Genomic DNA, 57,671 nt, shown 5'->3' with positions numbered 1-57,671 from the left:
CGCAAAATGGAACTCCCGGATTATTGGCATTAGTTGGTATTAGAGATGAAGAAAAAGGACATGTTTGTGCTCTTCATAACAATCGATTTGATTTTGAAAATGAAGCTTTAATACACGGTGTTGAATTCTTTAAAAATTTACTTCAAGAAAATAACGCAATTTAACTCTATTTTAAAGGAAGTCTTTAAGTTATTTTTAATAATAGAACATAACTATATTATGTATTATTTAGGAGGTTTTTTTCATGAAAAAATATGTTTTAGTATGTTCTTTTATTATTTCAGCTTTTACTTTTGCTGCATCACATGATAATCATCAAGATCATGTTCAACAAAATACAATGAATGATATGCCTATGATGCAATCTCAAAATAATAATTGTCCTACATGCAATAATATGATGCAAAATATGACACAGATGCCTGGTTGGAAAAGTGACAAAAAAATGATGAAAAGTAATATGATGTATGCAACACCTGAGATGCAAAAAAATATGATTGATATTGAGCAAAAACAGCTAGATATAAAAAAAGCAATGTTAGATGACAAAGTTGATTGGAATAAAGTTGAAAAACTTAATAAAGAGATTGGAGAGATTAGAGCTAAAATGCAGACTGAAATGATGAAGAATCAGTATGAGATGATGAAAGCTACTCCTACTACAACACCTGCAAAACAATAATAATATTTAAAAATGAAGAGAGCCTACTCTTGGCTCTCTTCATTTTTATTATTCATCCAATTTAATAATCTCTCATAATTTTCTTTTGCATCTTTTAAACCTAAATTATAAAGGGCTTTAATTTTATTTAAATCTCTTTCTAATCTATCTACGACCACTATCTCACTAGGCCTAAAAACAAAAACATCTCCTTTATTTTCCAGCTCTTGTATATCTTTTAAAGTTCTATTATAAACTAAATGACGTTTTATTAATGCTTCTGCTACTTTAGGATATTTTCTATAATACAATTTTATTAGTGGCTGTAATTTTAAAGGCTCTTTTTTATATCCTTCATCCTCTGTTAAAATAACAACATTTTTACTATTTCCATCTAATATTGACTGAGCTATTGGAATTGGTGAAGCTATTCCACCATCTAAATATATCTTCTCATTTATTGTTGTCTCTTTAGAAAAAAATGGTAAACTTCCTGATGCAATTAGAGATTCTAAAAGATCATCTGTTCCTTTAAAATCTTTTTTAGAAAAAAATTCTGTTCTTCCTTTTATGCAATTAAATGCTCCCACTTTAAATTCTAAATCACAATTATAAAATGTTTCAAAATCAAAAGGTGCTAGCTCATAGGTCATTTTTCTATATGCAAAATCTACATTTATATAACTTCCATTTTTTATTAAATATTTATATCCCATATATCTTTCATCATTTAAATATTTTAAAATAATATCAATATTTCTTCTTTTCTGTCTCGAAGCATAAGATGCTGAATAAATTGCACCTGCTGAAACTCCAATTGTATATTTAAAATGCAACTGTTTAGATAAAAAATAATCTAAAATTCCAGATGTATAAGCTCCTCTTAACCCTCCACCTTCTAAAACTAATCCTATATTATCCATAAAAAATCCTCCTAAAGCACAAACTAATATTCACTATATTGTACTTTTAATTCAGATATTTTCTTTCTTTATATTTTATTTTTCTATGAGTTTTAATATTCTTTGACTTTTAACTTTTTTTCTTTTAAAATTATAATAAAACTCATCGAGGGGGTCATGTATGATAAAAAAATTTATAAGTTATTATAAACCTTATAAAAAACTATTTTTTCTAGATTTATTTGCGGCTATTACCGTTTCTGTTTGTGATTTAATCTATCCTATGCTAAGTAGAGTTGCTGTAAATAACTATATTCCTAATAAAAACTATCGAAGCATTTTAATTTTAGCAATTACACTTTTTGGGATATATATCATAAAACTTATTTGTAATTACTTTATGAATTATTGGGGACATGTAGTAGGTGTTCGAATGCAAGGAGATATGAGAAAAGATGTTTACACAAAACTTCAAAATTTCCCAATTAAATATTTTGATAATACTCAAACTGGAAGTATTATGTCTCGAATTGTAAATGATTTACAAGAAGTTTCTGAACTTGCTCACCATGGACCTGAAGATCTTTTCATATCAGTCATCATGATTTTTGGTTCTTTTTTCCTTCTTTTAAATATCAATATCCCACTAACACTTATAGTTTTTTCAGTTATTCCATTTATAGTTTGGTTCACTATTAATAGAAGACAAAGAATGTCTGATGCGTTTTTACAAACACGTGAAAAAATTGGAGCTATTAATTCAACTTTACAAAATAGTATTAGTGGAATTAGAGTTTCTAAAGCTTTTGTTAATAAAAATGATGAATTAGAAAAATTTAAAAAAAGTAATGTGGAGTTTAAGACAGCTCGTGAAGGTGCATATAAAGTTATGGCTGAATATGTTTCAGGAATGACTTTTCTTACAGATATGTTAGATTATCTTGTATTAGTTTTTGGAGCTATTTTTACATATCAAGGTAAAATTAATTTTGGTGATTTTTTAGCTTATCTTTTATATATTAGAATTTTTAGTCAACCTATAAAAAGACTTGTTGGCTTTGTTGAGCAGTATCAAAATGGTATGAGTGGATTTAAACGTTTCAAAGAGATGTTAGACGAGGATATTGAAAAGGATTCCGCAGGTGCTAAAGAGTTAAAAGATGTTAGAGGTAATATTAAATTTGAAAATATCTATTTTAGTCATGATAAAAAAAATATTTTAAAAGATTTTTCCCTTAACATAAAAGCTGGTGAAACTTTAGCTCTTGTAGGACCTTCTGGTGGTGGAAAAACTACTATTTGTAATTTAATTCCTAGATTCTATGATATAGATAGTGGAGATATCAAAATTGATTCACAAAGTATCTATAATTTTAAAATTGATTCATTAAGAAAAAATATTGGAATAGTTCAACAAGATCCATTTCTTTTCACTGGAAGTATCAAAGAGAATTTAACTATTGGAAAGCCCGATGCCACTGATGAAGAGATTATTGAAGCTGCTAAAAAAGCTAATATTCATGACTTCATTGAAACATTACCAGATGGTTATAATACTGAAGTTGGAGAAAGAGGAGTAAAACTTTCTGGTGGTCAAAAGCAAAGAATTGCTATTGGAAGAATCTTCTTAAAAAATCCACCAATTTTAATACTAGACGAAGCTACATCTGCTTTAGACAATATAACTGAACAACTTATTCAAGAATCTTTAGATGAACTTTCTAAGAACCGTACAACTATAGTTGTTGCTCACAGATTATCCACTGTTAAAAATGCTGATACTATAGTCGTTTTAACAGATGATGGTATTGTTGAAGCAGGAACTCATGATGAATTAATTACTAATAAAGGGTTTTATTACAATCTACACTTAGGCATCTTACAATAATATTATTTAAAGGAGAATTATGAGAAAATTTATTCAAAAATATTTTACTTTGCTACTTGCTATAAACTTTATATTTGTATTTAATATTTCCTTTAGTAATAATAATAATGTTATTACTGTAGCACAGGGTTCAAAACCTAAATCATTAGATCCACATACATTTAATGAGTTTCCAACTCTTGGTATCACAGAACATATTTTCAATACTTTAGTTACTCTTGATGATAAGGGAACTCCTATACCTGAATTAGCTGAAAGTTTTGTCTATCTCTCTCCTACAGAGATCTTATTTACTATTAGAAAAAAAGTTAAGTTTCATAATGGTGATACATTGACAACAGATGATGTCATTTTTAGTTTAGAGAGAATGATGGAGAAACCTGGAAGTAGAGTTATATTAAAAGATATTAAATCAGTTGCTAAAACGTCAGATGATAAAGTTCTTATAACTTTACATGAACCGTCAGCACCATTTTTAGCTAATTTAACTCTTCCTATAGCTGCTATTATGAATAAAAATTACGTAATGGCTGGAAATAATGTTGCATTAAATCCAATTGGTACTGGTCCTTATATGGTTACCAATTGGGGAGATGGTGATAAAATTGTTATGAGTAGTTTTAAAGATTATTTTAAAGGAGCACCTAAAAATAATGGCCTAGTTTTTAAAATAATCACTGAAAATACTAGTCGTTTAGCTGCTTTAGAAACTGGTGAGGTTGATATTATTTATGCTATATCTCCCATTGATTTTCAAATTGTAGAAAAAAATCCCAATCTGAATCTGCTTCATAAAACTACTACAACAACAGAGTTAATGGTTTTAAATGTTCAAAAAGATGGTTTAGATAATAAAAATATTCGAAAAGCCATTCATATGGCTATTGATAAAGCTGGAATTTTAGAAGCTATATTTCTAAATAGAGGCTCTATTGCAACCTCTCCAATAAATCCAAATATTTTTGGAAGTTACCAAAATTTAAAACCAATAGATAACGATATAAAAAAAGCGAAAGAGATTATTGCCAATGAAACTAAAGAAAAAAAACTTCCAATTTTTAAAATTTGGACAAGTGAAAATATAGTAAGAGTTCAAATAGCTCAAATTATACAAGCTAATTTAAAAGAGATTGGAATCGAATCAAATATTGAAATTGTTGAGTGGGGAACATTTCTAAAGAAAACTTCAGAGGGTGCTCATGATATTCTTTTAACTACATGGATTTTAGGTGTTAGTGATATTGATACTGTAGTTACTACTCTATTCCATTCAAACTCAATTGGAGCTGAAGGAAATAGATCTTTTTATAGTAATCCAATTTTAGATAAAGAGATTGATTTAGCTCGTACTACTACTGACATAGAAAAGAGAAAAATATATTATAAAAATGTTCAAGAGATTATTTTAGATGAAAATCCAATAGTTCCATTAGTTTATAAAATTGATGGAATTGGAATCAGTAATAAAATTCATAATTTCCAATATAACAAAGCAAGTATGAGAAACTATTATGAAGATATGAAAAAAGTAGATGTTAAATAACATCTACTTTTTAGTTATCATCTCTATTAAATCTTTAATAGTTTCGTTTAAATATTGACCTTTTAAATAGTCCATTTTTACATCTTCATAAACAAACTTTTTAATCTCTTTTGGTCTCTCTACAAAAATATCTCCACAAACTTCAAACTCCTCTGTTAATGGAACAATAAAAGGAACTTTAAACTCCTCTACTTCCATTAAAGGTTTTAAAAATTTCTCTCCTCTAGCTTTAGTTATAATAGCCATATCAAAATTTGGATTTAACTCACAAAACTTTTTCAATACAGTTACATTTAATTGAAAGTCCATGCACCATGGCTCTCCTGAAACTAAGAAGTTTATTTTTTTTTCAATATTTTTTACAATATTGATTTCATCTTCAGTCATAGTTATTCTTGAATAATTCTTAGGAATTCTATCTCTTTCACTTTTTATTCCTGTTCCCATAAAAGCATCAAAATTCATTCCTGCTGAATAAAGAGTTTTCATATCCATTAATCTCACCCCATATTTTCTACTATTTATTTAGTATTTTGCAATTTTTATACTCATTCTTTTGTCCTAATCTATAAGTACATGTTCCTGATAAAACTTTACACTTTATAGACATATAATCATCTATCATCATTCCTATTGAGTTTTCACACTCAAGAGTTGGATACTTTTCTACTACCTCTTTTTTTTCCTCTATTGTTATAAAATATCTTTCCATTTTCCTCTCCTACCTTTTCATTTTATAATATCTATCTCTTAATAAGAAATAATAAGCTCCACTTAAAATATAAGCTATAGACATATAGTTTATAATACCTCTTCCTAAATACTTTAGTCCTAATCCTACTAAAAGACCTCCAGTTATAAAAGAAAGTATATTCATAGCATAATATTTCATTTTCCATGTTATCTCTCTATTTCCTCTTAAATAATGCCCTATTACAACACCTAAATCTGTTACTGTTCCAGTCATATGAGTAGTTCTAATTACCATACCTCTATAACGTATAAATAGACCATTTTGTAAACCTAAAGAAAAGGCAAGAATAAATACAAATAAAACTTCAGCATATAAATATATATCTAAAAGTTTTAATAGTACTCCAATAAATATGAAAGTATCTCCATATCTTTTTCTAAGTTCAAAATCTCTTCCTGATCCAATAATAATACCTGAAACTATCGCTCCAGTAAAAAATGCTACCACTAATCCTAGCATTATTTTCAAATGGGGTATATTATAGTATACTAAATCAGTTGAGATTCTTGTTACGCTTCCCGTTATATGGCTTGCAGTTAGAGAAAATTCCAATATTGCAAAGGCATTCATACCTCCACCTAAAAAAGCCAGCAAACTTATCCATAAAAACAGTTTATTATTAATTTGTTCCATTTCTTCCTTCTTCTTAGTACTTTATCTTAAATACTACTTTCTTTAGTTCTTTAGGCTCATTATTTTTTGCAATTAATGGCATATGAGGCTCATCTGGGAAAACTATTAGAAAGTTATCCTTAGTCATGTTTAATCTGTACTCTTCAGTTCCCTCTAAAACTTGAAAATCACTCTCTTCATTATATTCAGTTTTTTCTTTTAGTGAGTCTTTTAAAGAGTAACCAATTCCCTCTTCACCATCAATTACTACATGAATATCTATATATTTTTTATGCCCCTCAAAGAAACACTCTTCTAAAACTTTAGTTTTGCACTCTTGAAGATTAAAAAATACATTATCTCCATCTAATTCATTTTTTCCTACTACCCCATTTATATAACTTCCGTTTTCAATAGCCTCTATAGCCATATCTAGACCACTAGAAATTCCCTTATAAAACTTTAATTCATTCATTTGTCCAAAGATCATTATTAATCCCCCTTATTTTTTTATATTCTTCTTTAATGATATTCTAAAAACCTTCATAAAGTCAAGCTATTATTTAATTTAGATTGATTTTTTTTGATAATTCTTTTATAATATAGTGTGAAGAAATATATTTAGAGGAGGATATTGTGTTACAAAAATTTAAAAGAAACTTTTCAATTATAGCACATATAGATCACGGTAAATCAACTGTAGCTGATAGACTACTTCAAGCTACTGGAACTGTTACTGAAAGAGAAATGAAAGAACAACTTCTTGATTCAATGGAGTTAGAAAGAGAAAAGGGAATTACGATAAAAGCTCAGGCTGTTACTTTAAAATATACTGCTAAAGATGGAAATGAGTATGAATTAAATCTTATTGATACTCCAGGACACGTTGACTTTATATATGAAGTTTCTCGTTCGCTATCTGCATGTGAAGGAGCTCTTCTAGTTGTAGATGCTGCTCAAGGTGTAGAAGCTCAAACTCTAGCTAACGTTTACTTAGCTCTTGAGAATAACCTTGAGATTGTACCTGTTATTAACAAAATTGACTTACCTGCTGCTGATGTAGATAAAGTTAAAAATGAAATTGAGGATATTATTGGATTACCTGCAGATAACGCTGTTTTAGTTTCAGCTAAAGCTGGAATTGGAATTGAAGAGCTTTTAGAAGCTATTGTTGAAAGAGTTCCTGCTCCAACTTTTGATGAAGAAGCTCCTTTAAGAGCTATGATTTTTGACTCTTTATTTGACGACTATCGTGGAGTTATAACTTATGTTAAAGTTCTTGATGGTTCTATTAAAAAGGGAGATAAAATTAAAATTTGGTCAACTGGAAAAGAGTTTGATGTTCTTGAATGTGGTATTTTTGCTCCAACTAAAAAAGAGCAACCTGAATTAAGTTCTGGATCTGTTGGATATATCATAACTGGTATTAAAACTATTCAAGATACTCAAGTAGGAGATACTATTACTCATGCTAAAAGACCTTGTGCTGAACCTTTAGAAGGATTTAGAGCTGCTCAATCAATGGTATTTGCTGGATTATATCCAATATCTACTGATGATTACGAGGATTTAAGAGAAGCTTTAGAAAAACTTCAATTAAATGATGCATCTTTAACATTCATTCCTGAGACATCTCTTGCTCTAGGATTTGGATTTAGATGTGGATTCTTAGGATTACTACACATGGAAATCATTGTTGAAAGACTTAGAAGAGAATATGATATAGATTTAATCTCTACTTCTCCTTCAGTTGAGTATAGAATTACTCTAGAAGGAAAAGAAACTTATGTTATCGATAACCCTTGTGATTTCCCTGAAGGTGGAAGAGCTAAATTCTGTGTTGAAGAACCATATATAAAAGGAAGTATCCTTACTCCTAAAGATTATGTAGGAAACGTTATGGAACTTTGTCAGGAAAAAAGAGGAACTTACATTGATATGAAGTACATAGATGATAACAGAACAATGGTAATATATGAGTTACCTCTTGCAGAGATTGTTATTGACTTCTACGATAAGTTAAAATCTAGAACTAAGGGATATGCTTCATTTGAATATGAGATGATTGGTTATAAAGAGTCTACTCTTGTTAAAGTAGATATTCTTGTTTCAGGAAATGTTGTTGATGCATTCTCATTTATTGCTCACACTGATCACGCTGCATCAAGAGGAAGAGCTATTTGTGAAAAATTAAAGGAAATTATTCCTAGACAACAATTCGAAGTACCTATTCAAGCTGCATTAGGAGCTAAAATAATAGCTAGAGAAACTATTAAAGCTTATAGAAAGAACGTTCTTGCTAAGTGTTATGGTGGAGATATTTCTAGAAAGAAAAAGCTTTTAGAGAAGCAAAAAGAAGGAAAGAAAAGAATGAAACAAATTGGAAACGTAGAGATTCCACAAGAGGCATTTGTATCTGTTCTTAAACTTAATGATTAATTTATAATTTTAGGTGAGCTAGCTAGCTCACCTTTTGTTTATTAGAGGAGGGATTTTATATTTATGAAACAGTTACACTTTATTTTAAAAAGGATTTTTCCTGACATTTTAAGTATTTTAATCTTTTTATCTGGAACACTTATTATATTTTCAAACTCATCAAAATTTGATATAAGGTATATTAAGTTTATCTACTCTGTTTTACCTGGAGATATTATAACTTTATCTCATCTTTCATCTAATATAATTGGAACCTTTCTTCTTATATTAGCTTACGGAATCTATAGACGATTAGATAGTGCCTACTACCTTTCTATTATTGCTTTTATCTTTGCAATATTTTTTAGTTTTTTTAAAGGATTTAATTATTTAGAAGCAGCTTTTTTCAGCTTTATTTTAATTTTATTAGTTCCATCTAAAGATCGATTTTATAGAAAATCTTCAATTTTAAAAGATCGATTATCTATAAAGTGGGTATTATTCACTCTACTTGTTATTTTACTCAGTATCTTTTTTGGATTTTATTCCTTTAAAACAGTAGAATATAAAAAGGAAGTTTGGTGGCATCTAGTTTTAAATAGACATTATACTATATTTTTAAGGAACAGTTTTATATCTCTATCTATATTTTGTATTTTTTTAGTTTTTAATTTTTTTAATACTGTATTAAGTGTAGAAAAAATACCAAGTTCTAAAGTTATAAATGAAATAAAGAAAATAATTAAGTCAAGTGATAATAGCTACGCTTCTCTATCATTATTACCTGATAAATCAATTCTCTTTGATAAGGGTAAAGACTCTTTTATTATGTATGGAAACACTAATGGAAATCTTATCTCTATGGGAGACCCCATTGGCGATAAAAAACACTTTCGTGAAATTATACAAGATTTCTATCGAATTGGAAAGCAAAGTGGAAAAAATATAGCTTTTTATGAAATTTCCAAAGAACATCTTTCTGAATATTTAGAGCTTGGTCTAAAAATAATTAAAATTGGTGAAGAAGCTGTTGTTAATCTTAAGGATTATGATATCTCAACACCTTTATACAAAAAAATTAGATACACTTTTAACAAATTTGAGAAATTGAACTTTACTTTTAAAGTTATTGATTCTATTGAAGGTATTGAAACTGAACTAGAAGAAGTTTCTAATAATTGGTTAAAAAATAAAAAAGCAAAAGAAAAAAGTTTTTCTTTAGGAAGTTTTAATTTAGATTATCTTAGAAATTTTAAAATAGCACTTTTATATAATGAAAATAATGAATTAATTGCTTTTTCTAATTTATTAAGTACTGAAAATAAAAATGAAGTTGCTATTGATTTAATGAGATATATTGAATCTGCTCCATCTGGAACTATGGAATATTTATTTATAAAAATAATAAACTGGTCAAAAGAAAATGAATATGAACGTTTTAGTTTAGGAATGGCTCCACTTGCTGGAATATATGGTGGTGAACTAGCTCCACTATGGAATAAACTTAGTGTATTTCTATTTAATCATGGTGGAAACTTCTATAATTTTGAAGGGTTAAAACAATTTAAAGATAAATTTGCACCTCAATGGGAATCTAAATATTTAGCATATTCTGGTCATTTTAATCTGGCTTCTTTATTAAAAGATATTGCTCTTTTAATCTCTGGAGGAATTCTTGGTATATTTAGTAAAAAATAATTTAACAAATATATAACTATGAAAAAAAGGAGAGATTAACAATCTCTCCTTTAAAATCTTAGTTAGCTTTCTCAGCGTAAACTGAAACTTGCTTCTTGTCTCTTCCTAATCTCTCGAACTTTACGTATCCATCGATTAATGCGAATAGAGTATGATCTTTTCCACATCCCATGTTGTTTCCAGCGTGGAATTTGTTTCCTCTTTGTCTAACGATGATGTTTCCAGCTTTTACAACCTCTCCATCATACTTTTTAACTCCAAGGTAATTTGGATTAGAATCTCTTCCGTTCTTAACAGAACCTTGTCCTTTTTTCTTCGCAAATAATTGTATATTTAATGTAAATAGCATCTAAATTTCCTCCTTCTCTACAAGCTTTATGTGTTTAGGATAACCCTTAGATAGTTCTTTCAACATCAATACCATTGTATCTAATAATACATGAACCTCTTTTTCTTTGTTAGAAAAATCCATTCCCCTCATATCAACGTCTAAGTACCCATCGGAGTCAATTTCAAATTTCGGAGTAATATCCAAAATCTCTTGCAATCCTCCTAACGGAAATTGCATTGCCATGGAAATTGCGGCACAAACAATATCTTGCCCGTACTCAGCGTATTCAGCATGACCATTGGCTCTGTATCTAACTACTTTACCATTTTTTTTTAAAATTTCAATCTTTGTCATAAATTAATTATGCATTGATTGCAGTAACTTTGATCTCAGTGAAAAGTTGTCTATGACCTTTCTTTCTGTGATATCCAGTCTTTGGCTTGTATTTGAAGTTAACAACTTTAGCTCCTTTACCTTGAGCAACAACCTCTGCAACTACTTTAGCACCTTCAACAACAGGAGTTCCAACTTTAACCTCTCCATTGTTTGATACTAAAAGAACCTCTGTTAATTCTACAGTTGTGTTAACCTCAGCATTTAGTTTTTCAACTCTTAATACTTCACCTACTGCAACTTTGTACTGTTTTCCTCCAGTTTTTATAACTGCGTACATTCTAACACCTCCAAAAGTATAAAGATCGCTAGATTCGGTTGCTGACGACCTTATCCAAGCTTAATCTACTGTTAATCATATCATTTTTTATGTATTTTGTCAACTAATTTATTTTAACCACTCTTGTGATAAAGGAGATCCATTTCTGTAATTTGTAATTTTTTCTAATTCACCTTTTGGTGTATAACTTCTCCATTCTCCATTTTGAAGTCCACCTGCTAATCTACCTTTCTCTCTAACTTTTCCATTATCCCAGTATGCAATCCATTCTCCATTTCCACCTTTAAAATCCTCTTGATGTAATATTTTTCCTGTATTGTCATACCAAGTTGCTGGTCCAGATATTCTTCCACCTGAATATGTTATTCTTGAACGAATATTTCCTGTATTTCTATAATATGTTTCTTGAACTCCATTTTTAACTCCATTTGCATAAGGCTCTTTTAATCCTACTCTTCCTGCTTCAGAATACCAAATCTTATAACCACTTAATTTTCCATCTCTATAGTCTTCAGTATAGTGTTTATGAACACCTACTACTGCTGCAAATGTCCCTGTAAAAGGTACAGTTGAATTCCCATTATAAGCTAATTTATTTCTAACTTGTTTTTTTGCTATATTTACTTGATCTATTCCATTTAAAGTAATCTCTGTAACTGCATTTTCTGCTAAAGCTACGTTTTGACCTGTATGAATTATATCTGTTTGAGGTATAAATTCACCTTCTGGCATAGTTGATATACTTACATCATAAGCTTGCTTTGGAACTGATGGCAATAAAATTCTTTCCTCATCACTTATTTTCTTTTCTAAAGGAGTACACCCTACTAGTGCTAATAATATTACTCCTATTGCTATTTTCATCTTTTTCATAACAATTTTCTCCTAATAAGATTTTATATAAAAAATAAAGCCAAGGAATTTATATAAAATTTCTTGACTCAGTTGTTTATTATTGATAGGCATTAAATAAGCCGGGTTTTGTATTTGTCAATCATTTATCTAGAGCTATAATTGCTTATAGCTTCAAGCAACTTACCCTGAGAGAGGACGAGCAGCCCCTATTCTCTCCTATTTAGTCTTGCTCCAAAGGGGGTTTACCTAGCTTCTTTAGTCTCCTAAAGAACTGGTGGTCTCTTACACCGCCTTTTCACCCTTACTACAAAATGTAGCGGTCTATTTTCTGTGGCACTTTCCTTAAAGTTTCCTTTAGTAGCCGTTAGCTACCCTTTTCGCTCTGTGGAGCCCGGACTTTCCTCTTGCTAACGCAAGCGATTAACTCTAATACCTATCACTTTTTAACTTGTATTTTTTCTTTTTTCTTTTTACCTGTATTATTCTAATAGATAATACTAAAAATGTCAACAAAATTCCTAAAAATACCTTAGTACCTAGTGACATCTGTTCTAAATCTTTACTATTCTCTTGAGAATCAGATGTTGCTACAAATATCTCTTGTAACCCCTCAACTAGATTTGTTGCTATCAGAGTCTCATTTTTTTCACCTACATACTCTTCCACATTTGTTAATAATAACGATAAATCTGAAGCCATATCTTCAGGATTTAAATCCTGTGAAATTTTTAATTGTACCTTTAAAACATCATTTTCATTATTTTTTATTAAATTTACAATAACTGTTTTCTCTTGTTCATCTGCCTCAAAACCTTCATTTTCTTCTAAAGTATTCAGATAAAGTTTATCTCCTGTTTTTTCTTGGAAAGTTTCTACAACTGTCAATAAATTTGATTTATCATCTTCTGAAAAAACATTTCTATAATCATTTATTTTTCCAAGGACCAAAGTAGAAAATATCAATGAACCTACCATAACTTTTTTTAGCATCCTATGTTCTCCTTACATTTTTTGAAATATTGGGCCATCATTGTATATTGAAATTTCTATTTCAAACTCTTTTTTCAATAAACTTTCCAACAAGTTTGAAAATATCCACTCACTTTCAAAATGACCTATATCAATCAAAGTAAAATTTTCCTCTCTTGCATCCATAGCTTCATGATATTTTATATCTCCTGTAATTAGAACTTGTGCTCCTAATTTTTTAGCTTTTCTCCAATAAGACGCCCCTGCCCCACTGACTAAAGAGATTTTTTTTATCTCTCTTTCTTCTTTTGATCTTACTACATTTATACTATTTAAATTTAACTTTTCTTTCAATAAATTCGATAAATTTTCTATACTTAAACTTTCATCTAGTTTATAAACTCTTCCAATCCCATACTCTCTTCCATTACTTTCCATTGGATCAAGTATTTTTCCATTTTTCATTCCAAGTATATTCTCACCTAAAAAATCATTTAATCCTGATTTTCCTGAATCTAAATTTGTATGCATTGAGTATACTGAAATTCCATTTTCTATTAATTTTATTATTTTTCGTCCTGCTAAAGTGTCATTAGTTATCTTTTTCAAAGATGTAAAGATTACCGGGTGATGCGTTATTATTAGATTTGCACCTGCTTCAATCGCTTTATCAATAACACTCTCTGTTAAATCTAATGATAATAAAATTCCAGTTATTTTCGAATCCCTTTTTCCTATTAATAATCCTACATTGTCCCAATCTTCAGCTAAAGAAGTTGGAAATTTCTCTTCTAAAAAATTTATAATTTTACTTAGCTTCATATCTTTAAACTTCTTCCTCCTCCTAAAGATATTTTTGTTAGAGCTTCTTCAAATAGCTGCTCACCTTCTCCTCTTTTTAAATCTAATGCATTTTCAATTTCAAATAGAGATTCTCTTTTATCTCCGATTAATCCATAGTATCTTTTTAAAATCTCCTCTTCTAAGTGAGATATTTTTTTAAGAACTGAATTATAATCAAGTTTTTCAACTTCATTTATTTTTTCTTCTATTATTTCTGATTTTTCATCTAAAGGAATCTCGTCAGTATCCTCTTCCTCTAACTCTGCTACAATTTCATGCTCTATTAACTCCTCTTTTCTTTTTGAGAAGTATCCTTTATACATATACTTTTCTGTTTCTACTTTTTCATCTACAAATAGTAACATCTCTCTTCTAGCCCATAATTTAATATACTCTATAATATCTCCATTTGATGGTCTATACTCTTCTAAAGATTTTATTACTCCAATATTTCCCTCTTGAATTAAATCTAAATAATCAATTCCAGCTATTAAATAATCAAAAGCTATATTTGCAACTTCTCTTAAATTACTCTCTATTAATTTATGAGCACTTTCTTCTTCATCTAAAGTTTCTAAAACAGTTTCTAGTTCCTCTTTTGAAAGTGGTTGAATATAAGAGATCTCCTCTAAATACTCTCCAACAATCCCTTCTACTACATAACTATTCTCTTCAACCTTTTCTTCTTTTCTTATATCTACAGTTTCTAATTCTAATTTTAAATTTGAATTCTCTTTTAAAAATTTTACAAAGTCCTTATCATCAATACAATTTTCTAATATCTCTTTTTCAAATGCTTTTATCTTCATAGTGTCCCCTTTTTTAGTTAATAATAAAATGGGGGATAGAAATCTCCCCCATATTGTTTTATACTTTAAAATCTTCTAGTTTCTTTCTTCTACTTGGATGTCTTAATTTTCTAAGTGCTTTAACCTCTATTTGTCTGATTCTTTCTCTTGTTACTTTAAATATTTTTCCAACCTCTTCTAGAGTTTTTGGTGCACCATCATTTAATCCGTATCTAAAGATTAAAACTTGCTCTTCTCTGCTACTTAAAGTTTTTAAAACATCATTTAATTGCTCTCTAAGTAAAGTTCTATTTGTTAATTCATATGGATTTTGCATTTTATTATCTTCTACGAAATCTCCTAATTCACTATCCTCTTCACTTCCAACTGGAGTTTCTAAAGATATTGGATCTTGATTCATCTCTTGAATACTTTTAATTTTTTCAACTTCCATTCCTAATCTATCAGCTAAAACTTCTGGAGTAGCATCTTTTCCTGTTTCTTGAAGGTATATTCTAGCTTCTTTTTTAATTTTATTAATAGTTTCTATCATATGAACTGGTATACGAATTGTTCTTCCTTGGTCAGCTATTGCTCTTGTAATAGCTTGTCTTATCCACCAAGTAGCATATGTAGAGAATTTATATCCCTTACTATATTCAAACTTTTCTACCGCTTTCATCAATCCTATATTTCCTTCTTGAATTAAGTCTAATAACTTTAAACCTCTATTTGTATGTTTTTTAGCTATACTTACAACTAGTCTAAGGTTTGCTTCAATAAGTTGTTGTTGAGAGTATTCGTCTCCTTCTAAAGCTGCTTTTGCATATCCTAACTCTTCTTCATGAGTTAATAATGGAATCTGTCCGATTTCTCTTAAATACATCTTTATAGGCTCGTCTACTTCCATTTCACCAGTTATACTAAATAAATCATCATTTACTAAATCATCTTCAGTTACCTCTTCAATTTCATCTGGATTAAAATCGAAATCATCTGAATATTCAGTACTGCTACTTTTTTCTTCTTCATCCTCATCTTCATCTAATTCAACAACAGGTCTTTTTAATAGTGGAGTTATAACTTTTTTTACATCTTTTCTACCATCGTCTTTTCTCTTAATATTTTCCTGTTTCTTTACTTCTTCTTGGGAAATGATTTTTATTCCCTGTTCTGTCATTCCATTTATTAAAAACTCTATTCTTTCTGGCGGAAAATCTGCACTTAATTGGCTATTAATCTCTTCATAGCTTATTACTTTATTTTCCATTGCCTTTCTTAATAAAGCTAAAACCTTTTCATTTTTTATAAACTCCTTCATTAGTTGAAGCCTCCTCTATTGAATAAAATTATCTCTCAAAATTTTAAGCATTGATACTCTTAAATTCATCATACAATGCACGAAGGTCATTGAACTCAATATGTTGTTTCAATTTATCCTCTATTTTCTTTAGCTTGATATGTTTTAATAAGTTACTTCTCTCTTTTAATGCTTCTTTTAATTCTAAAATAAACCATGACATAAAAATAATTTGAAACCCTTTTTCTATATCCAATTTATTTGAGTAATCATCTATAGAAAGTAATGATATATTTACTAGCTCTTTCTCTTCATCTTGACTCAAATTTCCCGTTAATATTATATCCTTTATTATGTTAGAACTTTTCTCTTGATTTTCTTTTAAAAACTCTATATATTGAAATATTTTTTTCCCTAAACTACTACTAATCTCTTTATCCCTAAAATCTTCAATGTACTCATTTTGAGAAAGAACTAATGCTAATGTCAACTTCTCTAGATTATATAGTCCTTTTTCGTCTAAATCCTTACTTTCCTCTTTTTTTTCGTAAGTATTTTTTATTCTTTTTTTATTGTTTGTTATTAAAATAGATTTCAGTACATCTAATTCAATATTTAATGACTTACCTAACTTATCAATATATAAACTTCTTTCTAAATCACTTTCTAAACATTGAAAAAAATCTTTAAATCTATTTATGAAATTTTGTTTTGACATGTGATCTTCTAAACTATACTCAGATGAATATCTTAAATAAAGATAATCAAAAGCTTCTAAAGAATCTTTTACAACTTTTAAAAATGCTTCTTTTCCATATTTTTTTAAGTAATCATCAGGATCTTTTGCATCTTTATATAATAATACTCTTATATTGAATCCTGCTGATTTTAAAATAAGTATAGATCTCTCAGTAGCTTTTTGTCCAGCTTCATCCATATCAAAAGAAAGTATTACATTATTAGTATATTTTTTCAATAGATGCGCTTGTTCTTCTGTTAAAGCTGTTCCCAATGGTGCTAAAGCCACATCAAATCCATAAGAATGGCTTGATAAGACATCCATATACCCTTCCATTAAAATCGAATAATTCTTCTTTTTAATATTACTTCCTTTTTGGATAAAACCATATAAGTTTTTTCCTTTTGAGAAAATAGGTGTTTCCTGTGAGTTTATATATTTTGGAATATCTTTGCTATCCTCTAAAGATCTACCACCAAAAGCTATAATTTTACCTGAAACTGAGTATATTGGAAAAATAATCCTATTTCTAAAAGCATCATAAATTCCTTTTTCATTTTCTTTAGCTAATCCTAAATCAAATATCTTCTTTTTTTCAAACCCCTTTTTTATAAGATAATCATAAAGCCCTGTCCATTCATTGGGGGCATATCCTATTTCATTCTCTTTTATTAATTTTGGGTTTATTTTTCTTTTAGATAGATATTCTAAAGCATCACGAGCTGTATTTTTAAACATCTCCTCTTTGTAATAGTTGTGAGCCTCTTCCATAATTTCATAATACTCTTTATTTTCATTAACTTTACTATTTCCTACTTTTTTTATTGGAATATTATATTTATTTGCTAACTCTTCTACTGCTTCAACAAAAGATATTTTTTTATACTCTGAATAGAATTTTATAGGATTCCCACCTGCACCACAAACAAAACATTTACATATGTTCTTATTTGGACTTACTACAAATGATGGATTGTTATCTTGGTGAAAAGGACACAAACCTTTAAAGTTAGCTCCTGTTTTCTTTAAATCAACAAATTCTCCTACAACCTCTTCAATATGTAATTGTTGTAACAATAAATCAATATCTTCTGATTTATATTTCATCAATATTCTCCTAATCTCTTAGATTTTTTAAGTAAAAAATATTTAAGAGCAAACCGCTCTATCCTAAATTATATTATATTTTTGGTAAATATGCAATTTTTTTTTAAATAAAAAGAAGGATTTTTAAAAATCCTTCTCATTTTTTTAATTTTCTGTATTTTGTGTACTTAACTCAATCTCTTTTAAAGCCTCTTGAGCCTTTGCATTAATATAATCTGTTTTTACTTGATTTTCAAACTCTTGGAAATCAGCTTTTTTCTCATCTGTTTGTGAATCTTTTTTATAGATTATAAAATCTTTCTGATCTTTAATAAATCCAACATCTCCAATTTTAGAATCATAAATAGCTTTTGCTAACTCTTCATTATATCCTAATCCTGGAATATATCCTTCTTTTGTAATTCCATCTATTTTCTCAGAGAAAACGATATCTTTATCATTTTTCAAATCATCAAATGTTATTGTTTTATCTGTTAAATCTTTAACAATTTGAGCAATTTGAGCATCTTTTGAATTTATTGTTTCTTCTGATGGTTCTGGAATAATTAAAATATGGCTTGCTGTAACTGTTTCAGCTTTATCATCTTTCTCTTGTACAAAAATTATGTGATATCCAAATTGAGTTTTTACAACTTCTGGATAAATCTCTCCAGGAGTTCCTGCAAAAGCTGCATCCTCAAAAGGTTTTACCATATCTCCCTTTTTAAAAGTTCCTAAGGCTCCTCCTGTAGGACCACTTGGACCATCTGAGAAGTTTTTAGCCATCTCTGCAAAATTATCCTTATTAACTTTCTTTAAAAGATCTTCAGCTTTTTCTTTTGCTTTTTGGTCATCACTTTCTGTTGGTTGAACTTTTAAAATAGCGATATTTGCATCAGCGCTTTCTAATGTATCATAATTTAATTGATTCTCTTCAAAGAATTCTTTTAAATCATTTTGAGTATATGTTACTTCTGATTTTAGTTTACTATATAGTTCTTTTACAGCATTTGCAACTTGTAAATCTAAAGGTAAAACAGAATCTACTTTTATACCCTTAGCTTCAGATGCTTTTAATAATTTTATCTCTGATTCAATCGATGATTTTGCTAACTCTTTTGCCCCTTCTAAATCACCTTTAGTCATTGCTAATGTATTTAAAACTCTTTTATCAAATTCAACGTTGCTTACTTTAACTCCATCAAATTCAAAAGCCTCTTTTTCTACATAGGCATCGAAGTTTTTATCTAAATCCTCTAACTTCATTTTTGCTCTAGCTTCAGACATATCTTTTGCATATGCTTCAGCACCTTTTTGCATTTTTAAAGCTTGCTCTATTTGAGTTTTAACCTCTTCTAATGGTTTCCCTTGGAACATTGTATATTTGTAATCAGCATAATATTCATCAATCTCTTCAGGTGTCACCTGAACTCCTTGAGTTATAGCTTCTGAAGTTTTTTGTAGTATTAAGTTTTCTCTAATTTCATTTTCTAAAGTTTTTGTAGTATATCCTTGACTTAAAAGTGCACTTTTAAATTGCTCTTTATCAGGGAAAGCCGCCTTTATTTGATCCATTTGAGCACTCACTTCTGATCCTGAAACTTTTACTTTTAATTTATCTGCCATCTCTAATAAAAGATTTCTATTAATTAACTCATTAAAAGCTATTGTATTCATTAGCTCTGGATCTATATTAGTTTCTAAATATCTTTTGTAATTCTCAGACATTATAGCCATAGATCTGTGTGCTTCTACCATTGTAACTTTTTTACCATTTAGTTTAAAAGCTAGTTGTGTATTTGCAGAACTACTTCTAAATGACATTGCATAACCTGCTATCAAACTTATTAAAAAGAATATTGTTACTACCCATATAACTGGTTTCATATTTTTTCTAAACTTTCTAATTGCCATTTTTAACCCCTCCGAAGAATTTTGTAAATATTATTTTGTATCTAACCCATATTTTCTGATTTTTTCATAAAGAGTTGTTCTTCCAATTCCTAAAAGCTTAGATGTTTCTTGTTTATTCCATCTTGTTTTTTGTAATGCCATTGCGATTACTACCTTTTCAACTTCATCTAAAGCATATATCTCTTGCTCTAATATATTTTTTAAAGGTCCTACTCCAATAACAGTTTTATTTTCAACTGTATCAGATTTCATTTTTATTTCTAATGGTAAATCTTCTACATCAATATTTCTATCGTTACATAAAATTACCATTCTTTCAATCATATTTTTTAACTCTCTTATATTTCCTGGATATGAGTATTCCATTAAATACTTCATAGCATCTCCTGAAATAACAGGTATTTCTCTTCTTAAATCTTTTACAATTTTATTTAAGAAGTAGTTTGCTAACATAGGAATATCATCTTTTCTATCTCTTAAAGGCGCTACTTCAATTGGGAAAGCTGTTAATCTATGATATAAATCTTTTCTAAATTTACCTTTTTCTGTTTCCTCTTTTAAATCCTTATTAGTAGATACTATAAATCTAACGTCTACTCTTCTTGATTTATTTCCACCAACTCTTCTAAATTCTCCATATTCGATAACTCTAAGAACTTTCGATTGAGCTTTTAAATCCATTGCTGATATTTCATCAAGGAATACAGTTCCACCATCTGCTTCTTCTAAAATTCCTTTTTTACTTGTAGTTGCTCCTAAGAATGCTCCTCTTTCATAACCAAATAACTCTCTTTCAATTAAATCTTCTGGTAAAGAAGCACATGAAATTGTTATATAGTTTTCTTTTCTTCTATCACTCTTTTTGAATATCTCTTTAGCAATTAACTCTTTTCCAACTCCATTTTCTCCTGTTATTAAAACAGTTAAGTCGCTCTCTGCTACTTTATCAATTAAGTTTTTTACCTCTTTAATTCTTGCAGATTGTCCAATTATTTCATTCTCATCTTCTGTATCTGAAAGCTTCTCTTCTAATTTTCTCTTCTCTTTTACTATCTCTAAGCTTCTTAAAGCTGGTATCATTATTCTGTTCATTTCTTTAACATCTACTGGCTTTAATAAATAGTTATAGATATCCGCTTCCTTCATCTCTTGAATTAAAGCTTCGTTTTCTTCATCAAGTAATCCTATTACTACGAAATCCTTTCCTATTCCATTTAACTTTCTCTTAGCTTCTGAAAAGTTAAACCATGTTAAATACTCGTCTAATAAAACTACGTCAAAATCACTCTCTCTTAACATATCTAGAGCATCTAATAAGTTATTAAATGTTATTATTTCATAAACTTCTGATAAAGCTTTTCTTACTTGTTTTAATGTTTCTTTTCTTTCTGAAACTACTAATATTGATTTTTTCATCCTTTTCCTCCTACTTTCTATTTTCGATAACAATGTATTATAATTGATATTTTGTTATTTTTCAAGACTTTTTTAAAAAATTCTGTTCTAGATTATTTCAAAGAGTTTCACTCTAAACATTAGTTCAAATTTCTCCTCTTTTTTCCTTTTTATTTTGTTATATTTTCTAAGTTAATGTTTTTTTTCTATATAAATTAATTTAACATAGACTTTAAAAACAGATTATAAAACATTTCAATCTCTCTAGTTATATCAATCGTTGCATATTTTTCAACCATTCTTTTATAACTATCTTCATCTACTACTTCTATTCCTGTTTGAGTTATCAAATATAATAAAAGAGTTGTTAATGATGAGCTTAACATTGTTCTAATTTTTTCTATTTCACTTCTATACTCTTCTTTTATATGCTCTCTATTGTTATTTAAAAACTCACTGAATATAATATCTCTTTTCATATATTCATCGTATGTTAAATTTATCTCTCCATTTTCATAGATTTTAGCAAATAAAAATAAGTTGTATCTATCATCTTTTAAAGTTAATCTTCTTCTAACAATCATTTTTAATTTTTCTTCAAAAGGAACATCTAAATCTCCTACTTCCTTTAAAAACTCTTTTCTACTTATAACTGAATTATCCATTATTTCTAGTAGTAACTCTTCTTTACTTTTAAAATAGTAATAGAACCCACCTTTTGCCATTCCTAAAACGTTAGCTATATCCTCTATTTTTGTATTTCTGATTCCATTAGCCGCAAATAAAATAGTTGCTGTCCTCTTTATACGATCTCTTTTCGTCACACAATCACGTCCTTATTTTTAATTAAAATTTAAAAATATTAAATATATCGTTAGCTGTTGCAAATATAATTAACCCAAATAACATAATCATACCAATCGTATGAACTCTTTCTTCAAGTTTCTTATCAACTTTTATTCCAATTAATTCTAATATAACAAATATAATTCTTCCACCATCTAAAGCTGGAAAAGGTAGTAAGTTAAATATTCCTACATTTATTGATAATATTGCTAATAACCAAATTAAAATTCCAGAGCTTCCACTTTTACTTGCATCTCCTACTACTTTAACTATTCCAACAGGACCACTAATATCTTTGGCCTTTACTTTTCCTGTTACAAGCATTTTAACTCCACCTAATGTATCTTCAAATACACCTATAAATATTTTAAAAGATTGTTTTATTCCCTCTCCAAAACTATACTTTTCAAATTTATACTCAGGAATTATTCCCATAATAGCTGGTTTTTCTTCACTTATCTTAGTTAACGGAACTACTATATCTAAAGTTTTTCCATCTCTTTCTATAACTACATCTAGCGCATCTCTTTTTTTAGAGTCCTTTGCTATTGTTTCACCAATTTCTGACCAAGTAGTTATTTGTGTTCCATCTATCTCTTTTATAATATCATTTTCCTTTAAAACTGTTGATGCTTTTGCCTCTTTTATTACATTTCCTACTATTGGATTTGTATTTTGAATAGCTTTTCCACTAGTAAATGTTATTCCTAAAATTACTAATAACGCTAGCATGAAGTTCATAAATACTCCTGCAAATAAAACTACAAATCTAGCAAATGGTGACTTACTATTAAAACCATTTTCTACTTTACTCTCAACTTCCATTCCGTCTATATTTACAAAACCACCTATTGGTATTATTCTAATAGAATATAAAGTTTTTCCAGTATAATAAGAATATAACTCTGGTCCCATTCCTATTGCAAATTCAGAAACAGGCATTTTAAAAAATCTTGCCGCTAAAAAATGACCCAATTCATGTATAAAAATTATTAATCCTAGTAATAATAGCGCTATTATTATATCCATTTTTCCTCCTGTTATAAGATTCCATTTACGAGCTCAAACACTTCATTTGAAATCTCTTCTATTGTTTTTAACCTATCATTTTCAACGCATTTGATCTCTTTCCAAGAGTATTTTTTTGATATTTCACACGCATTTTCATGAGATTTTTTTAAGTATTCAATATTTTTTTCATGAATATCTTTTTTATCCTCTCCAGTTATTTTATTTTTTCTTTCAGCCATTAATTTTTGAGCAGTTTCTGTCGGCATATTTAAGAAAATAACTAAATCTGGTCTTGGTATTCCCATTTTACTATATTCTAAATCCTCTAACCAAGATAGGTACATCTCTTTTTCTTGAGAATTATCTATTTTAGATGCTTGGTGAACCATATTTGATGTTGTATATCTATCTGTTATGATTATTCCTCCATCATTATAAAATTTTCCCCAATCAGTTTTGTAAGATGCATATCTATCTATTGCATACATCGTTGAAGCTGGATATGGATTTACTTTCTCAGCATCTGTTCCAAACTCTCCTGCTAAATACATCTTTACTGGAGCACACGCTGGGCTTTCATAATTTGGAAAAGATATTTTTCTTATATTACTTATTTTTTCTGATAATCTCTCAAACAGCACCGCTGTTTGCGTTTCTTTTCCACTTGAATCTGTTCCCTCTATAACTATAAGTCTTCCTCTTTTAATCTTTTGCATAATTGTCATAAACCCACTTTCTTGTTTCTTTATCTACATTTTTTATTACTTCTAAAGAATCTATCTCTTTAACCTTATGAAGTTCCATAGCTTTTTCTATTATCTCATATATTTCTAAAAATTTTATTTGACCTTTTAAAAATAACTCTACTGCAACCTCATTTGCCGAGTTAAAAACACAAGGCATTGTTTTTCCTATTTTTCCAGCTTGAAAAGCTAATTGTACTCCCTTAAATACTTCATTATCAACCTGACTAAAAGTTAGTTCTTTTAAAGTTTTTAAATTCAATCTTTCTAACGCACTACTTCCCTCTCTTTCAGGGTATGTAAATGCATATTGAATAGGTAGCTTCATATCTGGTGCTCCTATTTGAGCTATTATGGAGTTGTCTACAAATTCTACCATTGAATGAATTATACTTTGAGGATGCACTAGAACCTCAATATTTTCATAATCCACTCCAAATAGCATATGAGCTTCTATTACTTCTAATCCTTTATTAACTAAAGTTGACGAATCAATTGTTATTTTCTTACCCATAGACCAGTTGGGATGCTTTAAAGCTTCTTCAACTGTTACATCTTTTAATTCTTCTAAAGTTTTTCCTCTAAAAGTTCCACCACTAGCTGTAATAATTAAATTTTTTACCTCTTCTTTTCTACTTCCTTGCATACTTTGAAATAATGCTGAATGCTCACTATCAACAGGAATTATCTCAGCTTTTGGGTACTCTTTTAAAAGCTTATTTATATAATCTCCTGCAGCTACCATAGTTTCTTTGTTTGCTAAAGCAACTCTTTTTTCTTTTTTTATTGCCTCTACTGTAGCCTCAATTCCAACAGCTCCACTTATAGCTGTTAAAACTATATCAGCTTCATCTAAAGCTCCCATAAGTTTCAACCCATCATCTCCAAAATATATTGTTTTTTCTGGATATAATCTCTTTAAAATTTCAGCATTTTTTTCAGATCCTATACAAAGATACTTTGGATTAAATTTCTCTATTTGCTCTTTAAATAACTCTAAATTTGAATACGCAGACATCCCTATAACCTTGAATTTCTCTTTTTTTGCTTCTATAACTTTTAATGCATTTGTTCCAATACTTCCTGTAGAACCCAATATAGTTATACTTTTCATACTTCCTCTCCTCAAATTCTTTATATTTCTCTTCTAAAAAAATGGTAGCTTTTTAAGCTACCCTTTTCTCTAAATAAATTTTAATAAATAATAAACAACTGGTACAACAAACAGCATACTATCAAAACGATCTAATATTCCACCATGTTCTCCTAGTAATTTTCCTGAATCTTTTACTTTAAACTCTCTCTTAAACATAGATTCACCTAAATCACCTATTTGAGCTACGATACTAATTAAAAATCCAAATAATAAAACTACTATTGTACTTACATCAGTTCCAAAAATATTAAAATACTTATTTATTAGATAAATAGTTCCCATTGTAAAAACTATTCCTCCAATAGAACCTTCTATAGATTTCTTTGGACTAATTGAACTAAATCCTTGTTTAAATATTTTTCTACCGATTCCCATCCCTACAAAATATGCAAAGGAATCACATACCCATACTAAAATCTGAATTGTTAATAACCATTTTCCACCATTTGGAAGGTAGTTCATTAGTAATAGATGTGTAAACAATCCCGAAATATAAACAACTCCAAGCAGTGTAACTCCAATATCTCTACTAGAATTTTCAACTTTATTTTGTAAAACTTTTTTCCCTATTAAAGCTATTGTTAATAGCGTTATAGGCATAAGTATAAGTGTTGAATTATCTACATTTGTGAAATATATTATATTTGGTATAGCCAATCCAGCTATATACCCTAAATTTACATCTGGTTTTTTCCCACCAATTTCTGCCATTTTATAAAATTCAAACAACCCTACTAATATAACAAAGTTTACAAACAGTAATAGTAAAAATCCTCCTTTTAACAATACTGTTATTAAAAGTGGTATTCCTATTAAAGCTACTAATATCCTATTTAACATCTATTTTACTCCTCCAAAACGCCTATCTCTTTTTTGATAACTCTCTATAGCCTTTATTAACTCATCTTTATTAAAATCTGGCCAATAAGTATCTGTTACATATATCTCAGAATAGGCTATTTGCCATAATAAAAAATTAGAAATTCTCATCTCTCCACTTGTTCTTATTAGTAACTCTGGATCTGGTAACTGGTTGTATAAATATTTTTCTACAGTTTCCTCAGTTATCTCTTTTTCATTATTTTTTACAATCTCTTTTATAGCATCAACTAATTCAGCTCTCCCTCCATAGTTAAAAGCTATATTCAATGTTATCCCTGTATTTCCTTTTGTCGCCTCTTCTAACTTACTAATCTCTGCAAGAAGATCTTTGCTAACACCCTCTTTTCTTCCAGAAACTAAAAATTTAACATTATTTTTCATCAATAATTTTTTTTCATTTTTTAAATAAGTTTTGAAAAGAAACATTAAAGTATCCACTTCTTCCTTTGCTCTTTTCCAATTTTCTGTTGAAAAAGCATAAACTGTTAAATATTTTATACCTAACTCTCCACAAGAAGTTAATATCTTTCTTAAAGTATCTGCTCCAGCTTTATGTCCATATGTTCTAGGCATTCCCTTTTCCTTTGCCCAACGTCCATTCCCGTCCATAATTATTGCTATATGATTTGGTACTCTTAAACTCATTATTTCTCTCCTCTCAATAAATCACTAAATTTTACCATATTTAGAACATTTTTTCCATAAAAAAAATGGTTCCTAAGTGAACAAAAGAGGTAGTTTTTATGCTACCTCCTTTTACTTTTTGTATAGTTTATTAACTTTTATGAACTCTGCTACCTCTTTTGGTACCATATTTTCTATTGATTCCTCATTTAAAATAGCTTCTCTTACCCTTGTTGAAGAAAAATTTAAAAATGGATTTTTAACTTGTAAAAGATTTGAATCTTTTAATATAGTACTATATCCCTCTCTTTGAAGAACGACTACCTTAGCTAATTTTAAAATTTCTTTATAATTTTTCCATTTATGAAAATACTCTCCAGAATCTTCACCAATAATTTCAAAATACTCATTTCCTGGATAAGTTTCAATAATTTTTAATAATGTGTCATAGGTAAATGAGATATCTTTTGATTTAGTTTCTATATCTGAAACCTCTATCTTTTTTTCATTTTCAAATGCTATTTTACACATTTTTAATCTCATAGTAGCATCCGCTAATGTGTTTTTTCTATGAGAAGGAGTTCCTACTGGTATAACAATAAGTTTATCTAATTTTAAATAATCTACAATAAACTTCGCCATATAAATATGACCATTATGAATAGGATTAAAGCTTCCTCCGTATATACCTATTTTCATCTTTAGCCAATCTCCGCAATAGCTTCAATTAAACACTCTGTAGTAGTACTTTCTAAAATACTCTCTCTAATTTTTTTATCTCTAAAAATTTTAGCTAATGACGAAAGTAGTTCTAAATACTTTTTACTTTCACCTTTTGGTGCTCCGACTAATATTACTATTTTAACTTTTTCTCCATCTAATGAATCAAAATTTACAGGTCTCTTTAATAGTGCAACTGATACTACAATATCTTTTACCACTTCTGTTCTTGCATGAGGAATTGCAACTCCCATTCCAATTCCAGTAGTTCCTACATTTTCTCTTTCTAAAACCTCTTTATAGAATATATCCTTATCAGAAATCAAATCGCTATTTTCAACCATATTAGATACCATTATTTTTAATATCTCATTTTTTGAAACAGATTTATTATCTATAATGTTAATCATTTTTATATTAAAATAATTTAACACTTGTTGCCCCCTTTAAAACTTTATGCTATTTAAAATTTCATCATCAATTTGCCATTGAGTTAGTCTATTTTGATTTTTAACTCCACTTAATAACATCGCTCTATATTTCTTTTCATTTTTATAAGTATAACTTTCCAATACTTTTTTATATGCTAATAATGATATGTTTTCAGAAATTTCAGTAATCTCACTTTCATTTTCTATAGCATTTTCTAATTGACTTAAATCATATCTTTGTTTTGTAAAATAGCTAATAACAAGATATCCTATCTCATCTACCCATCCTATATTTTCTATAATCTCTTTCATAGCTAAAGCCATTAAAGGTTTATAAAAGTTTATATTATCCATAAGAGATAGATTAAATAGAGTTTTCAAAAACTCCTCTTTATCCTTTAAAGCTAGCTCTTTTCCATATTTTTTAGAAAATTCTAATTCGCCTTTTATCACTAGCTTCATAAAATTCTCTTTCAACTTATCAACAGGTACATTTGATAATCTTTCAATTTTTTTCTCTTTAATTCTCTCTATCTTATTGCTCTCTTCTTTTAAAACTCTTTCAAAAATCTCATCATTTTCACAAAATACCATTAGAGGAATTGAAAAATTCATCTCTTTTCTCTTAACTACACCATCACAATCTATAGTTAAGTAGGCTCTTTTGTCAAGAGTATCCGCATTTTCAATTACTTTTGCTACTCTTTTTTCTATTCTATTTTTCATTTATTTCACCAAATCCTTTTAAACTATTATCTTCTAACATTGTAAACTCTATTTTAAGAACAAATAAATTGTCCATTTCTAATCCTTTAGGAAGTTTTACTAAATCTTTTTCTGTTGTTATTATAAAATCTGCATCCATCGCTTTCGCTCTTTTCTTTATAACATCAAAGTCTTTCTCTTTAAAATCATGGTGATCCATAAAATCTACTCTTTCTATGTACTCTGGATTTAAAGAAATTACTGTCTTTTCAAAATTAAGTGGATTTGCAAGACCTGAAAAAAGAAGAACTCTTTTTCCTGCTACCCAAAATAATGGCTTTGCATTTCCTTTTATATCACACAATGAAGTCACTCCATGTTTAGCAACTGAAACTGACTTTTTAAATTTCACTTTTAAAAATCTTTTTAATGTCTCTAAATCACTTTCAGATATTAAATCTGATTTTGTTATTATAAATTCACTTGCTCTCTCTCCACCTTTTTGAAAGTCCTCTCTTAAAGTTCCTTTAGGTAATAACGCTCCCCAGCCAAAAGGATTTGTTGCATCAATCAATACAATATCTCTATTTCTCTTTAGTTTTCTATGCTGAAAACCATCATCTAATATTATTGTGTCTACTCCAAACTTTTCCACTGCTAATTTACAAGCCTCATATCTATTTCTTCCAACTATAACAGGCATTTTTAAATTTAAAGCATGGATATAAGGCTCGTCTCCACTCTCTTTAGATGTAACTAATATTTTTTTTCCATCACTTACCACTAATGGATCAATTTTTCTTTTTCCTCTATATCCTCTTGATACTATAGCAACTTTTCTCCCCATTTTCAGAAGTTTTTTTGCAAAGAATTGAACTGCTGGAGTTTTACCAGTACCTCCAACAGTTATATTCCCTATACATAAAATATCAACATCTGGTATCTCATTTATTTTAAGATACCTTTTATCGTAAAGCCAATTTCGTATTGAGGTTATTAAAAAATATATATACGATAAAAGTCTCATTTTTTCCTCTCTTTACTAAATTTTTACTTGAACTAATTTAGAAATTCCTATTTTTTTATTCATTGTTACTCCATATAGAGAATCTGATGCTTTCATAGTTTCTTTATTATGAGTTATTAAAATAAATTGAGATCTATCAGTAAACTCTTTTAATTTTCCAATTAATTTTCTGGTATTTTTTTCATCAAGAGCAGCCTCAATCTCATCTAAGAATGTAAATGGACTAGGTTTATACATAAATATTGCCATTATAAATGCTATTGCAACCATTGACTTTTCTCCACCAGAAAGCAGTGAAAGAGCTTGTCTTTTTTTATTTTTGTACTTTACCGATATTTCAACACCACAATTTTGGAAATCTTCTCCATTATGAAGTGATAACTTTCCTTCTGAGTTATCTAATGTCTCTATACACATCTCATTAAAGTTTTTATTTATCTCCTCATAAGCTTCATAGAATTTCTCTTCAATTGTTTGGTCAATCTCTTTTATTAAAAGAGATAAACTTTTCTCTCCTTTTACTAAATCCTCTCTTTGTAGATCAATAAATTTATATTTATTGTCTAACTCCTTAAACTCCTCAATTGAAAGTAAATTTACAGATTCAAAACCTCTTAATTTTAATTCTAACTCTCTTACTTTTGTTCTTGAAGCTTTTATATCCTCCTCTTTTAGAGAATACTCTTCAACTTCTAGCAACTCTTCTAATTGAACTAAAATCTCTTCAATCTCTCTAGAAATTCTCTCCTTTCTTTCTAGCTCTCTATTTAAAATCTCTTTCTCTTTGAATAAAGTTGTTTCAATTTCTCTTGAATTTTTTATCATATCTTTTGATTTTTCTTCTAAAATATGATCCTCTTTTTTCATATCTTTTAGTTCTTGGTTTTCATTTTCAAATTTTATATTTTTATTTTTTATATCTTCTGCTATAGTATGAGCCTTTTCTTCTAATTTTTCAAGTTCTTTTTTTATTTCTATTAAAATATTTGATATTTTATCCTTTTTCTCCTGTTGCTCTCTTTGCTCATTTTTTTCTTTCTCTTCTTCTTTTTCAATTTGAACAAATCTATCTTTACTATTTAGATACAGTATTCTTATATCTGAAAATTTATTTCTTAAATCATTTATCTCTGTATTTAAAATTTGAATTGTAGAATTTTCATTATCTAATTCATTTTTTAAATCTGACACTATTTTTTCAGTTATCTCTTTTTCACTTTGAGAGTTTTCAACTCTTTTAGCGTACTCTTTACTATAATTTTCCTCTTCTTGAATCTCAATATCTACTACTCTTTTTTCTTTTTCTAGCTTTTCACTTCTTGATTTTAAATCTAAATATAACTCCTCTGCTATTTTAGATTGTTTTCTTAGACTATCTTCTAGCGCATCAATTCCGCCTATTTCATCTTCGTACTTCTCAAGTTTTTTACTCATAACTTGAATTTTTTCATTCCAATCCTTTAATTTTAATGACATCTCTCTTGTGCTATCTTCTAAAGTTTTAATCTCTTTTTTTCTTTCAAAAATCTGAGCAACAATAGAGTTTGAATTTTCTCCACCTGTTATTCTTCCTCTAGAGCTTAATAACTCACCAGAAAGAGTTACTATATTTCCGCTATAACTATTTTCTTTTAAGATTTTTAAAGCAACATCTGCCTCTGTTACAACTAAAATATTTCCCAATAGCATATCTAATACTTTACTATATTTTTTATCTACAGTTACTAAATCTGATGCTCTTCCTACAACACCCTCTTTTTTAGGAATATCTTTTATTGAACCAACTTTAATTGTATCTAAAGCTAAAAACGATGCTCTTCCAGCTTTTTTTTCTTTTAAAACTTCTATTCCTTTTTTAGCTACTTCACTTGTTGTTACAACTATATCCTGCAAATTACCTGGAATCGCTGCTTCTATTGCCTTTTGATAGTTCTCTGGCACAGTTATTAATGATATCACTGCACCTTCTACTCCTGGTATCTTAGCATTTAAAACCTCTTTTACACCTTTATAAAATCCTTCATTACTTTCTTGAACTCTGTAAAGAGCTTGAAGTTTAGCAGAGGCTCTTTTTTCTTCAAATTCAGCATTTCTTACTAATTCAGCAGCTTTATTCATATCTCTACTTAAATCACTAATCTCTTGCTCTAATTTTATCTGTCTCTCTTCTGTTTCTTTCAATTCTTTTTGTTTTAACTCTTTATTTTTTAAAGCTTTCTCTAACTCTTTCGAATTCTCTTCTATTTTTTTATCGAATCCCTCTTTCTCCTCTTTTAAAGATGAAATCTTGAATTCACTACCTTTCATTCTTCTTGTAGAACTTTCGATTTCGTTTAAAAGTTTTAACTTTTCAACTTCTAAATCCATTATTTTTCTCTTTTTTAATTCGATACTAATCTCTTTATCTCTTTTGTTTGTTTCTTTATCCTCAATAGCTTTTTCAAACTCTTTATTTTTTGTTTCAATATCTAAAACTCTTTCTTTTACTCTCTCTTTTTCCTCTTTTAGTTTTACTAATATCTGATCTTTAGATTCTACTGTTTTTTCTACTAAAACAATCTCTTCCTCTTTTTGTTTTAATTCTCTTGTATAAGATGTTATTCTTTCTCTAACTCTTATCTCTTCTTTTTCTAATGATTCAATCTCAGACCTTAAAGATGTATTACTTTCTGAAAAATTCTCTATCTTTGAGTATAACTCTTTTCTTCTATTTTCAATTGAATTAAGTTCTATCTCTAATTTTTTTAACTCCTCTTCCAACGTTGAAGTTATTGTTACTAGTCTTTCTTGCTCTTTTTCTCCTGATTTTAATATTTCATCTTTAGAGTTTAAATCAAATGTTAAAACTCCTTTTTGTAAAATATTTTTCTCATCTTTTAAAGCTAAATATTCAACTGCTTTTTTAGATTGTTTTTCAACTCTTGCTCTATTTTCACCAATCTCACCTAGAACTAGTTCTATTTTTTCAAGCTCATTTTGAACTTTTTCTAATCTTTTTTCAGATTCCATTTTTTTCTGTTGAAACTTCTTTACTCCAGCAGCTTCCTCTATTATACTTTTTATCTCTTTATTTGAAGATGAAATTATTCTTTCTACTTTTCCTTGTCCTATTACAGAATAAGCACTTTTTCCAACTCCAGTATCTAAAAATAGTTCTCCAATATCTTTTAATCTAACTTTTTTATCGTTGATTAAATAATCGTTATCTCCATTTTGAGACATCTTTCTTGTGATTTTTATACTATCAGCTTCAATTGGAAAAAAGTTATCTCTATTGTCTATAAAAAGAGAAACTTCTGCATAATTTGCAGGCTTTTTTCCCTCTCCACCAGAAAATATAATGTCTTTACTCTCTTTAGCTCTTATATTTTTATAAGATTGTTCTCCTAAAACCCATAATATTCCATCTAATATATTTGATTTTCCACTTCCGTTTGGTCCAACAATAGAGGTTATTCCTCCATCAAAATCTATTCTTATTCTTTCACCGAAAGACTTAAATCCATAAATTTCTACACCTTTTAAGTACATCTTATCTCCCTAATAACTTTTGTCTTAAAAAAAGCTAACCCATTTAGGTTAGCCTATATTTAATATTTTATCAATTCCATTTTTTAAAGCTTCTAAAGCTTTTGCTCTATGGCTAATTTGATTTTTTATTTCAGGCATCTCAGCAAATGTTTTATCATACTCTGGTAAATAGAAATGAGGATCATATCCAAAGCCTTCTTTTCCTCTAGCTTCATCTATAATTACTCCCTCTATTTCACCTCTAAATGAGTGATACTCTCCATTTGGTTTTCCTAAAGTTATCACAGTCACAAATTTTGCTTTTCTATTCTCTATCCCTTGTAAGTTCTCTATTAGTTTTTTATTATTTGCCGCATCATTTCCATCTTCTCCAGCATATCTAGCAGAGTAAACTCCTGGCTCACCATTTAAAGCTTCAACACAAAGACCAGAATCATCTGAAATTGTGATCATATTTGTAAATTTTGCTATCTCCAGTGCCTTCTTTTTCGAGTTTTCTTCAAAAGTATCTCCATCTTCTATAACCTCAGGAATTTCTATTCCATCTTTTATAGAAAGTATTTCAAAATCTAATCCAGATAAAATTTTTGACATCTCATCTATTTTTTTCTTATTTCCTGTGGCTAAAAATATTTTCATTACTTAGAAAACTCCTCCTCTATCTCTTTTCTTTGGATATCTATTAATTCATAAATCCCTTTTTCAGCTAAATCTAATAACTCATTTAACTCTTTTCTTGAGAAAGTTGCTTCTTCTCCAGTTCCCTGAATCTCTACAAACTCCCCTTTATCATTCATAATTACATTCATATCTACTTCTGCTTCTGAATCTTCAGTATACATTAAATCAAGTATTGGAGTTCCTTTTACAGTTCCTACAGATATTGCTGCAATGTTAGCGATAATTGGATTTTCTGTTAATAATCCTTTTTCTATAAGTCTTCTCATAGCCATTTCTAAAGCTATAAATCCACCCGTGATTGATGTAGTTCTCGTTCCACCATCTGCTTGAATTACATCACAGTCGATAGTTATTGTTCTCTCTCCTAATTTTTCAAGGTCAATACAAGCTCTTAAAGCTCTTCCTATAAGTCTTTGAATCTCCATTGTTCTTCCACCAAGTTTTCCTTTAGCAGCTTCTCTTTGGTTTCTCTCTCCTGTTGCTCTTGGTAACATTGAATATTCTGCTGTTATCCATCCTTTACCTTGATTTTTTAAAAAAGGCGGTACCTTCTCTACAACTGTTGCAGTACAAATAACTTTTGTATTTCCAATTTCTATTAAAACACACCCTTCAGCATACATAGTGTAGTTTCTAGTAATCTTTACTTCTCTTTTTTCATTTGTTTTTCTTCCGTCTAATCTTATCATTTCTCTTCCTCTCTATATATACTGTTCTAACTCTTCAAGTTTTTGGTTTTCAATTAGATCTACTGTTTCTATAGGCTCTATTTTCCCAAACTGAATCTCGTAAAGTTTTCTGTATATTCCGTTATTTTCTAGTAATTTTTGATGCGTTCCAACCTCTTTTATCTCTCCATTTTCCATTACAACTATTTTATCTGCATTTATTATTGTAGATAATCTATGAGCTATAACAAAAGTAGTTCTTCCCTTCATCAGAGTATCTAAAGCTTCTTGAACTAATCTTTCTGATTCTGTATCTAAAGCTGATGTTGCCTCATCAAGTATCATAATACTTGGATTTTGAATCAATGCTCTAGCTATTGCAAGCCTTTGCTTTTGTCCACCTGATAAAAGAACTCCTCTTTCTCCAACTTCTGTTTCAAATTGATTTGGTAACTCCATTATAAAGTTATACGCATTTGCCATTTTAGCAGCATTTATTATTTCATCTTTCGAAACATTATCTTTTCCAAAACCAATGTTTTCACCAATAGTTCCACTAAATAAGAAAGTCTCTTGTGGCACTATTCCAATATGATTTCTATACTTTTGTAATGACATCTCTCTTATATCAATATCATTTATTTTTATACTTCCTGAAGTTATATCGTAGTATCTTGGTAATAGATTTACCAAAGTTGTTTTTCCACTTCCACTTTTTCCTACTAAAGCAACTACTTCTCCTGCCTTAACATTTAAGTTAAAGTTTTTTAATACTTTTTCATCTCCATCATCATACTTAAAGTCAACGTTATTAAAATCAATTTTCTCTATAGTTTCAGGTACTTCTTTAACATCTTCTCCTATATGATCTGGTTCTAATTCTACATCTAAAATTTCAATTACTCTATCTGCAGAGGGTAAAGCTTCTTGTAACTCACTATTTCTTTTAATTAAAGTTTTTAATGGTTGCTGCATAAGTCCTATTGCAGTTATAAAAGATATTAGATCTCCAGGTGTCATACTTTGAACAACAATTATTTGATATCCACCATAACCTGCAACTAATAGAATCATTATTGTTGCTAAAACTTCATTTATAGGTGATATTTTAGCCTTTATTTTTGTTGTTTTATATATTTTATCAAACTCTTCTTGAGTTACATCCATATATTTATCAATAATCTTATCACTTCTATTAAAACCTTTTATAACTGATATTCCAGATAACGCTTCTTGAACAAAAGCAGTTACATCTCCAACTGTATCCTGTCTTACTCTCCCTGATTTTCTAATTTTCTTTGTATATTTTTTTACCATAGAAAGTATCGCTGGTAAAACAGTTAATGATATTAGTGCCAATACAAAGTCAACTTGAAACATTCTGAATAAAAGAGCAACAACAGTTACAAACTCTTTCAACATATCAAACAACATAAATCCTATTCTTCCAAGAGTTGTTGAATCTCCTGAAAGTCTAGCCATTAAATCTCCTAGCTTATTTTGTTTAAAATACGCTATTGGTAATCTTTGTAAATGTGAGAATACATCTATTTTAATATCTCTTCTTATTTTTTCTGTTATGTATCCTGATGAAATATCTGCAAAATAGTTTGTTATAACTTTCAAAATAGTAGATGCAAAAATAGCTCCAATAACAATCATCATCATTTTTGCATTTTTCTTTACTAAAACATCATCTATTAAATATTTACTTAGCCAAGCAGGTACTGCACTCATCAAAGATGTTACAGTAGATAATAATATTACTCCTAACATAGCTGTTTTATATTTCAAACTATATTTTAAGAAAGTTTTTAAAGATTTATTTTTAAAAAACCCCATTATTTTCCTATCTAATTCATTAATTTTTTCCATTTTATTTTCCTTTCAATAAAAATTCAGCATATCTTTTTGTAATATCTACTCCAGAAAGCTTCTCTCTTATTCGTTGAATTTTTTCTTGAACAGAGTCTAAATTTTCTAAAACAGTTTTCATACTTTTTTCTATTTCTACAGAGTTACATCTTTTTTGTAATAACTCTGGAAAAACCTCTTCATTTAAAGTTAAATTTGGTAAAGATACAAAACCAACTTTTAAAATATATTTAGCTATTACATAATTTATAAAATTAGTTTTATAAACGACTATTGTTGGAATTCCTAGTAAAGCTAGCTCCAAAGTAACTGTTCCTGATGCAGCTATAGCAATTTTACTCTCTTTAACACTTTTATTTAAAGATATATCATAACAAATTTCTAAATTTTTTAAATCTGCTAAATTTTCATCTATCCACTTTAAATGCTCTTTTGAAGAAAGTTTTAGAAGATATTTCTCATTTGGATTCTTTTTTACAAGATCTATGAAATCAGGTATTAAAGATTTTATCTCCTGTTTTCTACTACCTGGAAGCAATAAAATTTTGTCTCCAGTTCTATCTATTTTTTTATATCTCTCTGTAAATGGATTTCCATAGTAAATTGCATCTACATTATGTTTTTTATAAAAATCAACTTCCCATGGAAAAATAACCATAATATGATCCGCTAATTTTAGTTTATCAATTCTTTTTTCTCCCCAAATCCAAAGTTTTGGAGGAATATAGTAAAAAATTTCAACGTCTTTAATCTCTTTTTTTAGTAATTCTAAAAATTTTAGATTAAACCCACCATAATCTACCATAATAACTTTTTTTATATTTTCTCTTTTTATAAAATTAAGATACTCTTCAGCTTTATTTTTTAAATAACTGTATTTTTTTATCGCTTCAGTAAATCCCATAATCGCTAATTCATCGATATCCTGTATTATATTAACTCCTACATTTTTAGAGTGTTTGCCTGCCACTCCATAAAACTCTACATTTTTATCTAATTCTTTAGCTTCTTTAACTAAATAAGATAGGTGTAAATCTCCTGACACCTCTCCTGTAGAAACAAATATTTTCATATTTTCACTCCAATAATAAAGATATTATTTTTTTCTGCTAACTCTATACAATCTTTCATATCTAAAAATAACATCTTATTTGCTTCAGCTACAATTCCTTTAGCTTTTATTTGTACGGCTCTTTTTACTGTTTCTATTCCTACTGCTGGTATATCAACTCTCATATCTTGCTGAGGTCTTGCCATTTTTATGATTATGCACTCTTCTCCTGCATACTCTCCAGCTCTTTCTATTGTTTTATCAGTTCCCTCTATTCCCTCTAAGGCTACTACTGATGACTCCTTACAAACAACTGTTTGACCTGCATCTATTTCACTTAGTGCTTTAGCTGCTTCAATCCCTATTTGTATTGTTTTTTTATCCTCTTGAGAAGGTACATTTTTAGTATAACACCTCTCTTTAAACATCATATCTCCTAATAAATGATTTTGAGGTAATACTTTTATCTTATTTAATCTTAAAAATGATATAACACCAAATAATAAAGTCTCATCTTTTTTATCTGGTAATTTTTCCATTAGTCTTTCTCCAAAATAATCTAATTTCATCTCTTGAAATAAAATTGATTTCTCTACTTTTCCAAGCATTACAACTTCTTTTATATCATTTAGCAATAAATATTTTGTTATTTCTCCTATTTCTCCTATATTGAAGCTTTTATAATTTTTATGATTTTTTATTTCTTCTTCAATTGTATCAAAAAGTCCTATTAAGTATACCTCTATCCCTTTAGCTTCCGCTTCTTTAAGGAAATATAGAGGTAACTTTCCGTTACCTACTATTATTCCAACTTTTTTCATTATCTTGTAATCCCCCTGTTACTAGTTTTTATAAACTCTACAAGATACTTTATATTTTTGTCTTCAGGAAATTCATTTTCAAGCTCAACTAAAGCATCTTTCAATGGATTTCCATTTCTAAATATAATTCTATATGCTTTTTTTAAATTTGAACGATCCTCTTCTGTAAATCCTTTTCTTCTAAGTCCAACAGTATTTAATCCTCTTATTACAGCTTTATTTCCTTCTGCCATAACAAATGGACAAATATCTTGATTTATTGCACTCCCTCCACCAGTCATAGAGTAAGAACCTATTCTACAGAATTGATGAACAGGTGTTAAGCCACCAATTATAGCAAAATCATCAACAGTTACATGTCCTGCTAAAGTAACTCCATTTGCTAGTATACAATTATCTCCTACTATTACATCATGAGCTACATGTACATATGCCATTAATAAATTATTGCTTCCAATTCTTGTTTCCCATCTATCATCTGTTCCCCTGTGAATTGTTACAAACTCTCTAATGCTATTGTTATCTCCAATTATAGTCTTTGTTGGCTCACCTTTATACTTTAAATCTTGCGAAGCTTTACCAATAGAAACAAAAGAATAGATTGTGTTATTTTCTCCTATTTCAGTTATTCCCTCAACTACAACATGAGATTGTAATACTGTATTTTTTCCTATCCTTACGTCTTTTCCTACTATACAGAAAGGACCTATCTTTACTCCCGGTTCCAGTATTGCTCCATCCTCAACTATAGCAGTGCTATGAATTTCAGTCACTATTTTTTCACCCTACTCTCTATTTTTCCATAATAGTAAATGTAAATGATGCCTCAGTCACCACTTTGTCATCTACTTTTGCTACTCCTGTAGCTTTTACTATGTTTCTTCTTAATTTATCAACTTGTACTTCATATATTAATTGATCTCCTGGTCTAACTGGAGCTTTAAACTTTACATTTTCAATTGCAGCAAAATATGGTACTTTTCCTTCTGTATCGTCTAAAACTAAAACTCCTAAACACTGTGCCATTCCTTCTACTATTAAAACTCCTGGCATAATTGGATGTCCTGGAAAGTGCCCATTAAAAAACTCTTCATTTACAGTTACGTTTTTTAATCCTCTTATTTTTTGCGCCTCTTTATCCATCTCTAGAACTCTATCAACTAATAAAAACGGATATCTGTGTGGTATTCTTTTCATTATCTCCATAACATCTAACATATTTTTTCCTCCTGCTTTTTAAGTAATTTTGCAAATTCTATATCTAAAGCATGACCTGCTTTGATAGCTATTATGTGTCCTTTTATAGGTCTATTTAATACTTTTAAGTCACCTATTAAATCTAAAATTTTATGTCTCACAAACTCATCTTCAAATCTTAAACCATCAGGATTTAAAACTCCATCTTTTTTTACAACAATAGCGTTATCTAATGTTCCTCCTAAAGCTAAATTATTTTTCTTTAAGTAATCTATTTCATAATCAAATCCAAAAGTTCTTGCATTTGCTATTTCATTTTTATAAGATTCCATATCTAAGACAACTTCTAACATCTGACTTTTTAAAAATGTATGATCAAACTTAATAGTATAAGTTATTTTATATCCATCATAAGGTAATGCTACTATATGTTTATCTCCTACTGTTAAATTTATTGGTGTTTTTATTTCAATCTCTTTAACCTCTTCTTCTAACTCTTGAATCCCAACACCTTCAATAACTTCTAGAAAAACCCTCGCACTTCCATCTCCTATAGGAAGTTCATTTCCATCTAACTCAACAATTAGATCTGTTATCCCAGCTATATAAAGAGCTGATAAAAAATGCTCAATTGTGTAAACTGCTGCTCCAAACTCATTTTTTAAGTTTGTTCCTCTTGTTAAATCAAATGTATTTTCTATATCCATAGAAATTTCATTTTTACCACTCTCTAAATCTACTCTTTTAAAGACTATTCCACCACTTTTAGCTGGAATTAATTTCATTTTTATCTCTTCACCTTTGTGAAGACCAATGCCATTATATTGAATTTCTTTATTAAGAGTTTTTCTCTTCATAAATTTTCTCTCCTTTTAACCTATGCTTTAGTTAAAAATTTTGTTGCTAAAGCTAAAGCTATATCTTTTTTCCCATCTACAAATTGTACACCTAATTTTTTTTCTGATATTTCAACTACTTTTCCTAATCCAAACTTTGTATGAATAACTTTTTCTCCCATAGCAAAAGGAGAATTTGAAATATTTTTCATTTTTTTTAAATCTTCTGCAGTTATAATATTTTTATAACCTGTTATTTTTTTATCATTTGTAGAAAGTTTTGATTTCGGTAATAAATCTTGAACTTTCTCCACTTTATCTAAAACTTCTATAGGAAGCTCCTCTATAAATCTTGATTTTATCTTTGTTAAAAACTCACCATAAACAAATCTACTTTTTGCATGTGTTAGGTATAATTTCTCCTCAGCTCTAGTAATTGCAACATAACAAAGTCTTCTCTCTTCCTCTAATTCCTCTGGATTGAAAAGCACTTTCTTTGAACCAGGAAAAATATCGTCTTCCACTCCAGTCAAGAAAACAACAGGGAACTCCAACCCTTTAGAGTTATGGATTGTCATTAATTTTATATAATCTGACTCCCCTTCTAAATCATCTGTTGCACTAACAAGAGATATATTCTCTAAATATTCTCTCAATGTTAAAAAGTCCACCGTTTTTTCCAACTCTACTATAGAGTTTTTTAATTCCTCTACGTTTTCTATTCTTCCCTCAGCTTCTGCGCCATATGTTGAGTTTAAATAAGAGAAATATCCTACTCTTCTTATTAATTCATCAAATACCTCACTTACACTTCCTTCATGACTTAACTCTATTAAGTCATTTAAAATCGTATATAACTCATCTAAAGCTATTTTTACACCTGAAGTTAAACCTGGAATCTCCATTCCTTTTCCTAGAGCTTCAAACATTGAAATATTTGTTTCACTTGCATAATCTCTTATTTTTTCTATACTTTTATCCCCTATTTTTCTCTTAGGGACATTTATTATTCTATTTAAATTAATTGTATCTTGAGGATTATTTATCACTGTTAAATACGCCACTATATCTTTTATTTCAGCTCTTTGATAGAATTGCATTCCACCAAAAACCTTATATGGAATATTATATTTTAATAATCCCTCTTCAAAAAGTCTAGATTGAGCATTTGTTCTGTAAAGAATTGTAAACTCTCTATAACTTTTTCCCATATTTTTTCTTTTTACAATCTCTTCAATTATATAATTTACTTCTTCTCTTCCATCTAAACACTCTTTTACAGTAATTAATTCTCCTTGAGGTTTTTTAGTCCATAAATTTTTATCTTTTGCTGTTTTATTGTTTTTTATCACTTCATTTGCTGCTGTCAAAATCGCAGATGTTGAACGATAATTTTCTTCAAGTTTAACAACTAAAGCATCTTTATAATCCTTCTCAAAATCTAATATATTTTTTATATTAGCACCTCTAAATCCATATATACTCTGATTTTCATCACCAACTACACATATATTTCTATATTTCGCTGCTATTTTAGTAACTATATTATACTGAATATTATTTGTATCTTGATATTCATCTACCATTATATATTGAAATTTTTCTTGAAGCTTTTCTAAAACCTCTGGAATATCTAGTAGTTTATGAAGGTTAACTAGAATATCTGAAAAATCCATTCCATTATTCTCTTTTAAAGTTCCGTTATATCTTCTATAACACTCTAATATTATTTTATAATTAGAATCAAATCTATTTTCTTTTTCATAATCAGATACACTTACACTATTTTCCTTTAGTTTTGATATAATTGAAACTACAGCTCCTTCTGTTAATGACTTATCATTAACAACAAGTTCTTTCATAATTCCTCTTATCACTCTTTTTTGATCATCTGTATCATATATTGTAAAATTAGCATTATAACCTAATTTATCTCCATATACTCTTAGCAATCTTACACCAAAAGAGTGAAAAGTCGATATCATAGCTTTGTGTGCATCTTCTCCAATTAAAAGTTCAACTCTTTCCCTCATCTCTTTAGCCGCTTTATTTGTAAATGTAACTGCTAAAATCTTATAAGGAGAGATTCCTTTTTCATTTATCATATGTGCAATTCTATACGTAATGGTTCTTGTTTTTCCAGATCCCGCTCCTGCTAATATTAAAAGTGGTCCTTCAATTTTTTTAGCTGCTTCTCTTTGTTTTTCATTTAATTTATCTAATATACTCATAATTACTCCTTTAAAATTATACCATATAATTATATTACTATTCAAATAAAATACCCGATTTTCCAATAGTTTTTTTGGATTTTATCGGGTATCATAATTAATTATTTTTTATTCAACGTCTTCTTTTGATCTCTCTGTAAAAAATTTTGTTAAATTAACTAGTATATAGTAACAAGTAACTATAAACATGCTGTATTTCAACGTCACTAAAATTAAGACAATAAATGGTATTGTTAGCTTTTTAGGAACAAATCCAAATACTTTATCAGGTGTTTTAAATGGTATTGTACTTACCATTAAAATTGCAGCTAATAGTGTCAACCCTACAAAAACTTCAATTGAAAATAGATTCATTCCAAAATTTGTTTTTATTACCTCAACAAATAATAAGTACGAGCATACAACTGACGCTCCTGAAGGAATTGGCATACCACTAAAGTCATCTTTTTCACTTGATGCTGTTGTTACTATATTAAATTTAACTAATCTCATAACTCCGCACAGTGCATATATAAACGATATTGGAATAACAAAAGATTTCATCCCATCAGAACTTTTTAGTACTGAATAAACTAATATACCCGGTGCTAATCCAAAAGATATTGCATCACAGAAAGAGTCGAACTCCTTTCCAAATTCACTAAATGCATCTAGTTTTCTCGCTGTTTTTCCATCTAAACCGTCGCATACCATAGCTAATATTATAAACCAAATAGCTTTTGAGAAATCCCCCGCTATGGAAGCTGTGATACTTAGATATCCTAAAAACATATTCGCTGCTGTAATTGCATTAGGTGCAATATACTTTCTTTCTACCATTTTTAATCATCTCCCTGTTTTTACAAATCTATTTGATTTTATCATATATATGATATAAAATCAATATGTCTATACTTTTCAAAATAATCTAGTGAAAGAGAGTAATATATGAATAAAAAATATTTTTTTAACCTTTTTCCAAATGAAGATGAGTTTCTGATAGCTTCTATTTGGGAGGATTTATCGTTATGTTTAGAAATTGATTATCCTGTTTATGGCTCTATTTTTTTACCTCCACAAATCTGGACAAAACTTCATGACGTTTGTGAATCAATTAATTTAGATGTGCTTACTTTAGGTTTAACTCCTTATAGTGAAAAACAGTTAGTAATTTTCACACCAAAAAACTTTAATTTTTCACATTTAGAAGAAGTTGTTACTTATTTTAAAATTGATGCTTCTAACAAATTTAAAATTTTGTACCATAAAGATTTTTTGGGGACTATTATGGGGCTTGGACTTAAACGAGAAACTTTAGGTGATATTATCGTTAAAGATAACATCGGTTATTGCATAGCTACAAATGATATTTTTAATATTATAAAAAATAATCTTGAGCAAATAAATACTATTCCTATAAAAATTAGCACCATTAGTACATCTCAAGTTCCTCAATTGGAGTTTAAAGAGATTACAGATACTGTTTCATCTTTTAGACTTGACTCTATTATAGCTTCTATTGCAAATTCATCTAGAAATATAAGTACAAATTTGATTGAAAGTGGAGATGTTTTAGTTAACTATAATACTGAAAAAAGTAAAAATAAAATAGTTAATATCGGTTCAGTAATTACAATTAGAAAAAAAGGAAAATTTATTTTAGAAAAAAACTTAGGTGAAAACAAAAAAGGAAAATTTAAAATTCTTATAAAACAATATATTTAGGGAGGGGTTTTATGAAAACTGTTAAAACTATTGATGCTGCTGGTATGATTTTATGCCATGATATCACAAAAATTGTTCCTGGAGAATTTAAAGGGGTAGCCTTCAAAAAAGGTCATATTATACAATCAGAGGATATTCCAGAGCTTTTAAAACTAGGAAAAGACAACCTTTACGTATGGGAGCATCAAGAGGGAACTTTACATGAAAATGATGCTGCAATTAGAATAAAAGAACATATTGCTGGTGAAGGCTTAGATTTTTCACCAATAAAAGAGGGAAAAATAGATTTTATTGCAAATATTGATGGACTTTTAAAAGTTGATGTAGCTGAATTACTAAAAATAAATAGTCTAGGAGAAATTATTGTATCTACTTTACACAATAACACACCCATAAAAAAGGGAACAAAAGTAGCTGGAACAAGAGTTATTCCTCTAGTTATTAATGAAGATAAAATCATAGAGATGGAAAATATCTCAAAAGAAAATATTATTAAAATTTTACCAATCAAATCAAAAAAAATAGCTATCATAACCACTGGAAATGAGGTTTTCTACGGAAGAATTCAAGATAAATTCGGTCCTATTCTAACTAAAAAAGTTGAAGAATATGGATGCGAAGTTGTTTATCATGCATTCTCTTCAGATGAAAAAGAGATGATAAAAGAGAAAATACAAGAAGCACTAGATAGCGAGGCTGAACTTATTCTTTGTACAGGTGGTATGTCTGTAGATCCCGATGATAGAACTCCTCTTGCTATAAGAGAGATGGGTGGAGAGTTAATAACTTATGGTTCCCCTGTTTTACCTGGAGCTATGTTGCTTTTAGCTTATCATGGAGATAGAGCTATCTTAGGTTTACCTGGTTGTGTTATGCACTCTAAAAGAACTGCTTTTGATTTAGTTTTACCTAGAATTTTAGCCGATGAAAAAATAACTTTTGAAGATATTGCTTCTTATGGTCATGGGGGACTATGTCTTGACTGCCCAATCTGTACTTTTCCACATTGTTCTTTTGGAAAATAATTAAACAAAATAAAAACACTTCTATCCAAAGATACAATCTCTGTATAGAAGTGTTTATTTTAATAAAATCTTATTATTTGTGAATATTTCTTTTGTTCATTTGAATTTAATCTCTGAATCTCTTTTTTACTTTCGACTTTATTAGAACCATTTGTAAAATCTGTTATTCCAGCCCATGGTTCTAAACAAATAAATTCACTCGAATCTGTACTTGTCCATAAAGTTAATATTGGTAAATTTTCAAATTTAAATTCAACTCCATGAGAAGAGTTTAAATGTTTTATATCTATTTGTTTATTTTCCATCCCTTCAAATACTAATGCATCTTTAGCAAATTTATCTTTCGATAAATTAAACTTCTCACATATTGTTATCTTCTCTGGAATATCAAATAAAAAAGAGTTATTTCTTTCATCAATTTTATATAAATTACACTCTTCTTCTTTTAATTCTAAATAATAATTCTCAAAAGTTTTGTCATTATTATAGTTACAATAAAAAGCTGTATGTCCACCGATATGATAGTACATCTCAACTACATCACTGTTTTTAACTATATAATTATGATGTAAAGTATCCTCTACTAATATGTATTCAACTATTAAAGAGAAATTATAAGGATATCTTTCCTTTGTATATGAATTTGGTTTTAATTGAAATCTTGCTGTATCATTTGTTACTTCTAAAGTTTCAAACTCTAAATCTCTAGCAAATCCATGCTTTGTCATTGGAAGAGTAACTCTTTCATTTTTCCCTAAAGGATAATCTATTTCTCCACTTAAAATATTCCCTATAAAAGGAAATAAATTTGGAGCACTTTTTTTAAAACTTCCCTCAGTTCCTGGCCAAATATATTCAATTCCATTCTCTTTGTTTATAACACTTTTCAATTCTGCACCAAACTTATTAATTAGTACAGTTAACTTTTCATTCTCTATCTTCACCATGAGAATTATCCCCCTATTTTTAAATTAGTATTGTACTAAATTTGGAAATTGAGAATCTAAGATTTCATCCATTTGAGCTGTAAATTCAGCATTCTCCTCATTTTTTAAGAACTCTTCTACATCTCCTGTAATCTCAATTCTCTCAATGATATCTCCTTGCTTTACTGAGTCTACAACTTTTTGGTCAGCTTCAGATACAACTTCACCAAAAATTGTATGCTTGTAGTTTAACCAAGGTGTCTCAACATGAGTTATAAAGAATTGTGATCCATTTGTTTCTGGTCCAGCATTAGCCATTGCTAATATTCCTTTTTTATCAAAAACTACTCCTTCTTTAAACTCATCTATAAATTGATATCCTGGTCCACCTGTTCCTGTTCCTGTTGGATCTCCACCTTGAATCATAAAGTCTTCAATTACTCTATGAAATTTAATACCATTATAGTATCCTCTCATTGCTAAGTGCGCAAAGTTTAATACTGTTACTGGTGCTACTTCTGGGAAAAGAACTAAGTTAATATCTCCTCTTGGTGTAACTATTTTTGCGTTTAATTTTACTTCTTTCATATTTCTTACCTCCATATTTTTTCCTAAAACAACTCTTGGTTTTGCAAACATCTTTTTCGAAAGAAAAAAGACAATAAATACTGCCAATAAAATCAAAATCTGTTTGAATCCTTTTTCCATTCTTACTAGTCCTCCATTTTAAAAGCTTCTTTATATGTTTCTAAAAGTTCCTCTTCTGAAACAACCCCGTAAATTTCATAAGGCCATTTAGATTCTAACTTCTTTTTTAATTGATTGATATCTTTTTCAACAACTAAGTACTTATCCTCTGTATCTCTAAGTTTTTCTCTCACTGGTTGCAGCTTATAAATTATATCAAATTGTTCCTCTTCTTGTATAGTGTCTTTTAATAAGTTTTCTAAATTTTGTTCTTCTGTTGCTAGCTGATTGTATCTGTTAAGTATTTTATCCTTTTTGTCTAGCAATCTATTCAAATTATATTTAAAAAATCTTTTTACAACTATAGCTCCCGACTTATTTTTTAGTTCTTCTCTCTTTTTTAAAGTCTCTTGAATTTTTTCAAGCGGTAATCTATTTTTTTCTCTTATCTCTTCTACCATGTCTTTAAAAGAGTTAAACTCTTCTTCATTCATTTTGTCTACTTTCATTTCTAAAAGTGCCCCATATATTTTTTCATAAGGTAATAAAACTTTTTCAGTTAAAATTTCCTCGCCTGAAATATCTCCCATCTCTCTTAACTTATCCAATTGAGTAGAAGTAATCTTTAAAACTGTTAAAATTACTTCTTGAGCATAACTTATAAATTCCTCTTTTTTCATTATTCTCTCTCCTTTTTTCTCATAGATTTTCCAGCTAAAACTCCAGTAGAACATGCTGCTTGAATATTATATCCACCTGTATCTCCATCGACATCTAAAAGTTCTCCAACTAAATAAAGACCTTGTATTTTTTTAGATTCCATAGTTTTAGCATTTACCTCATCTAAAGAGACTCCTCCTCTTGTTACCATAGCCATCTCAAAACTTCCAACTTTTGTTATCTCCATCTTATTTGAAGTTAATAATTTTACTAGACTCTCTCTTTTTTCTTTTGAAAGTTCTGCCATTTTTAACTCTTCACTTATTTCTAAAATAGACAATATAGTTTTTATAAATCTTTCAGGTAAAAAATAATAAGATAAAACTTTCTTTATTGTTTTTTTACCATCTTTATTCATCTCTTCGATTAGCTCTTTATTTAAAATTTCATACTCTTTTCCAATATAATTAATCTCTAACTGACTTTCACTTTCAACAAATCTTGAATTATCCAATATTCCAGGACCACTAAAATTTGTATGCGTCAATAAAACAGCTCCTTTTTTTTCTATAACTTTTTTATTTTCTTTCCAAATAGTAATTTTAACATTTTGAAAACTTATTCCAGAAAGTTCTTGAAAAAAATAATCTCTCACATATATAGGACTTAGTGCTGGTTTTGGCGGTACAATTTTATGCCCTAGTTCCTTAGCCATCACATATCCATCTCCTGTTGTTCCAACTCCAGGATAAGATTTTCCACCTGTTGCTAGAACTAAATTATCACACTTATATAATCCTTTATCCGTAAAAATTGAAAATATCTCTAAGTTTTTTTGAATACCTTCTATTTTTATTCCCTCTATTATTTTAATGCCTAAAGTCAACATCTTTCTTTTTAAAAGATCTACAACATCTAAAGAACTAAATGTTTCAGGAAAATATTTTCCAGTTTCTTCAACTAAAACTAAAGGTAACCCATTTTCTTTAAAAAACATCTTTAACATCTCTGGAGAGTATTTATTTAAAGCCTCTTTTAAAAATTTTCCATTTTGTCCATATTTATCAGAAAAATCTTTAGGCTTTCCAGTGTGAGTTAAATTACATTTTCCGCTCCCTGCTACCAATATTTTATTTCCTATACGTTTATTTTTTTCTAAAAGAGCTACTTTAAAGCCTCTTTCTGCTGCTGTAATAGCTGTAAAAATTCCTCCCGGTCCTCCTCCAACTACTATTAAATCAAATTCATTCATTATCTAGCTCCATAATATTGATAATAGTGACATTTTATTCCACCATTATATAGCTTTCTATTTTTTGTGGCCTTTTTCCCAAATACTTTTTCAAAATTTTCATAAGATGTAATTATATAGTAAGACCATTTTGGGAATCTCATTTGGAAAATATCTCCCATAAGACCATACAATCTTTCTACAGCATCTTCATCTAACAAACGATCTCCATATGGTGGATTTGATACTATGCAACCTTTTTCTGCCATTGTTTCTAACTCTAAAAAGTTCATACATTTAAATTCAATCTCTTCTTCTACCCCAGCTCTTATAGCATTTAATTTAGCTACTTCAACTGTTTCAGAATCTATATCAGAAGCATATATTTTCACTTCTTTATCATAATCTTCCCTTGAAAACGCTTCATCTCTTAAATCAATCCATAAGTTTTCAGGTATTATATCCCACTTTTCAGATGCAAAGTTTCTATTTACTCCTGGAGCTACATTTCTTGCTATCATAGCTGCTTCTATTGCAATAGTTCCTGTTCCACACATTGGATCTAATAGAGGTCTATCTCCACCTTTCCAACGACTTAATAACACTAAAGCTGCTGCCATTGTTTCCTTTAGAGGCGCTTCATTTATTAAGTTTCTGTAACCTCTTTTATGTAATCCTTCACCACTTGTATCAATCATAACTAAAAATATGTCATTATGCGCTTGTATCTTAACTCTATAATGAGCTCCTGTTTCAATAAGTCTTTCTGTTTGGTATGCTACTTTTAATCTTTCAACTATCGCCTTTTTTACAATTTTCTGAATATCAGATTTTGAAAAAAGTTTACATTTTACTGAACTTACCCAACTTATTGGAAACTCTCCATCTATTGAAATTATATTTTCCCAAGGTAACCTTTTTATATTTTCAAATAAATTATCAAAAGTTAGAGCTTTAAACTCTCCCATTTTTATAAAAACTCTATCTGCACATCTTAAGTGTAAGTTAGCTTCTACAATGTCTTTTTCATCTCCATCAAATTCAACTCTTCCGTTAAATGTTTCAATATTTTCAAATCCTAAATCTTTACACTCATCTTTAACAACGCTCTCTAACCCCATTGTTGCTGAGGCTATTAATCTATACTTCTTACTCATCTATTCACTCCTTTTTTTTAAACACTCTAAATATATAAATTTTATAATTACAAATACTGGTACTCCTAAAAACATTCCTAAAGGTCCAAAGAAACTTCCACAAACCATTACTGCTACAATGGTCCAGAAACTACTCATTCCAACAGATTCTTCCATTATTTTTGGACCAATTATAAATCCATCTACAGCTTGTCCTACTCCAATAGCTATAAAAAGATACACTACTTTTAATGGAGCTGCCAATAATATCAAGAACGTAGCTATTGTTCCAGCTACTATCGATCCCACATATGGAATCATATTTCCTATTCCTACCATAACTCCACTTAAAAGAGCATATGGTACTTTTGCTATAAAAAGAACTAAAAACACTAAAAACCCTACAACTGCAGATGTCAATATTCTTCCTAAAATATATTTTAAAAATACATCGTTTACTTTTCTAACAAAATCTACACCATATTTTGCTTTTGATTTTGTAGTAAAAAGTAAAAAAACATTTTCTAAAAACTCCATAAAATATTCTTTACTATACATTAAATAAAGAGAGATAAAAACTCCAATAAAAAAGTTAATTACTCCCATTAAACTTCTTAAAACCCCAGCTCCTAATCCAAATGCTAAATTTTTAAAGTTTCCTAAATTAGTTCTTGTAAATTTTATTAAATTATTTTCTATCTCTTTAGGATCAAAAAATAATAAATCTTTTTCTTTTAAAAAATCTATTAAGTGCTCAGTGTTAGAACTTAAGCTTGTTAGCATAGTTGGAAACTTATCAATTAAATCGGTTACACTATTTATTATATTTGGAACTATAATTAAAACTAACTCAATTATAACCAGAAAAACTATCATTAAACTTATTCCAATTGCCCATGATCTTTTCATTTTTACTTTATTTTCAAAAATTTTCACAAGTGGACTTACTAATATAGCTATAAAAATAGCATATATAAATGGAGTCACAGAACTTACCATTTGCCCTACAATAGAATTGAAAGCTTCGTTATATTGAAAAAAAGTTTGAATTAAAATCAATAATAATCCAACTATAAATAAATGTAGATATCCTTTTTTCATTACTTTACTCCTTTCTTACTTATTTTATTACAAAGTCTACATCGTCTGATCGTTCATTTGTTTTTCCAACAACCTTAATTATTAATCGATCAGGAACTCCAATTATAACCTCTCCTGGTTGTCCTATCCAACCTTGTTTTACATTCAATTTTAACGGAGAATTTGAAGTTGTAACTCTTATTTTTTTATCTTTTATTTTTACATTTACTCCACCTATATCAGTTGGAACAAAAATATCTTTTTCTTCTGTTTGTAATGGATATACATACTTTAACTGATTATTTACATAAACCTCAGCACTCGCAGCATCTGAGGCTTTAAATTTTGTTATTTGAAATCCTAGTACAGAAAATATACTAATTAGTATTGTATAAACTACTACATCCCCTTTTCTAAAATATTTTTTTTGTTTTTTCACAGATACACCTACTTAGCTTTTCCTATTTTTTCACCCATATATACTTTAGTTTCTAGTCCTTTACTACTATTTTCTAAAATATCTTTATCAAAATCAACCTTATTTTCTTGGAAAAGTAATACACACGACGACCCTCCAAAGAAGAAATATCCTTTTTCTTCACCTTTTTTTACTAAAGTATTTGGTCTGTATGTTTGTTTTATTCCACCAACCATCGTAGCTCCAATTTCACTTAAAACTATTTCACCAAACTTTTCAGTCTTTAAAATTGAAACCTCCCTTTTATTTTCGCAATAAACTCTAAAGTTCTTTTTTATTGCATAAGGAGATACAGAATAATAATATCCATCTATTAATTTAGATTCACCTATTATTCCATCTGCAGGAAAATGAAATCTATGATAATCTACTGGTGCAAGTCTTATAATTACCATTGTTCCACCTTGAAATTTTTTAGCTTCCTCTTTATCCATTAGAAATTCTTCTAATGTAAATTCATCTCCCTTTAAAAAAAATTTTGTTGTTTCTTTTAAATTATTAAAAATTAATATTTTTCCATCTGCAGGAGATACTAATATATTTTCATCTCCAGCTATTTCTCTTGCTCCCTCTTTTAGCTCTCTTATAAAAAAATCATTAAAAGATGTAAATTCTTCAACTCTTTTTTTTGACTCATTCATATTTATAGAATTCTCTTCTACAAAAGGCTTTATTTTTTCTATAGATGATTTTTCAGACATCTTTTTTCCATAATAATCTGTTAAAAATTTTTTTCTAACAACTAAATTTAGAGGTAATTTTCCTAAGGGATTATAATATAAAAACTTTAAAAATCCTTCTCCAGGTGGAATTTCTGTTTTTATTTCCCCAGTTTTCCTCTCAATATAATTAATTTTATCAAAATTCATACACTTACTCCTTTTATATATTAATTTTTTATTGTATAATGATTATAGTAAAACTTATGGAGGTCAAAATGAAAAAAATAGCATTAATCGCTCACGACAACATGAAACCAGAAATGGTTAGCTTTGCGAAAAAATATGAGCACATCTTGGCAAAATACCCTCTTGTTTCAACTGGTACAACTGGACTTAGAATTATGGAGGCAACTAACTTACAAATTCAACGCTTCAAATCAGGACCTATAGGTGGCGATCAACAAATTGGTGCCGAAGTAGCTACTGATAATATCGCAGCTGTTTTATTTTTTAGAGATCCTTTAACATCTCAACCACACGAACCTGATATCTCAGCACTTATTAGAGTTTCTGATGTTCATAAAGTTCCAATTGCTACAAATTTAGCTTCTGCTGAATTGCTTATTGTTGGTTTAGATAAATGATTATAATAGGCTGACTCATGTCAGCCTATTTTTAATTTATTTGACTTTTAATCTCTTTAATTAGATTATATTTTAATTCCAATAAATCTTTAGATAAATCTATTTTATATTGATGTGGGTTTTCCAATCTTTTTCTTTCTTCAGATATTTTATTTAAAGATTCCAAATAATAATCTCTTGAATTTAATACATCCATAAGTTGAGAACTCTCTTCCATTACAACACCATTTTTTACAAATTCACGTGTTATTTTTTTATATGAGTACTCTCCTTTTTTCAATAAACTTGATTTAAATTCATATTTTTCATCTCTAATTAATAAATCTTCTCCTCTTAATAATTTTTCTTTATCAGAATCATTATTTACAAGTGTTATTAAATCTGCATATGCAAATCCTTCCTTATCATAAATTCTATATACCTCTTTAAACCCAGGATTTGAAATTTTTATAACGTCTTCTGAAAGTTTTATAACAGGTTTATAATCAATTTCTACAATTTTATAAACTCCTCCAAAACATGGATTAGACTTACTTACAGCAATAGCGTCTCCTACGCCAAATATATCTACACAAGCTCCCTGTTCTTTTAAAGATTTTATTAGAGATTCATTTAAAGAGTTTGTTAAAAATATTTTTGCTTTTTTTAATCCTGCAGCATCTAACTCTTTTCTACATTTTTTTGATAAATATGCCAAATCTCCTGAGTCGATTCTTATTCCATAATTTCCTTTATAAGAATCATCTATTCCATTATCTTTAAAGCTTTGAATGGCATTTTTTAATCCTATTCCTAATGTATTATATGTATCTATTAATAATATTAAAGAATTAGCTTTTCTTTCTCTTCTATGTTTTATAAAAGTATCAAATGCTTTTTTCTCAGCTAAAGCACCAACACCAAAAGCTTGTATAAACGAGTGCGCCATTGTTCCTACGCTTTGAACTCCATATTTATATTCTGTAACTATATTTGAATGTGATAAACATCCTCCTATTATTGAAGCCTTAGTTCCCGATACTGCACTATCAAATCCATGTGCCCTTCTACTTCCAAAAGAACTTACAGGAATTGGATGTGCCGCTCTAGTTATTCTTGAAGCTTTTGTTGCTATAGCTAACTGCATGTTCATTAAATTTAAAATTGGTGTTTCTAAAATTTTAGCTTGAATCAAAGGTGCTTTTATTGAAATTATAGGTTCATTTGGATAAACTATCTCTCCATCCCTCATTGCATAAAGATTCCCTGTAAACTTCATTTTTACTAAATATTCTAATAGATGTTTTTCCTCTATTATTTTAGAAAAATACTCCCTTTTTTCATCCTCGCTTGTTTCATTTAAAATTTCAATTAACTCAATTACTTCTTGAACTCCCGATACAACAGCAAAACCACCATCTTCAGTTTTTCTGAAATACATATCAAATATAGCTTCTTTCTCTTCCATATTTTCCATTAGAAAAATATCACTTTCTGTATATTGATACCTATCTGAATTAATAACTTTTGCAAAATCTGTTAAAACTCTTTCTCTCCCCATATTGTACCTCTTCATAAAATATTAGTTTTTAATTTTTCTTAATAATTATATCACTTTTATGATATAATTACCAATAAAAATAGAAAAGGAGTTGCTTTATGAGAGCTGTTATACAAAGAGTTAAGCATGCGAGTGTTAGTGTTGATAATCAAATTACTGGAGAGATCAAACAAGGATTTCTTGTGCTTTTAGGTGTTACCCATACAGATACTGAAAAGGAAGTTGATTGGTTAGCTAAAAAAATAACTGATTTAAGAGTTTTTAACGATTCTGAAGATAAAATGAACTTAGGATTAAAAGATGTTAATGGTGAACTTTTAATCATCTCTCAATTTACTCTTTATGGAAATTGTATTAAAGGACGTAGACCTGCATTTATCGATGCTGCTAAACCTGATGTGGCAAATGAATTATATGAAAAATTTCTAAAAAAATGTAAAGATCTTGGATTTAAAACTGAAGCTGGTATTTTTGGAGCTGATATGAAAGTTGAACTTTTAAATGATGGACCAGTTACTTTAATTATTGATACAAAAGATTGTTCAAAATAAACATTTTACGGGAGGAGAAAAATGGATATAAAAGAGATTAAAAAAAATGCAAAGGAAAGAATGAAAGATTTTTGTATATTATGTGCAGAGTGTAACGGCCGATGGTGTGCAGGAAAAGTTCCTGGAATGGGTGGAGCTGTTAGTGGTGGTAGTTTTCAAAGATCATATGAAAAATTAAAAGAAGTTAAAGTTGCAATGAGAACTTTACATGGAGTAACTGATCCTAAATTAAAGCGTAACTTCTTTGGAGAAGAGTTATCTTTTCCAGCTATGATTGCTCCTATAACTGGAACAAAGTTCAATATGGGTGGATATGTTAGTGATGAAGAATACTCTAACGATATCGTATTTGGAGCTATTGATGCTGGGACTATAGCTATGATTGGAGATACAGGAGACCCTAACTGTTTTCAAGTAGGAATTGATGCAATAAAAAGAGCTAATGGTAAAGGTATTGCTATAATTAAACCTAGAGAAAATTCTGAAATCATAAAAAGAATAAGATTAGCTGAAGAAGCTGGAGCTATCGCTGTTGGAATTGATGTAGATGGTGCTGGTCTTGTTACAATGAAATTATTTAATCAACCTGTAGGTCCAAAAACTTTAAGTGATTTAAAAGAGATTATTTCATCAACAAAGCTTCCAGTTATCATAAAAGGAATTCTAACTGTTGATGAAGCTAAAATATGTGTTGAAGCTGGAGCTTCTGCTATTGTTGTTTCTAATCACGGTGGGCGTTGTTTAAACGAAACTTTTGCTCCCGCTGAAGTTTTACAAGAAATATCTCAAGCTGTAGGTAATAATATAACTATCTTAGCCGATGGAGCAGTAAGAGAAGGAGTGGATATTCTTAAATATCTAGCACTTGGAGCTGATGGAGTTTTAATTGGTCGTCCTATAATTTGGGGATCTATTGGAGGTAGGCAAGAAGGAGTTAAAGTTACCCTTGAAACATTCAAAAGCCAACTTTATCAAAGTATGATACTAAGCGGTGCTGATGATGTTAAAAATTCTAAAAATTTTTCTTGCATTTTATACACTAAAAAAGTATAATTTAAATACAAAATTTAGGAGGTTTTATCATGGAAAGAAAAGACGTTATTACATTTGGTGGAAGTCCTTTAACATTAGTTGGAAAAGAGGTTATTGTTGGAGATGTTGCACCTAACTTTACTGTTACAAAAACTGATTTATCACCTCTTTCTCTAAACGATTTAAAAGGAAAGACTGTAGTTATTTCAGCTATGCCATCTATTGATACACCTGTTTGTGAAATGCAAACTATCAGATTTAATAAAGAAGCTGCAAAGTTAGAGGATGTTATTATCTTAACTATTTCTATGGATTTACCTTTTGCTTTAAACAGATTCTGTGGAGCTAAAGATATTAAAAATGCAATAACTACTTCAGATTATAAAGATAGAGAGTTTTCTCATAACTATGGACTATATATTAAAGAACTTGGATTAACTTCAAGAGCTGTAATTATTATAGATAAAAATGGTAAAATTGCTTACACTGAGTATTTAAAAGAGATTACTGAAGAGCCTAATTATGACGCTGCTTTAGAAGCTTTAAAAAAATTATAAAATAAAAAAGCCTTTTTAAGGCTTTTTTATTATATAAACAATGTTTCTATTATTTGTACCAAAGAAACTATTATTATACCAACTATAAAGTTTAAAGTATAACTTCTATATTTATTAAGTAGTATATTTATCCCTTTAGAAACTAAAATTAATCCTATTCCAGTTCCTACAGCAAAAAAACTTAATGGTAATATATTAAAACTTTTTATATACCCTAATATATTATAATATTCTCCCATTATCATAAGTAATAAAGATCCTGAAATTCCAGGTATTACCATAGCTCCCGCTGCTACTATTCCACAGAAAAAAAGTTTTATTCCATAAGATAATGTAAAAATAGAGGCTGCTGTCCTTATAACTTCTTCTCCTGCAAACAACTTAGTTATATATATAAAAACCCCTGTACATATAACTCCTGCAAAAAAAGCAAAGAGATTGTCTCTTTTAAAAAATTTTTCACCTTTTAATATTACTGGAATTGATGGAAGTATCAAAAATAGAAAAACAATTGTTGTTCCTCTAGGATACAACGTATACATTTTAGAAATAACTCCTGCAAATGCAACAATTCCAATTACTGCTCCCAATCCTATTTGCGATAAAAATTTAGCATATTCTATTTTTTTTGCCATTGAAGCTGTTAAAAAATTCCCAACTGCTTCTGTTAATTTATCATAAATATTTAACACCACTGCTAGTGTTCCTCCTGAAACACCAGGTAAAACATTTGCAACTCCTATTACTATTCCTTTTAAAAAATTTTTAAACATGCACACTCCTAGTATTTATTTTATTATTTTAGCTTTATCAACAAACATATCTTTTATATAAATATCTACACTATCTATAAAAAATTCATTATAAAATACATCCACAATAGTTCCTTCTTTTTCTTTTAGTAACGAACTACTATATATATTATTTTTTACTCTAACTCCACTATTATAAACTTTTCTTTTATACTTGTGTAAAAAATATAGAAGCTTATATTTTTCCTCATTATTTAAATTTTCTATTTTTCTATCTTCTATAAATAAATATTTTTTTATAAATAATGAAATCTCTTTTATATCTTTCGGCTTTTCTTTATTAAACTCCTTTAAAATATCTGTATCTATATATCTAACAAACCCCATCATGTTTTCATCTGCTTCTTCTTGGATAAAACTAATTTTAGTTTGAAAAAATATCGTTCTTAATAAATTTTTAGAAACTCCTTGAATTCTTTCATCTAAAGATATATTTTTAGGATAAGCTCCCTCTATTATAATACTTTCTTGAATAAAATTAAATAGTTTTATCAATTCTCTTTTCTCTTCTTCAAAAATAAAATTTATTATTTTATAATTT

General features: G+C 28.7%; 60 protein-coding genes and 1 other RNA gene (1 of these 61 running past the window's edge). 12 read left to right on the top strand and 49 right to left on the bottom strand.

Going from position 1 to position 57,671, the window contains the following annotated elements; all coding sequences use genetic code 11:
• Both HMPREF0202_RS03905 and HMPREF0202_RS03900 read left to right on the top strand, forming a co-directional pair.
• A protein-coding gene (locus HMPREF0202_RS03905; protein ID WP_023049948.1) for a M20 metallopeptidase family protein crosses the window boundary here: on the top strand, positions 1-164 show its final stretch. The gene continues 973 nt to the left of window position 1, outside the view; 164 of the gene's 1,137 nt are visible here — the last part of the coding sequence; its start codon lies beyond the left edge, outside the window; it ends in the stop codon at positions 162-164.
• Between the two features lie 80 nt (positions 165-244).
• A complete protein-coding gene (locus tag HMPREF0202_RS03900; RefSeq protein WP_023049947.1) occupies positions 245-682 on the top strand; it encodes a hypothetical protein in 438 nt (145 codons plus the stop codon).
• A gap of 23 nt (positions 683-705) precedes the next feature.
• Here HMPREF0202_RS03900 and HMPREF0202_RS03895 read toward each other — a convergent pair whose 3' ends face one another.
• Positions 706-1,584 (bottom strand): patatin-like phospholipase family protein, encoded by an 879-nt coding sequence (locus HMPREF0202_RS03895; protein ID WP_023049946.1) that lies wholly within the window; start codon positions 1,582-1,584, stop codon positions 706-708.
• Between the two features lie 160 nt (positions 1,585-1,744).
• Here HMPREF0202_RS03895 and HMPREF0202_RS03890 point away from each other — a divergent pair, with 160 nt between their 5' ends.
• Both HMPREF0202_RS03890 and HMPREF0202_RS03885 read left to right on the top strand, forming a co-directional pair.
• The gene (locus HMPREF0202_RS03890; protein ID WP_023049945.1) at positions 1,745-3,451 is read left to right on the top strand and encodes an ABC transporter ATP-binding protein; all 1,707 of its coding nucleotides are present in this window, start codon (positions 1,745-1,747) and stop codon (positions 3,449-3,451) included.
• A 19-nt stretch (positions 3,452-3,470) separates the two neighbouring features.
• Positions 3,471-4,994 carry an ABC transporter substrate-binding protein gene (locus HMPREF0202_RS03885; protein ID WP_023049944.1) on the top strand — a complete coding sequence of 508 codons (1,524 nt, stop codon included), beginning with the start codon at positions 3,471-3,473 and terminating at the stop codon, positions 4,992-4,994.
• Between the two features lie 3 nt (positions 4,995-4,997).
• Here the strand turns inward: HMPREF0202_RS03885 and HMPREF0202_RS03880 are convergent, their stop codons facing one another.
• Genes HMPREF0202_RS03880 through HMPREF0202_RS03865 form a run of 4 tightly spaced genes read right to left on the bottom strand, consistent with a single transcriptional unit; the run spans position 4,998 to position 6,850 of the window.
• Complete coding sequence (locus tag HMPREF0202_RS03880) at positions 4,998-5,489, bottom strand: thioredoxin family protein (protein ID WP_023049943.1); 492 nt, start codon at positions 5,487-5,489, stop codon at positions 4,998-5,000.
• Positions 5,490-5,511: 22 nt separating this feature from the next.
• The gene (locus HMPREF0202_RS03875) at positions 5,512-5,706 is read right to left on the bottom strand and encodes a hypothetical protein (protein WP_023049942.1); all 195 of its coding nucleotides are present in this window, start codon (positions 5,704-5,706) and stop codon (positions 5,512-5,514) included.
• 9 nt (positions 5,707-5,715) lie between these two features.
• Positions 5,716-6,381: a YoaK family protein gene (locus HMPREF0202_RS03870; RefSeq protein WP_023049941.1), complete on the bottom strand. Its 666-nt coding sequence runs from the start codon at positions 6,379-6,381 to the stop codon at positions 5,716-5,718.
• Positions 6,382-6,394: 13 nt separating this feature from the next.
• Positions 6,395-6,850 carry a NanQ anomerase/TabA/YiaL family protein gene (locus tag HMPREF0202_RS03865; protein ID WP_023049940.1) on the bottom strand — a complete coding sequence of 152 codons (456 nt, stop codon included), beginning with the start codon at positions 6,848-6,850 and terminating at the stop codon, positions 6,395-6,397.
• A 146-nt stretch (positions 6,851-6,996) separates the two neighbouring features.
• On the opposite strand from HMPREF0202_RS03865, the gene lepA reads away from it, so the two are divergent.
• Positions 6,997-8,799: a translation elongation factor 4 gene (gene lepA / locus HMPREF0202_RS03860; RefSeq protein ID WP_023049939.1), complete on the top strand. Its 1,803-nt coding sequence runs from the start codon at positions 6,997-6,999 to the stop codon at positions 8,797-8,799.
• 63 nt (positions 8,800-8,862) lie between these two features.
• A complete protein-coding gene (locus tag HMPREF0202_RS03855; protein ID WP_023049938.1) occupies positions 8,863-10,476 on the top strand; it encodes a phosphatidylglycerol lysyltransferase domain-containing protein in 1,614 nt (537 codons plus the stop codon).
• Positions 10,477-10,534: 58 nt separating this feature from the next.
• On the opposite strand, the gene rpmA is transcribed toward HMPREF0202_RS03855, so the two are convergent.
• From rpmA to pssA, 33 genes are all read right to left on the bottom strand, one after another.
• Positions 10,535-10,825 carry a 50S ribosomal protein L27 gene (gene rpmA, locus HMPREF0202_RS03850; RefSeq protein ID WP_023049937.1) on the bottom strand — a complete coding sequence of 97 codons (291 nt, stop codon included), beginning with the start codon at positions 10,823-10,825 and terminating at the stop codon, positions 10,535-10,537.
• A complete protein-coding gene (locus HMPREF0202_RS03845; protein WP_023049936.1) occupies positions 10,826-11,161 on the bottom strand; it encodes a ribosomal-processing cysteine protease Prp in 336 nt (111 codons plus the stop codon). It abuts the gene before it with no gap.
• Positions 11,162-11,168: 7 nt separating this feature from the next.
• Positions 11,169-11,480: a 50S ribosomal protein L21 gene (gene rplU / locus HMPREF0202_RS03840; RefSeq protein WP_023049935.1), complete on the bottom strand. Its 312-nt coding sequence runs from the start codon at positions 11,478-11,480 to the stop codon at positions 11,169-11,171.
• A gap of 108 nt (positions 11,481-11,588) precedes the next feature.
• Positions 11,589-12,353, bottom strand: a complete 765-nt coding sequence (locus HMPREF0202_RS03835; protein WP_023049934.1) for a toxin-antitoxin system YwqK family antitoxin — start codon at positions 12,351-12,353, stop codon at positions 11,589-11,591.
• Positions 12,354-12,434: 81 nt separating this feature from the next.
• An RNA gene (gene rnpB, locus HMPREF0202_RS14665) (RNase P RNA component class A) lies at positions 12,435-12,772 on the bottom strand.
• Positions 12,762-13,325, bottom strand: a complete 564-nt coding sequence (locus HMPREF0202_RS03830) for a hypothetical protein (RefSeq protein WP_023049933.1) — start codon at positions 13,323-13,325, stop codon at positions 12,762-12,764. The genes rnpB and HMPREF0202_RS03830 overlap by 11 nt, the downstream gene beginning before the upstream one ends.
• A gap of 12 nt (positions 13,326-13,337) precedes the next feature.
• Positions 13,338-14,126: a Nif3-like dinuclear metal center hexameric protein gene (locus HMPREF0202_RS03825; RefSeq protein WP_023049932.1), complete on the bottom strand. Its 789-nt coding sequence runs from the start codon at positions 14,124-14,126 to the stop codon at positions 13,338-13,340.
• Positions 14,123-14,956 carry a sigma-70 family RNA polymerase sigma factor gene (locus HMPREF0202_RS03820; protein WP_023049931.1) on the bottom strand — a complete coding sequence of 278 codons (834 nt, stop codon included), beginning with the start codon at positions 14,954-14,956 and terminating at the stop codon, positions 14,123-14,125. Before HMPREF0202_RS03820 ends, HMPREF0202_RS03825 begins: the two co-directional genes overlap by 4 nt.
• A 58-nt stretch (positions 14,957-15,014) precedes the next feature.
• Positions 15,015-16,256, bottom strand: a complete 1,242-nt coding sequence (rpoD, locus tag HMPREF0202_RS03815) for an RNA polymerase sigma factor RpoD (RefSeq protein WP_023049930.1) — start codon at positions 16,254-16,256, stop codon at positions 15,015-15,017.
• Positions 16,257-16,299: 43 nt separating this feature from the next.
• Positions 16,300-18,081 (bottom strand): DNA primase, encoded by a 1,782-nt coding sequence (gene dnaG, locus HMPREF0202_RS03810; RefSeq protein ID WP_023049929.1) that lies wholly within the window; start codon positions 18,079-18,081, stop codon positions 16,300-16,302.
• A gap of 144 nt (positions 18,082-18,225) precedes the next feature.
• The gene (locus tag HMPREF0202_RS03805) at positions 18,226-19,974 is read right to left on the bottom strand and encodes a peptidylprolyl isomerase (RefSeq protein ID WP_023049928.1); all 1,749 of its coding nucleotides are present in this window, start codon (positions 19,972-19,974) and stop codon (positions 18,226-18,228) included.
• Positions 19,975-20,004: 30 nt separating this feature from the next.
• Positions 20,005-21,390, bottom strand: coding sequence for a sigma-54 dependent transcriptional regulator (locus HMPREF0202_RS03800; protein ID WP_023049927.1), 1,386 nt, complete (start codon positions 21,388-21,390; stop codon positions 20,005-20,007).
• 194 nt (positions 21,391-21,584) lie between these two features.
• Positions 21,585-22,193, bottom strand: coding sequence for a TetR/AcrR family transcriptional regulator (locus HMPREF0202_RS14660; protein WP_023049926.1), 609 nt, complete (start codon positions 22,191-22,193; stop codon positions 21,585-21,587).
• Positions 22,194-22,215: 22 nt separating this feature from the next.
• Positions 22,216-23,244, bottom strand: a complete 1,029-nt coding sequence (locus tag HMPREF0202_RS03790; RefSeq protein ID WP_023049925.1) for a M50 family metallopeptidase — start codon at positions 23,242-23,244, stop codon at positions 22,216-22,218.
• 11 nt (positions 23,245-23,255) lie between these two features.
• Positions 23,256-23,951 carry a dTMP kinase gene (locus tag HMPREF0202_RS03785; protein ID WP_023049924.1) on the bottom strand — a complete coding sequence of 232 codons (696 nt, stop codon included), beginning with the start codon at positions 23,949-23,951 and terminating at the stop codon, positions 23,256-23,258.
• Positions 23,929-25,083 carry a 1-deoxy-D-xylulose-5-phosphate reductoisomerase gene (dxr, locus tag HMPREF0202_RS03780; RefSeq protein WP_023049923.1) on the bottom strand — a complete coding sequence of 385 codons (1,155 nt, stop codon included), beginning with the start codon at positions 25,081-25,083 and terminating at the stop codon, positions 23,929-23,931. Before dxr ends, HMPREF0202_RS03785 begins: the two co-directional genes overlap by 23 nt.
• A gap of 69 nt (positions 25,084-25,152) precedes the next feature.
• Positions 25,153-25,965 (bottom strand): phosphatidate cytidylyltransferase, encoded by an 813-nt coding sequence (locus HMPREF0202_RS03775; protein WP_023049922.1) that lies wholly within the window; start codon positions 25,963-25,965, stop codon positions 25,153-25,155.
• Positions 25,966-26,652 (bottom strand): undecaprenyl pyrophosphate synthase, encoded by a 687-nt coding sequence (locus HMPREF0202_RS03770; RefSeq protein ID WP_023049921.1) that lies wholly within the window; start codon positions 26,650-26,652, stop codon positions 25,966-25,968. It abuts the gene before it with no gap.
• 111 nt (positions 26,653-26,763) lie between these two features.
• Entirely contained in the window at positions 26,764-27,330 is a 567-nt protein-coding gene (gene nadD, locus HMPREF0202_RS03765) for a nicotinate (nicotinamide) nucleotide adenylyltransferase (protein WP_023049920.1), read from the bottom strand.
• Positions 27,331-27,332: 2 nt separating this feature from the next.
• Complete coding sequence (locus HMPREF0202_RS03760; protein ID WP_040406277.1) at positions 27,333-27,785, bottom strand: PTS sugar transporter subunit IIA; 453 nt, start codon at positions 27,783-27,785, stop codon at positions 27,333-27,335.
• 12 nt (positions 27,786-27,797) lie between these two features.
• Positions 27,798-28,508 carry a hypothetical protein gene (locus tag HMPREF0202_RS03755; protein WP_023049918.1) on the bottom strand — a complete coding sequence of 237 codons (711 nt, stop codon included), beginning with the start codon at positions 28,506-28,508 and terminating at the stop codon, positions 27,798-27,800.
• Positions 28,498-29,514 (bottom strand): tetraacyldisaccharide 4'-kinase, encoded by a 1,017-nt coding sequence (gene lpxK / locus HMPREF0202_RS03750; protein WP_023049917.1) that lies wholly within the window; start codon positions 29,512-29,514, stop codon positions 28,498-28,500. Before lpxK ends, HMPREF0202_RS03755 begins: the two co-directional genes overlap by 11 nt.
• A 15-nt stretch (positions 29,515-29,529) precedes the next feature.
• Positions 29,530-33,045 carry a chromosome segregation protein SMC gene (gene smc / locus HMPREF0202_RS03745; protein WP_023049916.1) on the bottom strand — a complete coding sequence of 1,172 codons (3,516 nt, stop codon included), beginning with the start codon at positions 33,043-33,045 and terminating at the stop codon, positions 29,530-29,532.
• 48 nt (positions 33,046-33,093) lie between these two features.
• Positions 33,094-33,684, bottom strand: coding sequence for an XTP/dITP diphosphatase (locus tag HMPREF0202_RS03740; RefSeq protein ID WP_023049915.1), 591 nt, complete (start codon positions 33,682-33,684; stop codon positions 33,094-33,096).
• Entirely contained in the window at positions 33,684-34,415 is a 732-nt protein-coding gene (gene rph / locus HMPREF0202_RS03735; RefSeq protein ID WP_023049914.1) for a ribonuclease PH, read from the bottom strand. The genes HMPREF0202_RS03740 and rph overlap by 1 nt, the downstream gene beginning before the upstream one ends.
• A 12-nt stretch (positions 34,416-34,427) precedes the next feature.
• Positions 34,428-36,269 (bottom strand): ABC transporter ATP-binding protein, encoded by a 1,842-nt coding sequence (locus HMPREF0202_RS03730; RefSeq protein ID WP_023049913.1) that lies wholly within the window; start codon positions 36,267-36,269, stop codon positions 34,428-34,430.
• Between the two features lies 1 nt (position 36,270).
• The gene (gene lpxB / locus HMPREF0202_RS03725) at positions 36,271-37,341 is read right to left on the bottom strand and encodes a lipid-A-disaccharide synthase (RefSeq protein WP_023049912.1); all 1,071 of its coding nucleotides are present in this window, start codon (positions 37,339-37,341) and stop codon (positions 36,271-36,273) included.
• Positions 37,338-38,141 (bottom strand): LpxI family protein, encoded by an 804-nt coding sequence (locus HMPREF0202_RS03720; protein WP_023049911.1) that lies wholly within the window; start codon positions 38,139-38,141, stop codon positions 37,338-37,340. Before HMPREF0202_RS03720 ends, lpxB begins: the two co-directional genes overlap by 4 nt.
• Positions 38,141-38,914 (bottom strand): acyl-ACP--UDP-N-acetylglucosamine O-acyltransferase, encoded by a 774-nt coding sequence (lpxA, locus tag HMPREF0202_RS03715; protein WP_023049910.1) that lies wholly within the window; start codon positions 38,912-38,914, stop codon positions 38,141-38,143. The genes HMPREF0202_RS03720 and lpxA overlap by 1 nt, the downstream gene beginning before the upstream one ends.
• Before the next feature lie 19 nt (positions 38,915-38,933).
• Entirely contained in the window at positions 38,934-39,359 is a 426-nt protein-coding gene (gene fabZ / locus HMPREF0202_RS03710) for a 3-hydroxyacyl-ACP dehydratase FabZ (protein WP_023049909.1), read from the bottom strand.
• Positions 39,353-40,195 carry a UDP-3-O-acyl-N-acetylglucosamine deacetylase gene (lpxC, locus tag HMPREF0202_RS03705; RefSeq protein WP_023049908.1) on the bottom strand — a complete coding sequence of 281 codons (843 nt, stop codon included), beginning with the start codon at positions 40,193-40,195 and terminating at the stop codon, positions 39,353-39,355. The genes fabZ and lpxC overlap by 7 nt, the downstream gene beginning before the upstream one ends.
• Before the next feature lie 20 nt (positions 40,196-40,215).
• Positions 40,216-42,405 (bottom strand): ATP-dependent helicase, encoded by a 2,190-nt coding sequence (locus tag HMPREF0202_RS03700; RefSeq protein ID WP_023049907.1) that lies wholly within the window; start codon positions 42,403-42,405, stop codon positions 40,216-40,218.
• Positions 42,406-42,513: 108 nt separating this feature from the next.
• Positions 42,514-43,224: a CDP-diacylglycerol--serine O-phosphatidyltransferase gene (gene pssA / locus HMPREF0202_RS03695; protein ID WP_023049906.1), complete on the bottom strand. Its 711-nt coding sequence runs from the start codon at positions 43,222-43,224 to the stop codon at positions 42,514-42,516.
• A gap of 108 nt (positions 43,225-43,332) precedes the next feature.
• Here pssA and HMPREF0202_RS03690 point away from each other — a divergent pair, with 108 nt between their 5' ends.
• Together HMPREF0202_RS03690 and HMPREF0202_RS03685 are read left to right on the top strand one after the other, a co-directional pair.
• The gene (locus HMPREF0202_RS03690) at positions 43,333-44,109 is read left to right on the top strand and encodes a YlmH/Sll1252 family protein (protein ID WP_023049905.1); all 777 of its coding nucleotides are present in this window, start codon (positions 43,333-43,335) and stop codon (positions 44,107-44,109) included.
• Between the two features lie 11 nt (positions 44,110-44,120).
• Positions 44,121-45,134, top strand: coding sequence for a molybdopterin-binding protein (locus tag HMPREF0202_RS03685; protein ID WP_023049904.1), 1,014 nt, complete (start codon positions 44,121-44,123; stop codon positions 45,132-45,134).
• Between the two features lie 59 nt (positions 45,135-45,193).
• Here the strand turns inward: HMPREF0202_RS03685 and HMPREF0202_RS03680 are convergent, their stop codons facing one another.
• The 8 genes from HMPREF0202_RS03680 to HMPREF0202_RS03645 form a co-directional block, all read right to left on the bottom strand.
• Positions 45,194-46,081 carry an aldose 1-epimerase family protein gene (locus tag HMPREF0202_RS03680; protein WP_023049903.1) on the bottom strand — a complete coding sequence of 296 codons (888 nt, stop codon included), beginning with the start codon at positions 46,079-46,081 and terminating at the stop codon, positions 45,194-45,196.
• A gap of 24 nt (positions 46,082-46,105) precedes the next feature.
• Positions 46,106-46,648, bottom strand: a complete 543-nt coding sequence (locus HMPREF0202_RS03675) for a peptidylprolyl isomerase (RefSeq protein WP_051364123.1) — start codon at positions 46,646-46,648, stop codon at positions 46,106-46,108.
• A gap of 125 nt (positions 46,649-46,773) precedes the next feature.
• Positions 46,774-47,427, bottom strand: a complete 654-nt coding sequence (locus HMPREF0202_RS03670) for a hypothetical protein (RefSeq protein WP_023049901.1) — start codon at positions 47,425-47,427, stop codon at positions 46,774-46,776.
• Positions 47,427-48,659: a BaiN/RdsA family NAD(P)/FAD-dependent oxidoreductase gene (locus HMPREF0202_RS03665; protein ID WP_023049900.1), complete on the bottom strand. Its 1,233-nt coding sequence runs from the start codon at positions 48,657-48,659 to the stop codon at positions 47,427-47,429. Before HMPREF0202_RS03665 ends, HMPREF0202_RS03670 begins: the two co-directional genes overlap by 1 nt.
• Positions 48,659-49,795, bottom strand: coding sequence for a THUMP domain-containing class I SAM-dependent RNA methyltransferase (locus HMPREF0202_RS03660; protein ID WP_023049899.1), 1,137 nt, complete (start codon positions 49,793-49,795; stop codon positions 48,659-48,661). Before HMPREF0202_RS03660 ends, HMPREF0202_RS03665 begins: the two co-directional genes overlap by 1 nt.
• Positions 49,796-50,875 carry an AI-2E family transporter gene (locus HMPREF0202_RS03655; RefSeq protein ID WP_023049898.1) on the bottom strand — a complete coding sequence of 360 codons (1,080 nt, stop codon included), beginning with the start codon at positions 50,873-50,875 and terminating at the stop codon, positions 49,796-49,798. It abuts the gene before it with no gap.
• 19 nt (positions 50,876-50,894) lie between these two features.
• Complete coding sequence (locus HMPREF0202_RS03650) at positions 50,895-51,293, bottom strand: NusG domain II-containing protein (RefSeq protein ID WP_023049897.1); 399 nt, start codon at positions 51,291-51,293, stop codon at positions 50,895-50,897.
• A gap of 8 nt (positions 51,294-51,301) precedes the next feature.
• Positions 51,302-52,201 carry a phosphatidylserine decarboxylase gene (locus HMPREF0202_RS03645; RefSeq protein WP_023049896.1) on the bottom strand — a complete coding sequence of 300 codons (900 nt, stop codon included), beginning with the start codon at positions 52,199-52,201 and terminating at the stop codon, positions 51,302-51,304.
• A gap of 38 nt (positions 52,202-52,239) precedes the next feature.
• Between HMPREF0202_RS03645 and mgsA the strand changes: the two genes are divergently transcribed.
• Positions 52,240-52,638, top strand: a complete 399-nt coding sequence (mgsA, locus tag HMPREF0202_RS03640) for a methylglyoxal synthase (protein ID WP_023049895.1) — start codon at positions 52,240-52,242, stop codon at positions 52,636-52,638.
• 31 nt (positions 52,639-52,669) lie between these two features.
• Here mgsA and HMPREF0202_RS03635 read toward each other — a convergent pair whose 3' ends face one another.
• The gene (locus tag HMPREF0202_RS03635; RefSeq protein WP_023049894.1) at positions 52,670-54,178 is read right to left on the bottom strand and encodes a nicotinate phosphoribosyltransferase; all 1,509 of its coding nucleotides are present in this window, start codon (positions 54,176-54,178) and stop codon (positions 52,670-52,672) included.
• A 98-nt stretch (positions 54,179-54,276) separates the two neighbouring features.
• On the opposite strand from HMPREF0202_RS03635, the gene dtd reads away from it, so the two are divergent.
• Genes dtd through tpx form a run of 3 tightly spaced genes read left to right on the top strand, consistent with a single transcriptional unit; the run spans position 54,277 to position 56,318 of the window.
• Complete coding sequence (dtd, locus tag HMPREF0202_RS03630; protein ID WP_023049893.1) at positions 54,277-54,729, top strand: D-aminoacyl-tRNA deacylase; 453 nt, start codon at positions 54,277-54,279, stop codon at positions 54,727-54,729.
• 21 nt (positions 54,730-54,750) lie between these two features.
• Entirely contained in the window at positions 54,751-55,782 is a 1,032-nt protein-coding gene (locus tag HMPREF0202_RS03625; RefSeq protein ID WP_023049892.1) for an alpha-hydroxy-acid oxidizing protein, read from the top strand.
• A 29-nt stretch (positions 55,783-55,811) separates the two neighbouring features.
• Positions 55,812-56,318 carry a thiol peroxidase gene (gene tpx / locus HMPREF0202_RS03620; protein ID WP_023049891.1) on the top strand — a complete coding sequence of 169 codons (507 nt, stop codon included), beginning with the start codon at positions 55,812-55,814 and terminating at the stop codon, positions 56,316-56,318.
• Between the two features lie 29 nt (positions 56,319-56,347).
• Here tpx and HMPREF0202_RS03615 read toward each other — a convergent pair whose 3' ends face one another.
• Together HMPREF0202_RS03615 and HMPREF0202_RS03610 are read right to left on the bottom strand one after the other, a co-directional pair.
• Positions 56,348-57,091: a DUF368 domain-containing protein gene (locus HMPREF0202_RS03615; protein WP_023049890.1), complete on the bottom strand. Its 744-nt coding sequence runs from the start codon at positions 57,089-57,091 to the stop codon at positions 56,348-56,350.
• Positions 57,092-57,106: 15 nt separating this feature from the next.
• Positions 57,107-57,671, bottom strand: a 565-nt coding sequence (locus HMPREF0202_RS03610) for a Mu transposase C-terminal domain-containing protein (protein ID WP_023049889.1), incomplete at its 5' end; no start/stop codon positions are given.

Origin of the sequence: Cetobacterium somerae ATCC BAA-474 (assembly GCF_000479045.1) — a bacterium.
GTDB lineage: Bacteria > Fusobacteriota > Fusobacteriia > Fusobacteriales > Fusobacteriaceae > Cetobacterium_A > Cetobacterium_A somerae.
Note: the sequence above shows the minus strand (reverse complement) of the source record. Positions and strands in the feature narration are given on the sequence as shown.

Excerpts from the sequence above, each read along its gene's own strand:
- HMPREF0202_RS03900 (WP_023049947.1), top strand. The coding sequence starts at position 245 with ATGAAAAAATATGTTTTAGTATGTTCTTTTATTATTTCAGCTTTTACT.
- HMPREF0202_RS03895 (WP_023049946.1), bottom strand. The coding sequence starts at position 1,584 with ATGGATAATATAGGATTAGTTTTAGAAGGTGGAGGGTTAAGAGGAGCT.
- HMPREF0202_RS03890 (WP_023049945.1), top strand. The coding sequence starts at position 1,745 with ATGATAAAAAAATTTATAAGTTATTATAAACCTTATAAAAAACTATTT.
- HMPREF0202_RS03885 (WP_023049944.1), top strand. The coding sequence starts at position 3,471 with ATGAGAAAATTTATTCAAAAATATTTTACTTTGCTACTTGCTATAAAC.
- HMPREF0202_RS03880 (WP_023049943.1), bottom strand. The coding sequence starts at position 5,489 with ATGGATATGAAAACTCTTTATTCAGCAGGAATGAATTTTGATGCTTTT.
- HMPREF0202_RS03875 (WP_023049942.1), bottom strand. The coding sequence starts at position 5,706 with ATGGAAAGATATTTTATAACAATAGAGGAAAAAAAAGAGGTAGTAGAA.
- HMPREF0202_RS03870 (WP_023049941.1), bottom strand. The coding sequence starts at position 6,381 with ATGGAACAAATTAATAATAAACTGTTTTTATGGATAAGTTTGCTGGCT.
- HMPREF0202_RS03865 (WP_023049940.1), bottom strand. The coding sequence starts at position 6,850 with ATGATCTTTGGACAAATGAATGAATTAAAGTTTTATAAGGGAATTTCT.
- HMPREF0202_RS03855 (WP_023049938.1), top strand. The coding sequence starts at position 8,863 with ATGAAACAGTTACACTTTATTTTAAAAAGGATTTTTCCTGACATTTTA.
- rpmA (WP_023049937.1), bottom strand. The coding sequence starts at position 10,825 with ATGCTATTTACATTAAATATACAATTATTTGCGAAGAAAAAAGGACAA.
- HMPREF0202_RS03845 (WP_023049936.1), bottom strand. The coding sequence starts at position 11,161 with ATGACAAAGATTGAAATTTTAAAAAAAAATGGTAAAGTAGTTAGATAC.
- rplU (WP_023049935.1), bottom strand. The coding sequence starts at position 11,480 with ATGTACGCAGTTATAAAAACTGGAGGAAAACAGTACAAAGTTGCAGTA.
- HMPREF0202_RS03835 (WP_023049934.1), bottom strand. The coding sequence starts at position 12,353 with ATGAAAAAGATGAAAATAGCAATAGGAGTAATATTATTAGCACTAGTA.
- HMPREF0202_RS03830 (WP_023049933.1), bottom strand. The coding sequence starts at position 13,325 with ATGCTAAAAAAAGTTATGGTAGGTTCATTGATATTTTCTACTTTGGTC.
- HMPREF0202_RS03825 (WP_023049932.1), bottom strand. The coding sequence starts at position 14,126 with ATGAAGCTAAGTAAAATTATAAATTTTTTAGAAGAGAAATTTCCAACT.
- HMPREF0202_RS03820 (WP_023049931.1), bottom strand. The coding sequence starts at position 14,956 with ATGAAGATAAAAGCATTTGAAAAAGAGATATTAGAAAATTGTATTGAT.
- rpoD (WP_023049930.1), bottom strand. The coding sequence starts at position 16,256 with ATGAAGGAGTTTATAAAAAATGAAAAGGTTTTAGCTTTATTAAGAAAG.
- dnaG (WP_023049929.1), bottom strand. The coding sequence starts at position 18,081 with ATGAAATATAAATCAGAAGATATTGATTTATTGTTACAACAATTACAT.
- HMPREF0202_RS03805 (WP_023049928.1), bottom strand. The coding sequence starts at position 19,974 with ATGGCAATTAGAAAGTTTAGAAAAAATATGAAACCAGTTATATGGGTA.
- HMPREF0202_RS03800 (WP_023049927.1), bottom strand. The coding sequence starts at position 21,390 with ATGAAAAAATCAATATTAGTAGTTTCAGAAAGAAAAGAAACATTAAAA.
- HMPREF0202_RS03790 (WP_023049925.1), bottom strand. The coding sequence starts at position 23,244 with ATGGATATAATAATAGCGCTATTATTACTAGGATTAATAATTTTTATA.
- HMPREF0202_RS03785 (WP_023049924.1), bottom strand. The coding sequence starts at position 23,951 with ATGACAATTATGCAAAAGATTAAAAGAGGAAGACTTATAGTTATAGAG.
- dxr (WP_023049923.1), bottom strand. The coding sequence starts at position 25,083 with ATGAAAAGTATAACTATATTGGGTTCTACAGGAAGTATTGGAACAAAT.
- HMPREF0202_RS03775 (WP_023049922.1), bottom strand. The coding sequence starts at position 25,965 with ATGTTAAATAGGATATTAGTAGCTTTAATAGGAATACCACTTTTAATA.
- HMPREF0202_RS03770 (WP_023049921.1), bottom strand. The coding sequence starts at position 26,652 with ATGAGTTTAAGAGTACCAAATCATATAGCAATAATTATGGACGGGAAT.
- nadD (WP_023049920.1), bottom strand. The coding sequence starts at position 27,330 with ATGAAAATAGGTATATACGGAGGAAGCTTTAATCCTATTCATAATGGT.
- HMPREF0202_RS03755 (WP_023049918.1), bottom strand. The coding sequence starts at position 28,508 with ATGAAAAATAGAATAGAAAAAAGAGTAGCAAAAGTAATTGAAAATGCG.
- lpxK (WP_023049917.1), bottom strand. The coding sequence starts at position 29,514 with ATGAGACTTTTATCGTATATATATTTTTTAATAACCTCAATACGAAAT.
- smc (WP_023049916.1), bottom strand. The coding sequence starts at position 33,045 with ATGTACTTAAAAGGTGTAGAAATTTATGGATTTAAGTCTTTCGGTGAA.
- HMPREF0202_RS03740 (WP_023049915.1), bottom strand. The coding sequence starts at position 33,684 with ATGAAAATATTTTTAGCCACAGGAAATAAGAAAAAAATAGATGAGATG.
- rph (WP_023049914.1), bottom strand. The coding sequence starts at position 34,415 with ATGATAAGATTAGACGGAAGAAAAACAAATGAAAAAAGAGAAGTAAAG.
- HMPREF0202_RS03730 (WP_023049913.1), bottom strand. The coding sequence starts at position 36,269 with ATGGAAAAAATTAATGAATTAGATAGGAAAATAATGGGGTTTTTTAAA.
- lpxB (WP_023049912.1), bottom strand. The coding sequence starts at position 37,341 with ATGAAAATATTTGTTTCTACAGGAGAGGTGTCAGGAGATTTACACCTA.
- HMPREF0202_RS03720 (WP_023049911.1), bottom strand. The coding sequence starts at position 38,141 with ATGAAAAAAGTTGGAATAATAGTAGGTAACGGAAAGTTACCTCTATAT.
- fabZ (WP_023049909.1), bottom strand. The coding sequence starts at position 39,359 with ATGTTAGATGTTATGGAGATAATGAAAAGAATACCACACAGATATCCG.
- lpxC (WP_023049908.1), bottom strand. The coding sequence starts at position 40,195 with ATGAAGAGAAAAACTCTTAATAAAGAAATTCAATATAATGGCATTGGT.
- HMPREF0202_RS03700 (WP_023049907.1), bottom strand. The coding sequence starts at position 42,405 with ATGAGTATATTAGATAAATTAAATGAAAAACAAAGAGAAGCAGCTAAA.
- pssA (WP_023049906.1), bottom strand. The coding sequence starts at position 43,224 with ATGGTAGAAAGAAAGTATATTGCACCTAATGCAATTACAGCAGCGAAT.
- HMPREF0202_RS03690 (WP_023049905.1), top strand. The coding sequence starts at position 43,333 with ATGAATAAAAAATATTTTTTTAACCTTTTTCCAAATGAAGATGAGTTT.
- HMPREF0202_RS03685 (WP_023049904.1), top strand. The coding sequence starts at position 44,121 with ATGAAAACTGTTAAAACTATTGATGCTGCTGGTATGATTTTATGCCAT.
- HMPREF0202_RS03680 (WP_023049903.1), bottom strand. The coding sequence starts at position 46,081 with ATGGTGAAGATAGAGAATGAAAAGTTAACTGTACTAATTAATAAGTTT.
- HMPREF0202_RS03675 (WP_051364123.1), bottom strand. The coding sequence starts at position 46,648 with ATGAAAGAAGTAAAATTAAACGCAAAAATAGTTACACCAAGAGGAGAT.
- HMPREF0202_RS03670 (WP_023049901.1), bottom strand. The coding sequence starts at position 47,427 with ATGAAAAAAGAGGAATTTATAAGTTATGCTCAAGAAGTAATTTTAACA.
- HMPREF0202_RS03665 (WP_023049900.1), bottom strand. The coding sequence starts at position 48,659 with ATGAATGAATTTGATTTAATAGTAGTTGGAGGAGGACCGGGAGGAATT.
- HMPREF0202_RS03660 (WP_023049899.1), bottom strand. The coding sequence starts at position 49,795 with ATGAGTAAGAAGTATAGATTAATAGCCTCAGCAACAATGGGGTTAGAG.
- HMPREF0202_RS03655 (WP_023049898.1), bottom strand. The coding sequence starts at position 50,875 with ATGAAAAAAGGATATCTACATTTATTTATAGTTGGATTATTATTGATT.
- HMPREF0202_RS03645 (WP_023049896.1), bottom strand. The coding sequence starts at position 52,201 with ATGAATTTTGATAAAATTAATTATATTGAGAGGAAAACTGGGGAAATA.
- mgsA (WP_023049895.1), top strand. The coding sequence starts at position 52,240 with ATGATTATAGTAAAACTTATGGAGGTCAAAATGAAAAAAATAGCATTA.
- HMPREF0202_RS03635 (WP_023049894.1), bottom strand. The coding sequence starts at position 54,178 with ATGGGGAGAGAAAGAGTTTTAACAGATTTTGCAAAAGTTATTAATTCA.
- dtd (WP_023049893.1), top strand. The coding sequence starts at position 54,277 with ATGAGAGCTGTTATACAAAGAGTTAAGCATGCGAGTGTTAGTGTTGAT.
- HMPREF0202_RS03625 (WP_023049892.1), top strand. The coding sequence starts at position 54,751 with ATGGATATAAAAGAGATTAAAAAAAATGCAAAGGAAAGAATGAAAGAT.
- tpx (WP_023049891.1), top strand. The coding sequence starts at position 55,812 with ATGGAAAGAAAAGACGTTATTACATTTGGTGGAAGTCCTTTAACATTA.
- HMPREF0202_RS03615 (WP_023049890.1), bottom strand. The coding sequence starts at position 57,091 with ATGTTTAAAAATTTTTTAAAAGGAATAGTAATAGGAGTTGCAAATGTT.